This is a genomic window from Bacillus sp. RO2 (assembly GCF_012911845.1).
In the GTDB taxonomy this organism is placed as follows: Bacteria; Bacillota; Bacilli; order Bacillales; family Bacillaceae_I; genus Sutcliffiella_A.
Genome location: NZ_JAAXCU010000038.1, coordinates 57,672 through 115,342 on the forward strand (window position 1 = coordinate 57,672; position 57,671 = coordinate 115,342).

General features: G+C 40.0%; 56 protein-coding genes, 1 pseudogene and 2 riboswitches (1 of these 59 only partly in view). Of the genes and pseudogenes, 36 read left to right on the forward strand and 21 right to left on the reverse strand.

The window, feature by feature from the left end; genetic code table 11:
* Positions 1 to 154 precede the first annotated feature (154 nt).
* Positions 155 to 982 carry an STAS domain-containing protein gene (locus HF078_RS09475; protein ID WP_169290932.1) on the reverse strand — a complete coding sequence of 276 codons (828 nt, stop codon included), beginning with the start codon at positions 980 to 982 and terminating at the stop codon, positions 155 to 157.
* 166 nt (positions 983 to 1,148) lie between these two features.
* Here HF078_RS09475 and HF078_RS09480 point away from each other — a divergent pair, with 166 nt between their 5' ends.
* Positions 1,149 to 2,051: an aldo/keto reductase gene (locus HF078_RS09480; protein ID WP_169290933.1), complete on the forward strand. Its 903-nt coding sequence runs from the start codon at positions 1,149 to 1,151 to the stop codon at positions 2,049 to 2,051.
* Positions 2,052 to 2,137: 86 nt separating this feature from the next.
* Here the strand turns inward: HF078_RS09480 and HF078_RS09485 are convergent, their stop codons facing one another.
* Positions 2,138 to 2,368 carry a hypothetical protein gene (locus HF078_RS09485; RefSeq protein ID WP_168862980.1) on the reverse strand — a complete coding sequence of 77 codons (231 nt, stop codon included), beginning with the start codon at positions 2,366 to 2,368 and terminating at the stop codon, positions 2,138 to 2,140.
* Positions 2,369 to 2,682: 314 nt separating this feature from the next.
* Here HF078_RS09485 and HF078_RS09490 point away from each other — a divergent pair, with 314 nt between their 5' ends.
* Positions 2,683 to 3,933: a dicarboxylate/amino acid:cation symporter gene (locus HF078_RS09490; protein WP_169290988.1), complete on the forward strand. Its 1,251-nt coding sequence runs from the start codon at positions 2,683 to 2,685 to the stop codon at positions 3,931 to 3,933.
* Positions 3,934 to 3,973: 40 nt separating this feature from the next.
* Here HF078_RS09490 and HF078_RS09495 read toward each other — a convergent pair whose 3' ends face one another.
* The 6 genes from HF078_RS09495 to ade all read right to left on the reverse strand — a co-directional run bounded on the left by HF078_RS09495 (position 3,974) and on the right by ade (position 8,595).
* A complete protein-coding gene (locus HF078_RS09495; protein WP_169290934.1) occupies positions 3,974 to 4,288 on the reverse strand; it encodes a DMT family transporter in 315 nt (104 codons plus the stop codon).
* Between the two features lies 1 nt (position 4,289).
* A complete protein-coding gene (locus tag HF078_RS09500) occupies positions 4,290 to 4,646 on the reverse strand; it encodes a DMT family transporter (RefSeq protein ID WP_169290935.1) in 357 nt (118 codons plus the stop codon).
* A 2-nt stretch (positions 4,647 to 4,648) separates the two neighbouring features.
* Positions 4,649 to 5,242, reverse strand: coding sequence for a TetR/AcrR family transcriptional regulator (locus HF078_RS09505; RefSeq protein WP_169290936.1), 594 nt, complete (start codon positions 5,240 to 5,242; stop codon positions 4,649 to 4,651).
* A gap of 365 nt (positions 5,243 to 5,607) precedes the next feature.
* A complete protein-coding gene (locus tag HF078_RS09510) occupies positions 5,608 to 6,057 on the reverse strand; it encodes a hypothetical protein (RefSeq protein ID WP_169290937.1) in 450 nt (149 codons plus the stop codon).
* Positions 6,058 to 6,192: 135 nt separating this feature from the next.
* Positions 6,193 to 6,708, reverse strand: a complete 516-nt coding sequence (locus HF078_RS09515) for a universal stress protein (protein ID WP_169290938.1) — start codon at positions 6,706 to 6,708, stop codon at positions 6,193 to 6,195.
* 114 nt (positions 6,709 to 6,822) lie between these two features.
* Positions 6,823 to 8,595 carry an adenine deaminase gene (gene ade / locus HF078_RS09520; RefSeq protein WP_169290939.1) on the reverse strand — a complete coding sequence of 591 codons (1,773 nt, stop codon included), beginning with the start codon at positions 8,593 to 8,595 and terminating at the stop codon, positions 6,823 to 6,825.
* A 44-nt stretch (positions 8,596 to 8,639) separates the two neighbouring features.
* Positions 8,640 to 8,741, reverse strand: a riboswitch (purine riboswitch).
* 260 nt (positions 8,742 to 9,001) lie between these two features.
* Here ade and HF078_RS09525 point away from each other — a divergent pair.
* From HF078_RS09525 to thiE, 14 genes are all read left to right on the forward strand, one after another.
* Positions 9,002 to 11,053, forward strand: coding sequence for a transglycosylase domain-containing protein (locus tag HF078_RS09525; RefSeq protein ID WP_169290940.1), 2,052 nt, complete (start codon positions 9,002 to 9,004; stop codon positions 11,051 to 11,053).
* Between the two features lie 115 nt (positions 11,054 to 11,168).
* On the forward strand, positions 11,169 to 12,134 hold the full coding sequence (locus HF078_RS09530) for a quinone oxidoreductase family protein (RefSeq protein WP_169290941.1): 966 nt from the start codon (positions 11,169 to 11,171) through the stop codon (positions 12,132 to 12,134).
* A 130-nt stretch (positions 12,135 to 12,264) separates the two neighbouring features.
* Positions 12,265 to 13,545: an MFS transporter gene (locus HF078_RS09535; protein WP_169290942.1), complete on the forward strand. Its 1,281-nt coding sequence runs from the start codon at positions 12,265 to 12,267 to the stop codon at positions 13,543 to 13,545.
* 74 nt (positions 13,546 to 13,619) lie between these two features.
* Positions 13,620 to 13,726: riboswitch (TPP riboswitch) on the forward strand.
* A 102-nt stretch (positions 13,727 to 13,828) separates the two neighbouring features.
* On the forward strand, positions 13,829 to 14,512 hold the full coding sequence (gene tenA, locus HF078_RS09540) for a thiaminase II (RefSeq protein ID WP_169290943.1): 684 nt from the start codon (positions 13,829 to 13,831) through the stop codon (positions 14,510 to 14,512).
* Positions 14,513 to 14,525: 13 nt separating this feature from the next.
* Complete coding sequence (locus tag HF078_RS09545) at positions 14,526 to 15,107, forward strand: ECF transporter S component (protein WP_169290944.1); 582 nt, start codon at positions 14,526 to 14,528, stop codon at positions 15,105 to 15,107.
* Between the two features lie 9 nt (positions 15,108 to 15,116).
* A complete protein-coding gene (locus HF078_RS09550) occupies positions 15,117 to 16,574 on the forward strand; it encodes an ABC transporter ATP-binding protein (protein WP_169290945.1) in 1,458 nt (485 codons plus the stop codon).
* Positions 16,555 to 17,349: an energy-coupling factor transporter transmembrane component T family protein gene (locus HF078_RS09555; protein ID WP_169290946.1), complete on the forward strand. Its 795-nt coding sequence runs from the start codon at positions 16,555 to 16,557 to the stop codon at positions 17,347 to 17,349. The genes HF078_RS09550 and HF078_RS09555 overlap by 20 nt, the downstream gene beginning before the upstream one ends.
* Before the next feature lie 30 nt (positions 17,350 to 17,379).
* Entirely contained in the window at positions 17,380 to 17,994 is a 615-nt protein-coding gene (gene tenI, locus HF078_RS09560; protein ID WP_169290947.1) for a thiazole tautomerase TenI, read from the forward strand.
* A complete protein-coding gene (thiO, locus tag HF078_RS09565) occupies positions 17,991 to 19,121 on the forward strand; it encodes a glycine oxidase ThiO (protein ID WP_169290948.1) in 1,131 nt (376 codons plus the stop codon). Before tenI ends, thiO begins: the two co-directional genes overlap by 4 nt.
* A complete protein-coding gene (gene thiS / locus HF078_RS09570; protein WP_169290949.1) occupies positions 19,122 to 19,325 on the forward strand; it encodes a sulfur carrier protein ThiS in 204 nt (67 codons plus the stop codon).
* A gap of 1 nt (position 19,326) precedes the next feature.
* Complete coding sequence (locus tag HF078_RS09575) at positions 19,327 to 20,094, forward strand: thiazole synthase (RefSeq protein ID WP_169290950.1); 768 nt, start codon at positions 19,327 to 19,329, stop codon at positions 20,092 to 20,094.
* Positions 20,094 to 21,122, forward strand: a complete 1,029-nt coding sequence (locus tag HF078_RS09580; RefSeq protein ID WP_169290951.1) for a thiazole biosynthesis adenylyltransferase ThiF — start codon at positions 20,094 to 20,096, stop codon at positions 21,120 to 21,122. Before HF078_RS09575 ends, HF078_RS09580 begins: the two co-directional genes overlap by 1 nt.
* A 15-nt stretch (positions 21,123 to 21,137) precedes the next feature.
* A complete protein-coding gene (thiD, locus tag HF078_RS09585) occupies positions 21,138 to 21,941 on the forward strand; it encodes a bifunctional hydroxymethylpyrimidine kinase/phosphomethylpyrimidine kinase (RefSeq protein ID WP_169290952.1) in 804 nt (267 codons plus the stop codon).
* On the forward strand, positions 21,938 to 22,585 hold the full coding sequence (gene thiE / locus HF078_RS09590) for a thiamine phosphate synthase (RefSeq protein ID WP_169290953.1): 648 nt from the start codon (positions 21,938 to 21,940) through the stop codon (positions 22,583 to 22,585). The genes thiD and thiE overlap by 4 nt, the downstream gene beginning before the upstream one ends.
* A gap of 162 nt (positions 22,586 to 22,747) precedes the next feature.
* Here thiE and hmpA read toward each other — a convergent pair whose 3' ends face one another.
* Together hmpA and HF078_RS09600 are read right to left on the reverse strand one after the other, a co-directional pair.
* The gene (gene hmpA, locus HF078_RS09595; protein WP_169290954.1) at positions 22,748 to 23,980 is read right to left on the reverse strand and encodes an NO-inducible flavohemoprotein; all 1,233 of its coding nucleotides are present in this window, start codon (positions 23,978 to 23,980) and stop codon (positions 22,748 to 22,750) included.
* A gap of 193 nt (positions 23,981 to 24,173) precedes the next feature.
* On the reverse strand, positions 24,174 to 24,374 hold the full coding sequence (locus tag HF078_RS09600) for a cold-shock protein (RefSeq protein ID WP_010198513.1): 201 nt from the start codon (positions 24,372 to 24,374) through the stop codon (positions 24,174 to 24,176).
* Positions 24,375 to 25,177: 803 nt separating this feature from the next.
* On the opposite strand from HF078_RS09600, the gene HF078_RS09605 reads away from it, so the two are divergent.
* The 6 genes and pseudogenes from HF078_RS09605 (at position 25,178) to HF078_RS09625 (ending at position 31,429) form a co-directional block, all read left to right on the forward strand.
* A complete protein-coding gene (locus HF078_RS09605) occupies positions 25,178 to 26,929 on the forward strand; it encodes an ABC transporter ATP-binding protein (protein ID WP_169290955.1) in 1,752 nt (583 codons plus the stop codon).
* Positions 26,930 to 27,071: 142 nt separating this feature from the next.
* Positions 27,072 to 28,091 (forward strand): annotated as a pseudogene (locus HF078_RS21280) (ABC transporter transmembrane domain-containing protein); the annotation flags it as partial.
* 84 nt (positions 28,092 to 28,175) lie between these two features.
* Positions 28,176 to 28,967, forward strand: coding sequence for an ABC transporter ATP-binding protein (locus HF078_RS21285; RefSeq protein WP_481748009.1), 792 nt, complete (start codon positions 28,176 to 28,178; stop codon positions 28,965 to 28,967).
* Between the two features lie 171 nt (positions 28,968 to 29,138).
* Positions 29,139 to 29,957 carry an amino acid ABC transporter substrate-binding protein gene (locus tag HF078_RS09615; RefSeq protein ID WP_169290956.1) on the forward strand — a complete coding sequence of 273 codons (819 nt, stop codon included), beginning with the start codon at positions 29,139 to 29,141 and terminating at the stop codon, positions 29,955 to 29,957.
* Positions 29,944 to 30,645 (forward strand): amino acid ABC transporter permease, encoded by a 702-nt coding sequence (locus tag HF078_RS09620; RefSeq protein ID WP_169290990.1) that lies wholly within the window; start codon positions 29,944 to 29,946, stop codon positions 30,643 to 30,645. Before HF078_RS09615 ends, HF078_RS09620 begins: the two co-directional genes overlap by 14 nt.
* 40 nt (positions 30,646 to 30,685) lie before the next feature.
* On the forward strand, positions 30,686 to 31,429 hold the full coding sequence (locus tag HF078_RS09625) for an amino acid ABC transporter ATP-binding protein (RefSeq protein WP_169290957.1): 744 nt from the start codon (positions 30,686 to 30,688) through the stop codon (positions 31,427 to 31,429).
* Positions 31,430 to 31,978: 549 nt separating this feature from the next.
* On the opposite strand, the gene HF078_RS09630 is transcribed toward HF078_RS09625, so the two are convergent.
* Entirely contained in the window at positions 31,979 to 33,058 is a 1,080-nt protein-coding gene (locus tag HF078_RS09630; protein WP_169290958.1) for an FAD-dependent oxidoreductase, read from the reverse strand.
* A 143-nt stretch (positions 33,059 to 33,201) separates the two neighbouring features.
* Positions 33,202 to 33,402 (reverse strand): alpha/beta-type small acid-soluble spore protein, encoded by a 201-nt coding sequence (locus tag HF078_RS09635; RefSeq protein ID WP_148989714.1) that lies wholly within the window; start codon positions 33,400 to 33,402, stop codon positions 33,202 to 33,204.
* A 261-nt stretch (positions 33,403 to 33,663) separates the two neighbouring features.
* On the opposite strand from HF078_RS09635, the gene HF078_RS09640 reads away from it, so the two are divergent.
* Positions 33,664 to 33,906, forward strand: a complete 243-nt coding sequence (locus HF078_RS09640; RefSeq protein WP_169290959.1) for a hypothetical protein — start codon at positions 33,664 to 33,666, stop codon at positions 33,904 to 33,906.
* Positions 33,907 to 33,944: 38 nt separating this feature from the next.
* On the opposite strand, the gene HF078_RS09645 is transcribed toward HF078_RS09640, so the two are convergent.
* The 8 genes from HF078_RS09645 to HF078_RS09680 all read right to left on the reverse strand — a co-directional run bounded on the left by HF078_RS09645 (position 33,945) and on the right by HF078_RS09680 (position 41,661).
* Positions 33,945 to 35,048, reverse strand: coding sequence for an ABC transporter ATP-binding protein (locus HF078_RS09645; protein ID WP_169290960.1), 1,104 nt, complete (start codon positions 35,046 to 35,048; stop codon positions 33,945 to 33,947).
* A 113-nt stretch (positions 35,049 to 35,161) separates the two neighbouring features.
* On the reverse strand, positions 35,162 to 36,058 hold the full coding sequence (locus HF078_RS09650; protein ID WP_169290961.1) for a PucR family transcriptional regulator: 897 nt from the start codon (positions 36,056 to 36,058) through the stop codon (positions 35,162 to 35,164).
* Between the two features lie 104 nt (positions 36,059 to 36,162).
* A complete protein-coding gene (locus HF078_RS09655) occupies positions 36,163 to 36,342 on the reverse strand; it encodes a hypothetical protein (protein WP_169290962.1) in 180 nt (59 codons plus the stop codon).
* 52 nt (positions 36,343 to 36,394) lie between these two features.
* Entirely contained in the window at positions 36,395 to 36,607 is a 213-nt protein-coding gene (locus HF078_RS09660; protein ID WP_148989719.1) for a YheE family protein, read from the reverse strand.
* Positions 36,608 to 36,655: 48 nt separating this feature from the next.
* Positions 36,656 to 37,849: a YheC/YheD family protein gene (locus tag HF078_RS09665; protein ID WP_169290963.1), complete on the reverse strand. Its 1,194-nt coding sequence runs from the start codon at positions 37,847 to 37,849 to the stop codon at positions 36,656 to 36,658.
* Positions 37,846 to 39,210, reverse strand: a complete 1,365-nt coding sequence (locus HF078_RS09670) for a YheC/YheD family endospore coat-associated protein (RefSeq protein ID WP_240951714.1) — start codon at positions 39,208 to 39,210, stop codon at positions 37,846 to 37,848. Before HF078_RS09670 ends, HF078_RS09665 begins: the two co-directional genes overlap by 4 nt.
* Before the next feature lie 14 nt (positions 39,211 to 39,224).
* The gene (locus HF078_RS09675) at positions 39,225 to 40,283 is read right to left on the reverse strand and encodes a YheC/YheD family endospore coat-associated protein (protein ID WP_169290964.1); all 1,059 of its coding nucleotides are present in this window, start codon (positions 40,281 to 40,283) and stop codon (positions 39,225 to 39,227) included.
* Position 40,284: 1 nt separating this feature from the next.
* Positions 40,285 to 41,661 carry a YheC/YheD family endospore coat-associated protein gene (locus tag HF078_RS09680; protein WP_169290965.1) on the reverse strand — a complete coding sequence of 459 codons (1,377 nt, stop codon included), beginning with the start codon at positions 41,659 to 41,661 and terminating at the stop codon, positions 40,285 to 40,287.
* Positions 41,662 to 41,779: 118 nt separating this feature from the next.
* Between HF078_RS09680 and HF078_RS09685 the strand changes: the two genes are divergently transcribed.
* The 7 genes from HF078_RS09685 to HF078_RS09715 all read left to right on the forward strand — a co-directional run bounded on the left by HF078_RS09685 (position 41,780) and on the right by HF078_RS09715 (position 48,662).
* A complete protein-coding gene (locus HF078_RS09685; protein WP_169290966.1) occupies positions 41,780 to 42,913 on the forward strand; it encodes a DUF445 domain-containing protein in 1,134 nt (377 codons plus the stop codon).
* Positions 42,914 to 43,444: 531 nt separating this feature from the next.
* The gene (locus HF078_RS09690; protein ID WP_168863261.1) at positions 43,445 to 43,804 is read left to right on the forward strand and encodes a YlbF/YmcA family competence regulator; all 360 of its coding nucleotides are present in this window, start codon (positions 43,445 to 43,447) and stop codon (positions 43,802 to 43,804) included.
* Between the two features lie 140 nt (positions 43,805 to 43,944).
* Positions 43,945 to 44,805, forward strand: coding sequence for a Cof-type HAD-IIB family hydrolase (locus HF078_RS09695; RefSeq protein ID WP_169290967.1), 861 nt, complete (start codon positions 43,945 to 43,947; stop codon positions 44,803 to 44,805).
* Between the two features lie 160 nt (positions 44,806 to 44,965).
* Positions 44,966 to 46,453, forward strand: coding sequence for a coproporphyrinogen III oxidase (locus HF078_RS09700; RefSeq protein ID WP_169290968.1), 1,488 nt, complete (start codon positions 44,966 to 44,968; stop codon positions 46,451 to 46,453).
* Positions 46,454 to 46,573: 120 nt separating this feature from the next.
* Positions 46,574 to 46,951 carry a MaoC/PaaZ C-terminal domain-containing protein gene (locus tag HF078_RS09705; RefSeq protein WP_169290992.1) on the forward strand — a complete coding sequence of 126 codons (378 nt, stop codon included), beginning with the start codon at positions 46,574 to 46,576 and terminating at the stop codon, positions 46,949 to 46,951.
* 95 nt (positions 46,952 to 47,046) lie between these two features.
* Positions 47,047 to 47,820, forward strand: coding sequence for an enoyl-CoA hydratase (locus HF078_RS09710; RefSeq protein WP_169290969.1), 774 nt, complete (start codon positions 47,047 to 47,049; stop codon positions 47,818 to 47,820).
* A gap of 176 nt (positions 47,821 to 47,996) precedes the next feature.
* Entirely contained in the window at positions 47,997 to 48,662 is a 666-nt protein-coding gene (locus tag HF078_RS09715) for a TVP38/TMEM64 family protein (RefSeq protein WP_205831576.1), read from the forward strand.
* 26 nt (positions 48,663 to 48,688) lie between these two features.
* Here the strand turns inward: HF078_RS09715 and HF078_RS09720 are convergent, their stop codons facing one another.
* Positions 48,689 to 48,874: a YhzD family protein gene (locus HF078_RS09720; RefSeq protein ID WP_169290971.1), complete on the reverse strand. Its 186-nt coding sequence runs from the start codon at positions 48,872 to 48,874 to the stop codon at positions 48,689 to 48,691.
* 141 nt (positions 48,875 to 49,015) lie between these two features.
* Between HF078_RS09720 and HF078_RS09725 the strand changes: the two genes are divergently transcribed.
* From HF078_RS09725 to yhaM, 6 genes are all read left to right on the forward strand, one after another.
* Positions 49,016 to 49,918 (forward strand): ABC transporter ATP-binding protein, encoded by a 903-nt coding sequence (locus HF078_RS09725; protein WP_169290972.1) that lies wholly within the window; start codon positions 49,016 to 49,018, stop codon positions 49,916 to 49,918.
* Positions 49,911 to 51,167 carry an ABC transporter permease gene (locus HF078_RS09730; protein ID WP_169290973.1) on the forward strand — a complete coding sequence of 419 codons (1,257 nt, stop codon included), beginning with the start codon at positions 49,911 to 49,913 and terminating at the stop codon, positions 51,165 to 51,167. Before HF078_RS09725 ends, HF078_RS09730 begins: the two co-directional genes overlap by 8 nt.
* Before the next feature lie 133 nt (positions 51,168 to 51,300).
* On the forward strand, positions 51,301 to 52,533 hold the full coding sequence (locus HF078_RS09735; protein WP_169290974.1) for a metallophosphoesterase family protein: 1,233 nt from the start codon (positions 51,301 to 51,303) through the stop codon (positions 52,531 to 52,533).
* A 5-nt stretch (positions 52,534 to 52,538) separates the two neighbouring features.
* Positions 52,539 to 55,571, forward strand: coding sequence for an ATP-binding protein (locus HF078_RS09740; protein WP_169290975.1), 3,033 nt, complete (start codon positions 52,539 to 52,541; stop codon positions 55,569 to 55,571).
* An 83-nt stretch (positions 55,572 to 55,654) separates the two neighbouring features.
* Positions 55,655 to 56,872 carry an MFS transporter gene (locus tag HF078_RS09745; RefSeq protein WP_169290976.1) on the forward strand — a complete coding sequence of 406 codons (1,218 nt, stop codon included), beginning with the start codon at positions 55,655 to 55,657 and terminating at the stop codon, positions 56,870 to 56,872.
* A gap of 187 nt (positions 56,873 to 57,059) precedes the next feature.
* Positions 57,060 to 57,671, forward strand: the 5' portion of a protein-coding gene (gene yhaM / locus HF078_RS09750; RefSeq protein ID WP_168863251.1) for a 3'-5' exoribonuclease YhaM. It continues 333 nt past the right edge of the window; the window shows 612 of its 945 coding nt (coding positions 1–612); its start codon is at positions 57,060 to 57,062; its stop codon lies beyond the right edge, outside the window.

The window sequence follows — 57,671 nt, forward strand, 5'->3', positions numbered from 1 at the left end:
GTAGTTATTAATTTAATGAAAATAATCAATATATGGTATTGATAAGAATGATAGTATTATCATAAAGGAATCACAAACAAATGGCAAGACATTTTATGGAGGGTTCGACGTGAAAGCGGAAAATCCTGCCGGGGTCTGACCCCGGCAGGATTTTTTATTGTTCATGTAATACTTGCGCAATTGAACCAAAGATTTGTATGTCTTTAAGGTTGAGTCCCAGGTTGATGAATTGTAGGCTGAGTTCTGGTCGCAGGCCTGTTATGATTGGTGTGATGCCAATTAGTTTGAGAGAACGAATCAGCAGGTCCATGGTGTGCAAAGCGGTTCCGTCTAAACGATAAACACCTGAAAAGTCGATGATAAGGTTGAATATTGAAAGGTTTTTACTTTTTTCCAGTGTTTCTTCTATCAGTATTCCAGCGCGAACCTCATCAATTTCTCCGACTAGAGGCAGAACCCCTACCCCTTTTTGTAAAGGGACTATTGGAATGGACAGTCGAATGTAAGTAGCTTTTGTTTCTAACATTTTCTGTTCAGTAGCAATGGAGAAGGCGTGACTGAATCCATAGACGATAATATTAAAGATTTCATCTATTAGAATGAAAATATCTGTAATTTGGTTCATGTTAAGCCCGTCTTTATAACCTTCTCTTTGAATAAAGGCCCATAGACATTTTTTATATAACGTCATATTAGAAAGTGTTTCTTCCAGTGATCCGCCAGACTTCACAGACATGTATCCTACAGATTCTCCCCATTCTTTGGCACGGTCTAAAACTTTATTTTCAGGGTCTTGGACATATTCGCCCAAGAATACTAATAATGTCCGAAAGATTTCCTTAATCTGAGCCTCAATTGCTTCATCTCTATATTGTGGTACATTAGGATAAGCATTTTGAATTTCCAATAGCATGCTAGCAGCTACTTCATTCTTCAAATCTATTAATTTTTGACCTATAAGGAAGTTGGACGTGTTAGTCATGGTAAGATCCTTTCTTTATTCCAGTTGTATTTTATAACTATTTTAATTTAAAGTCCCAAAGATGTATATCTTTTAATAGGTTAGAATAGGAAATAAGCAGTATTTTTGGCTAATTATACTTAAAAGAGGTATAATTTCTTATTATTAGATAGATAGGAGTGTTGATATGGAAAGAGTTCAGTTAGCAGAAGATGTTTCCCTCTCTAGAATTGTTCATGGAATGTGGAGATTGAATGATTGGGGTTACAGCAACGAAGAGGTTGTGAATTTCATAGAGAACTGTTTGGATCTTGGCATTACGAGCTTTGATCATGCAGATATCTATGGAAATTACACAGTAGAAGAAAAATTTGGCGAAGCACTAGCATTAAAGCCATCCTTAAGAGAAAAGATTGAAATAGTGACAAAGTGTGGAATCAAATTGATTTCCTCCAATAGACCGGAGCATAAAATTAAATATTATGATACTAGCAAAGAGCACATCATTCAATCTGCAGAACGATCATTAAGAAATTTCCAAACGGACTATATTGATGTCTTATTAATACATAGACCAGACCCAATGATGGATCCAAGTGAAGTGGCTGAGGCATTCACTCAGTTAAAAAGAGAAGGAAAAGTCAAACGTTTTGGCGTATCCAACTTTGCTCCTTCACAATTCAAGCTGCTCAACTCCTACTTAGACGAACCGTTGGTGACAAATCAAATTGAAATTGCGGCTACTCACTTGGAACACTTTGAAAAAGGTACTATCGAACAGTGCCAAATGGATCGAATTTCTCCAATGGCATGGTCGCCACTAGGAGGAGGAAGTATCTTCACTAGTACAGATGACAACGTTAGTCGAGTGAGAAATGTGTTAGAGAAAATACAAGGTGAAACTGGTGCAACATCAATGGACCAGGTGCTATATGCTTGGTTATTAACGCATCCTGCTAAAATTATTCCAATAGTTGGCTCAGGAAAGCTAGAAAGAGTAAAGTCGGCGGCTTCATCATTGAATATCCAACTTTCTAAACAGCAGTGGTTTGAAATTTTAGAAGCGTCTAAAGGAAAAGAAGTAGATTAACTTTCATTATATTTTAATAATAAAAAAACCAGGACCATTGTCCTGGTTTTTTATGTAGAAATAACCATAATTTGGATGGTATTCCATTAAAATTTTAACTGGTTGTTTCGTTTTTTCATGTGTTTTTTATAAATATCCGAGAAAAACATCATTCCTATAAAACCAAAAATCACATAGGACAAATTAAAATACAATGCTGGATCAATTCTAATATGATCTCCACCGGCAGCAACTTTAATTATTTGATAAGAATCCAAAGCCAGTTTTGCAACAATAAGAACAAATATTGCAACGATTACCCTCCAAAGTAATTTCATTTAAACCCCTCCATTAATTGCATGAAAAATTTTCTATTTGTAAATGCTATAAAAGTTAAAATTGTGGGTAATTAAAATAGAAATCAGTTGTTAAATATATCAAAAATTCAAATGGAAAACAACCCGACTTTCGGTCTTTTTATTGTGTATTATAACAGGTGTAAGGAAAATGGTCTATCATAAATCACTTTACATAAATAAAAATACACCGTAGAATGAAAAAAGTCGCCTTTTGTCGATTCAAAGGGGAAGTCTCCGGTGTTTGAAGAGAGAAATTTTATTAGTATAACAAAAGGGAGGATTTCGATGTGAAAATGACATTGACGAAGAAAATAATAATCGGTCTTATTTTAGGTATTCTAGTTGGACTTGCATTAAATGTTTATGCACCATCTTTATTTGAACCATTGGATACATATTTATTCCAACCACTCGGAAAAATCTTTTTAAACCTCATTACAATGCTGGTTGTTCCAATCGTACTAATCTCCATAACACTTGGAGTGGTAGGACTTGGGGATACGAAAAAGCTTGGAAGTATCGGTCTGAAAACCATTCTTTTTTTCCTGATCACAACTTGTATTGCCATAACTATCGGACTTACACTTGCTTCCGTTATTCAACCGGGCCTTGCCGGTGACTTTGAAAGTATGTTAGTGGATGAATTAGCTGAAGAAGATACACCTGAAAAAGCTCCTCCGGTTATGGAAACATTATTAAACATTATTCCAACAAATCCAATAAAAGCAATGGCAGAAGGGGAAATGCTGCAGATTATTTCATTTTCCGTTTTACTTGGATTTGCCATAAATGCTTTAGGTGAAAAAGCAGGTAAGGTAAAAACTTTGCTTGAACAAGCGAATGATATCGTAATGCTGTTGGTAAATATCGTAATTAAAACAGCTCCTTATGGTGCATTCGGTTTAATTGCCTCAGCAGTTGGCGGACTAGGTTTAGATGCTATCAAAGCAATGGGAGCATACTTTTTAGTCGTCATTTTAGCTTTATTTATTCATTTCTTTGTCACATATGGAATTGCTTTATTTTTACTCGGGAAAATCAATCCTATTATTTTCTTTAAACGTTTTAGTCCAGCTATGAGTGTCGCTTTTAGTACATCAAGTAGTAACGCAACTTTACCGATGTCCATGGATGTCGCGCAAGAAAACCTTGGTGTGCCAAAGAGGATCAGTAGCTTCGTACAACCGTTGGGTGCAACCATTAATATGGATGGCACGGCTATTATGCAAGGTGTTGCCACCGTGTTTATTGCTCAAGTTTACGGCATTGATTTATCTTTGACCCAGCTTTTGACAGTCGTTGGCTTAGCCGTTGTGGCAAGTATCGGTACAGCTGGTGTTCCAGGGGTAGGGTTCATCCTGCTTGCCATGGTACTAGGACAGGTCGGCCTTCCGGTTGAAGGAATTGCCTTAATATTAGGGATAGACCGTCTGCTAGATATGACTAGAACAGCTGTCAATATTACTGGAGATGCCGCTTGTGCTTATATTGTGGCAAGATCTGAAGATGGAGAAGTTAAAATACCAAAAGAACAAAGAATATAAATCAAAAGCCATTCCAGATAAAAAAATGGAATGGCTTTTTTTATTGTGCTAACTTGAGACCAATCACACCGATAATGATCAATGAGAGTAAAAAAATACGAATTCTATCTTTAGATTCATGAAAGAAAATCATTCCTAAAAGTACACTACCCGCCGAACCTATTCCTGTCCAGACAGCATAAGCAGTACCCATCGGTATTTCTTTCAAAGCAAGGGACAGAAAGTAGAAGCTAGACAAGCCAATTACCACAAAACAAATAGAAGGAATAAGTCTTTTGAATCCTTCTGCTAATTTTAGTGAAGCAACTGCCCCAATTTCACATAAGCCAGCTATAGTAAGAAAAATCCACGCCAATCTATTTCCCCTCCTCTGGCACTTCTGTTTCCGTTGTTTCATCAGAAGTAGTCATTTTTAATCCAATAATTCCAATTAACATAAGGCTTAGAAAAAACAGTTTGGAGGGACTTGCTGACTCTCCAAAATATAATATCCCTACAATTGCTGTACCTGCTGCACCGAGCCCTGTGAAAATGGCATATGCAGTTCCTATTGGCAAAAATTTTAATGACTTAGAAAACAAGTAAAAACTGATTGCTAATGTAATTAGGGTTATTATACTTGGTGTTAGAACAGTGAATCCTTCTGAATACCTTAGACCTATTACCCAAATAATTTCCAGTAGGCCTGCGATAAAAATAAGTATCCATTGCATGGCTACCTTCCTCCTATCTCAGTTGCTTTCCAAAAATGTTCAAAAGCATGCTCGACTTTCTTGTCGAATTCAGAACTCGAATAAAAGAAACGTTGAACAAACAATCCATCAATTAAGCAATAATATGCATCAATTAGAGGTTCCAATGGCTGTGAAGGCACTTCACCATTGTGTTGTCCTTTCGTAAAGATTTTAGACAAAATATCAGTTGTATAGATTTCTGTTTGAAGAAATTGTTCATGGATGGATGAACGAAATTTTTCTTCTGGGAAAAGAAGAGTCCGTTTATACAATAGACCCAATGTTTCGTCTTTCCAGAAATCTACCATATTAATTAGAAAGCGATACAACAACGCTCTTGTCGTACTCGACTCCAACTCGGCGGAATCAATTGTGACACGTTCGACAAAATTCTCCATCAGTTCTTGCAAAATTGTTATATACAGATCATCTTTATTTTTGAAATGAGCATACAGAGAAGGCTTCTTTATACCAACTAGTGATGCTACCTCATTTAAAGATGTACCAAAATATCCTTTTTGAGCAAAGAGCTGGAGTGCGTGCTTCTTTATGCGCTCCGTTGTGGAATTAGACATAATGTTTTCCCTCCTGAGACCAAACTACCTACCGTTCGTTAGGTTTTTCATAAAACCCATTATATGATAGCTGACTTAAAAAATCAATGTGTTTTATATTGGACAAAGTGGGTATTTATTAGGTAAGAGATGAGGGAGGAATTGATGTGAATAAGAGGTTGAAGGCCAAGTTGGAGAAGAGGCAGGCTCTATTTAAGTCCCAGACAGAGCATAGAGCCATTGGGAAAACAGAGCGTTTAGCAGCCTCACGACAAGGAGCTCAAAGTAATACACATCGACTCACAACAAGAGAATCACATTAAAAAAACACACCGCAGTTTAAACTGTGGTGTGTTGCTTTTATGAATAATTATTTCTTTAATGTATCATACGCATTGGAAAGAACGAATTCGATTAGAGTCTATTCCATAGTACATCCAAGTAAAAAAGAACCAGCGGTAACCAGCGACCGACCTTCTTCCAATAAAGGTAGGATAGAACCAGAATTGCTCCCCATTATTTAACCGAACCCATGTATAGCGGTATAAACAACCATAGAATGCACCTGGGTCCACTGCCAATGCTGTAGGTCCACCTGGTGCGCCGAAACTAGCGGTTTGAGGCGGTGGAGTAGATGGTGGAGGACCTGGTGGTGGGCCACTTCCCGGACCTCCACCAGGTCCTCCGCCAGGCGGTCCAAATCCCGGACCTCCACCAGGTCCGCCAGGGGGTCCAAATCCAGGCGGTCCACCGGAAGGCGGCCCAAAACCTGGTCCTTGCCCACCACCGGGAGGCGGTCCGAATGGCGGAAAACTAAGTTGACGATAAGGATACATAGGATTGCTCCCTTCTAATAAATTCTCTATACGTTATGCAGGCGCCCAGAGGTTGGTGAATTTTTAAGTACCATAAAAAAATATCAGATTCCAAAGTGGAACCTGATAGATAGAAAGCAATATATAAATTTATGCCTATTTTGCAATTAGTACTGGACAATTAGCCGTATTCGTGACTTTATCACTTACACTTCCGAGTATCAATTTCTTTAATCCTCCAAGCCCTCTGCTTCCGATAATGATTAGGTCATTTTCATTTGTGTCGGCATAGTTGCAAATGGTTTTAGCAGGATCTCCTTGCATCACTTCTACTGGTGCCTTCACTCTTTCTTGAGCTAGTAAGGTATGCACTTCGCTAAGTGATTGAGAGATGTAATCTTCATCGGCAGTAGCAACACGCTGCTGACTAGGTACCGTTTCTTTCACATTATTTGTATAAATATTCAATCCATCCACATTGCCCATTCCTCCGGCAGGTAGTGTGTCAGGTCTTGTAGCAGGTATTGGGACATTTACAGATGTTTCTTCTAAGACATGTAAAATGGTAAGGTGTGAGTGTAGCTTTTTTTTCATATCTATCCCCATTTGTACTGCTTTCAGACTGCTCTTGGAACCGTCATACGCAATTAAGATATTAGTGAAAGTTTCCATTCTCCATCGTCTCCTTTTCCATTATTTTAAGTAAGCTTATTGTTGTAGATTAAGTACCCTAAGCAACAACTTTTAAAACTAGGAAGAAGAGATGGAAATCATGCCATACTTGTTCTACAAAGCCTGAATGGGAATATGCTCAAACTTTTTTACATCAAAAAGTCCAGTATCAGTCAACTTTAATTCCGGGATAACAGGAAGACTTAAAAAAGATAGTGCTACAAAAGGGTTAAAGCTATTTTGACTGCCAATGAGGTGAAGGGCATCATGTAGCTCTTTTAAAGAAGAAAGAGTATTCTCTGTAGTCATATTGGCCATCAAACCCGAAATCTCTAATGGCAATGAGGCAACTACTCTTTCCTCACAAACCACCACCAAGCCTCCATTAATCTGTTCCATTGCCTTGACTGCAACTAACATATCTTCATCACTGGTGCCAACAGTAACAATATTATGAGAGTCATGTGCTACAGTAGATGCTATCGCTCCATTCTTTATTTGAAACCCTTTAACTATTCCAAGACCAATATGCCCAAGCCATTTATGTCTTTCAATGACTGCGAGTTTTAATTGATCATTATCAATACTGGGAATAAATTCACCTTTATTGGTTGTCACAGTTTCTTTTATGTGCTTGGTAACAAGGCTGTTGGGGATAATTTCTATCATGTTGCATGGTTGATCGGTTCTCACACTTATTTTTAGATCATCCTTATCAATAGGTTTCATGTTTACAGAGTTCTGTAAAAGATTTGAAACAGGAATAGGTGAGAGTGGGCCTTTGCCTCCTGTTTTTAAACCATTCTTATAGACATCTCTGATAGTGAAGTTCTCAAGGTCTTCGATGAATAATAAATCCGCACGATACCCTGGTGCGACCGCACCTCTATCCGTTAAGGAGAAACATTCTGCAGCATTCAAAGTAGCGATTTGAATGGCTAGCAGAGGGTCAAGTCCTTCCTGGATGGAGATGCGGACATTATGATCAATGCTACCTTCGTTTACTAAGTCATCAAGGTGTTTATCGTCCGTACAAAATAGAAATCGTCTTGCATTACGTTCATTTACAAGTGGAATCAAGGCTCTAACGTCTTTTGCGACAGTTCCTTCCCGCATCATGACATACATTCCACGCTTAAGTCTTTCCTTTGCTTCTTGTGCCGACACGCATTCATGATCCGTTTTTATGTTGGCGGATGCATAAATATTTATGTCTTCAGGAGCAAGGCCTGCGCCATGTCCATCGATTTTTTTATTATTCTTAAATGCTTGTGCCAATTTTGCGAGCATGGCTGCATTACCGTCACGGACTGCAGGAAAATCCATCACTTCGGCCAAACCGATAACTCTGTCATGTTCGTAAAATGGAGTAAGGTCTTCTGCTTGAATGGTGGCCCCATTATGCTCAAAAGATGTAGCGGGGACACAAGAAGGTAGCATGAAGAATACATCAACTGGGGCTTTCTCTGTAGCATCTAACATGAATTGTATCCCGGCGGTCCCACTTACATTTGCAATTTCATGCGGATCAGTCACGATCGTTGTGACTCCATGTTCTAATATTGTCCGGGTGAAATGGTGGGGATGTATCATAGAAGATTCCATATGAACATGACCATCAATAAGGCCAGGGCAAATGAATGCGCCGTTAGCATCTACCACTTCATGCCCCTCATAAATGCCTAAGCCGATAATCATGCCGTCATTAATGGCAATGTCTGCCTCTATTATCTCTAAATTAAATACATCTATTATTCTGCCGTTCTTAATAACAAGGTCTGCTTTTGTCTTTTTTGCTGCTGCTTTTATCATAGATTCCAAGTTTAATGTCATTTTTTCCCCTCCAAAATAGATAAAACTCCAAGAAATAACTTGGAGTTCGACCATGGAGAATACCCCTCAATCTTTTTGCGCTATTTTTGCAGTTACAATAAGAGGGTGGGGATTCTCGTAGTCAAACTCTTTACGGTAGTTTGGTAGAAACTTATGGACCATATCTCCAAGATTATACGAGTAGTTCTAAATGAGTATTTTTCCCATTATAGTTGGGTGGAGGAATTAACGTCAAGTCTCTATTTATAGCCGGAAAATTTCGAATATGAGTATAGGGGTTCACTTTTGTTGAAAAAGGGTATGTAATAGTGTTTAAGTTGGAGGAATGGTATGATCTACAAAGATGAATGGCTCATACATTTTCTAATGTGGTCATTCTTTGAATATGCATGTCACCCTAAAAAAGAGAGGCAGGCATTCGAATAACTATAATTAGTTTTGTTGCATATAGGGGGTTCTTATGGCTGAAAGAGCAAGTAAGTATAAACGAAAAGTTAGCATGAGAGCGGTACTTCTTATTGCGGGGTTACTGGCTCTCATAATATTGCTTGGAATGCAATTATATATTAATACAAGGGACGTTAGTGCACTGACAGACCCACTTCCACAATCATCGGTACTATATGATAAGAATGGGGAAGTTGCAAGCAGGATTACATCCAATCAGATTGAAGGTGTCCCGTCTGATGAAATACCGGAAGTGATGAAGCAGGCGGTTGTAGCTGTAGAAGATCAGCGTTTTTATGAGCATGATGGGTTTGACTTTGTAGGTACCTTGCGTGCCCTTACAACAAATGTTAAAGCTGGAGGCTACGTGCAGGGCGGAAGTACGATTACACAACAACTGGCGAAAAACGTCTTTTTATCACATGATAAGACTTTAAAAAGAAAAGCTGACGAGTTCTTCTTAGCTAAAAAGGTGGAAAAATCCTATTCGAAGGACCAAATCATCAGTTTATACCTTAATCAGATTTACTTTGGTGAAGGAGCATGGGGAATTAAGCGGGCAGCCGCGGTTTATTTTGCAAAAGACCCGAAAGATCTGACACTTGCAGAATCTGCAACGTTAGCCGGATTAATTAAAGCTCCATCCGCGCTATCTCCTTTAAATAATGAGGAGCGCTCCATACAACGAAGAAACTTGGTGCTATCCCTCATGCATCAACAAGGATTCATCACGGCTGAAGAAGTGGAAGCGGCAAAAGAAGAGGAATTAAAACTTGAAACAAGACATGTAGATCCACATAAAGGGAAATACCCAAGCTTTACGGATTACATTATTGATGAGGCCGAAAGAATGTATGGCATCAGTGAGAGTGAACTTCTAGCTGGTGGATATCGCATTTACACCACACTCGAACCTAAGGTGCAGGAAGCGCTTGAAAAAGTGTATGCAGATCCAGCAAATTTTCCTACCGGTAAGTCAGGAGAAGTGGCGCAAAGTAGTGGCGTTCTGCTTGATCCTAAAACAGGCGGAATTCTAGGGATGATCGGTGGCCGGGATTATCAGTTCCGCGATTTTAACCGGGCATCCAAACTTAAGAAACCACCTGGATCAACAGCAAAACCGTTACTCGTTTATACACCGGCTCTTGAAGAGGGATATGATGTGTATGACATGTTAAATGATTCCCCCACTGAATTTGGTGATTACAAGCCGCAAAATCACACCTTGGATTTTCGTGGAGAGGTCTCTATGTATGATGCCGTATTGAATTCTTATAATATTCCTGCGGTTTCCTTGCTGTATGATATGGGAATCCAAAAAGGAATGGACGCAGCGAAAAAGCTGTATTTGCCGGTGGATGAAAAAGAAGATCGTACGTTAGGTAATATCGCTTTGGGTGGATTTCATGGTGTTTCCCCGAAACATATGGCCGAAGCGTATTCTGTCTATGCCAATAACGGGGAAATTATTGAATCGCATGGAATTGTAAAAATAGAAACGGTAACAGGAAAAGAAGTGGCTTCTTTTGAAGAGGAAAAGGAACGTGTATTCTCTGAAGAAGCTGTGCAAAAGATGAATTTTATGCTTAAAGGTGTTGTGGAAGAAGGAAGTGGGAAAAACGCCATCATTGATGGACGGGAAGTTGCCGGAAAAACAGGATCTACTCAAACCGCTGATAATAATCACGGCGCCACTTCTAATCAATGGTTTGTTGGTTTCACTCCACAAATTGTTGGGGCGTTCTGGATTGGGTTTGATAAAGAATCCGCTGAAAACGTCCTTCCCATCATCTCTGGAGCGGGTAGTCCTTCCGCCAAAGTCTTCCAACAGGTTGTAAGTGAAGCACTCGAAGGGGAGCCGGTGGAATCGTTTAATTTACCTGGACCCCTTCAGAAGAAGAAAGAACAATCTAAGAAGGAACAGGATAGAAAACGAGAAGAATCCAAAAAAGAAGAAAAAAAGAGAGAGAAGAAAGACAAGAAAGACAAGAAAGACAAGAAAGAACGTGGTAAAAAGAAAGATCGAGATGATGACGATGACGAAGAAGAAGATGACGACGATTAATAATGAACACCTTTCTCATAAATAGAGAAGGGTGTTTTTTTTGCAACATTAAACCTTTGTGTATAGTATGGTAATATAATTAATTTACAAAAACATAAAACAAAGAGGTGTCCCAATGAAAGCTTTAACGTTTAATAAATTCGGTGGTCCGGATGTATTACAGTATAGTGAAATCCCTCAGCCATCAATCGGTGATTCCGATGTGCTTGTACAAACAAAGGCGATAGGCCTCAACTTTGCTGATATATACAGAAGAAAAGGTAACTATCATCTAGTGGGTGAGCCTCCTTATATTCTTGGATATGAAGGGGCAGGAATGGTTGTTAAAGTTGGTACTTCCATTAAAGATATTAAGGTAGGTGACAGAATAGCTTTTGCAGATGTCCCGCATGCCAATGCAGAACTTGTTGCAGTTCCATATGACAAGGCAATTCCAATACCGGATGGAGTGACGTTTGAACATGCTGCCTCTCTTTTGCTGCAAGGACTTACGGCACATTATCTTGTACATGACAGCTATCAAGTAAAAAATGGTGATACAGTTCTTGTTCACGCTGCTGCCGGTGGTGTAGGACAATTACTGACACAGCTAGTGACAATCCGTGGAGGTACTTCCATCGGCCTTACTTCCACAACAGAGAAATCTGACGTTGCAAAAAAGGCAGGAGCAAAAGAGGTATTGCTTTATGAATCATCATGGTCAGAAAAAATAAAAGAATTAACAGCTGGAGAAGGTGTAGATGTCGTGTACGAATCGGTAGGTTCTACACTTATGGATAGTTTCCAAGCCACAAGAATAGGAGGGACGGTTGTCTTTTACGGAATGGCAGGAGGAGACCCAGTACATGTTGATCCCCGTATGCTTATGGATACTTCCAAAACGTTGACAGGTGGGGATTTATGGAACGTGTTAAAGACTAGAGAAATACGAATCGAAAGAGCAACTCAACTATTTCAATGGTTGCAGGAGGACAAACTGCGTATTGAATCTCCTACAATGTTCTCATTAGAGGACGGAGCAAAGGCCCATGAATTGTTAGAGAGCAGGAAAAGTACGGGGAAAATCGTGTTGATTCCCTAAAAAGTGATCTTTCCAAAACCAAAACCACCTCCACCTCCAGACGGAGAGAAAAAGCCCCGGAAGTCTGTTACCAATCATTACTAATTAAGGTAAGATAAGCTTAATTAGTAATGATTGGTGGGGGATATAGATGAGAAATATGATGGAGATATTCAAAAAACCCAATTACAGTTTGCTGTTCTGGTCTTCTTTTACATCAACCATGGGGAGTATTGTTGGCATTGCCGCTTTGATGCTGTATTTGTTGGACCGCTATACGGATCAGCCATTCTATGCCGCTTTGACGGAATTAATGTACTCCTTGCCGACACTCGCAGTATTCTTCCTAGTTGGGGTACTTGCGGATAGAATGGATCGTCAAAAGGTTGCTGTCTACAGTGATGTAATTTGTGCTGTGTTATCTCTTGCTCTTATGGGTGCTATTTACATTGATTGGATGCCGCTGGTTTTTGCCCTGCTGTTTTTAAGAAGTGCGGTATCTAAATTCTTCCATCCGGCTCAAGCAGCAATTATTCAAGGAATACTGACAAAAGATGAGTACACGGTTGCAGCAGGCTTGAATCAGATGACAAGCAGCTTGTTCATGTTGTTTGGTAATGCCCTTGGGATCTTCATTTACTGGACGGTTGGGCTTCAGGGAGCGATATTTGTATGCTTTGTCACTTATATGGTCAGTGCGATACTAATCCATGCGTGTAAATTGGAGGAGAATGTTGTCCTCCCCAATGGACGGCACAAATTGACTCAACTAAATGTTAGGTTTGTGGCAAATGATTTTAAAGATGGGATGCTGTATATTTTAAAAAATCCTTTGTTGGTCTACCTTATCATCGGCTTCTTTGTTTTCGGAATTGTGAACGGTGGTCTGTCCGTAATGCCAGCCTATATACTTAAATACAAACTCGCTCCAACAGACTATGAGCAGCTTATGATGGTGATGGGAATAGTATTTGGCATCTCGGTTATGGTCGGAAGCATTGTCGCCTCTATGTTGGCGAAAAAGCTGAAACTTTATCAAATGGTTATTATAGGGTTAAGTATTTCTGGTGCATTTGTCGTGGCAAGTGGATACAGCCCAGATATGTATTACTATTTGGCATTCACTGCTTTAATTGGCCTAGGTCTGCCTTTTGTCAACATTGGAATTGGTGGATGGTTACCAAGGATTGTAGATCCTAAAATGATGGGCCGGGTACAGGGCTGGATTACTCCTTTGATGATGTTGTCTCAATCTGTTACTCTCGGAGTTATTGCGTTGACTTTTCAAAAAATCCTTACAGTGGAAGGGCTTCATCTTCTTGTCGGTGGCTGTTTATTGTTTGTTGGATTGTTCTATATGTTTACTTTGCCTAAACATGCTACAGAAGAGGAAGAGCCGACAGAAGGATTGGAAAATTCCGCTTCTGTGTAAAATTAATCTTTGACAAAATAGAAAAAGCAAATTAACATAGGTATCAGAAATTGCTTTCCGACAACTTAATACGAATTTACCACTAGGGGTGCCTTTATAAGGCTGAGATTGAAGTGTGACTTCAAGACTCTTAGAACCTGATCTGGTTAACACCAGCGTAGGGAAGTGGGGTCGAAACACTAAATTTTTTATCTTCAGCTATATTAGTGAATTCACCACCTTCTTTGCGCAAGCGAGGAAGGTGGTTTTTTGCATTTACAAACAATTTTAGGAGGAATCGAGAATGAAATTTTCACAGCTTGTAAGAGAAAAGGCGGATCATATCTGGGAGGCAAGCTTTCATCACCCATTTGTACAAGGGATAGCAGATGGAAACTTATCTTTAGAGTCATTCAAGTATTATGTATTGCAGGATGCCTATTATTTGAGTCACTTTGCAAAAGTGCAAGCTTACGCAGGTGCAAAAGCATATGACCTACATACAACGGCAAGGATGGCAGCACATGCACAAGGTACATACGAAGCAGAATTATCCCTACACGAAAATTTTTCAAAACGTCTTGGCGTGACAGAGGTGGAAAAGGCAGCTTTCCAGGCAGCTCCTACAGCACACGCTTATACTTCCCATATGTATCGTGCCGTGTTAACCGGCGGTTTGGGAGAAGTGATTGCAGCCTTGCTTCCATGCTACTGGTTATATTATGAAATTGGTGAAAGATTAAAAGATTGTACTCCAGCTGAACCAATCTATCAGGAATGGATTGCAGCGTATGGTGGCGAATGGTTCAGGGAGCTTGTAGAGGAGCAAATCAATAGATTGGATGAGTTGGCAGGCAAAGCGACAGAAGAAGAGAAAGCTAGAATGCTTGAATATTTCATCATCAGCAGCCAGTATGAATATTCCTTCTGGGAAATGGCCTACACTTTAGAGCAGTGGCCGGTACCAGAAACGGCAATAAAGGCATAGGAGGGGAAAGCATATGAACAAAGGATTAAAACTTACAGATATATTGGTGACAGTCATTATTGCATTGGTATTTGGGATTGTATATAAAATTTGGGCTCCGGTTTATAACGTGTTGGCGCCATTTGGATTGCAGCTTCAAGAATTAACATATGGGATGTGGTTTATTGCTGCCACTGTTGCTTATCTTTTGATCAGGAAAGCGGGTGTCGCTTTTCTTGCGGAAGTGGCAGCGGCATCTGGTGAATTTTTGGTCGGTTCGGAATATGGATTGATGGTTCTGATATATGGCGTGATACAAGGCCTATTTGCAGAATTGGTTTTCATGGCTTTCCGGTATAGACGGTTTGATTTGCTTGTTGCATCTCTTGCAGGTGCAGCAGCAGGTGTCGGCTCGCTGTTATTGGACCTTTTCAGAGGATACCTGTTTGATTATGTATGGTGGAATGTGGCATTGCTGATTTCTTTCCGTTTAATCGGAGCGGTCCTTCTAGCAGGAGGTCTTGCTTATATTTTGGTAAAAGCGCTGGAGGCAACGGGAGTAACAAGTCTTCTTAGACCAGTGAACAAGGAAGATTATGATTCTTTAAAGCAATAGGAGGCAGAAATGGAGCCAATCATACAATTAAACCATTTAAGACTGAAATATCCAGGTGGAGAACGGTTATTTGATGACTTGTCCATTGAGATCAAAAAAGGGGAAAAGGTATTAATCCTAGGATCCTCCGGAAGCGGTAAATCTACACTTATTCAAGTTTTGGCAGGGCTGATTCCGAATGTGGTGGAAGTGCCGATGCTTGTAGAGGAACAAACTTTGTCAGAATCATGGGGCTATGTCTTTCAAGACCCGGATGCACAGTTTTGTATGCCGTATGTGGATGAAGAGTTAGCGTTTGTACTAGAAAACCTCGCTGTACCAAAAAGGAAGATGCAGAGCAGAATAGCCGAAGCTTTAAATTTGGTGGGGTTACACTTGACTAATCCCCACACGAAGATACAACAACTCTCTGGAGGGATGAAGCAACGGCTTGCCATTGCTTCCGTCCTCTCGATGGAGCCAGATGTGCTCTTTTTGGATGAACCGACCGCGTTATTAGATCCAGATGGTACCAGGGGAGTTTGGGACACCATTAAGAAAGTGGCAAATGATAAAACAGTCATCATTGTGGAACATAAAGTGGAGCATCTTCTAGACTTTGTAGAGAGAATCATCGTATTAGATTCGCATGGGAAAATTGTTGCTGATGGCGCAAGTGCTAATATATTTGGCAAGTCCACTACCTTACTAAACGAATATGGCATTTGGTACCCAGGTTCTTGGGAGAGTTATTTGAACACAAGAAAAAAATTTTCAAAAGGTAACATAACGGTTGAACCCGTGTTAAAAGTGAAGGAATTGTCAGGATTTCGTGGCAAGGAAAAAAAGATTTACGTGGACGAAGCGGAAATTTGTAAGGGCGAATGGATTTCTGTTATAGGGGAAAATGGCGCAGGAAAAAGCACCTTGCTCGAATCGTTCATGAAGCTGTTAAAGACGGAAGGCACTCTCGAAATCAATGGAGAAAAGGTCAAAAACATTCCCACTGACCTGATTACCTTCGTTTTTCAAAATCCTGAATTCCAATTTGTTACTAAATCGGTGGAAGCGGAAGTAGCCTATACACTGCGCCTAAAGAAATTGGATGAAGAGTTGGTTTTAGAAAAAGTAGAGGAAATGCTTAGACTTTTTCAACTAGATCAAGTGCGTCATCACCATCCTTATCAACTCTCCCTCGGCCAAAAACGCAGGCTGAGCGTAGCGGCAGCTGTCATTCACCAGCCGAGTATCCTTCTGTTGGATGAACCGACATTCGGACAGGACAGCAGAAATACGTTTGCCATGCTCGAATGGTTGGAAGGACTAAAGGAAGCAGGCGTCGCAATCTTAATGGTCACCCATGATGAACATATTGTAGCAGAGTTTTCAGACACTATCTGGACAGTAAAAAATGGTGTTCTAATAGATAAGAGGAGTAATGAGAGACTAAGAGGCAGGGGAGAAAAGGATGCAGTTGGAGCTATATAAAAACAAAACGTGGATGCATGAAATAAATCCAAGCTTCAAGCTTCTTGCGATGGTCTTTTTATTTATTGGTGTCCTATTCATTCATAACATCAATGTGATGCTGAACTTAACCGGAATACTATTGTTGGTCTATCTATTAATGACGGGGCAAACCTATAAGCTGAAGCTTCTTTTACTGATTCCGTTTGTCTTCTTATTTTTCACATCTGCAGTCTCCATGGTGCTGTTTGGAAAGGGAAATACAACCTGGTTAGAATTCGGATTAATAAACGTATCAGAGGAAAGTTTTTATCGAGGAGTTCACTTAGGTTTACGTTCACTTACATTTGCATTTTGCGGGCTGATATTCGCCTTGACGACCCAGCCTGTTTATTTATTCTATTCCTTAATGCAACAGTGGAAGCTACCGCCGAAATATGCTTATAGCTTTATGGCGGGGATTCGTCTCCTACCGTTAATCATGGAGGAGTTTCTTACCCTAAGGAAGGCGCTGATTGTAAGGGGAGTAGAGCAAAAGGGCAGTTTATTGAAAAAGGTTTATTTTTACAGCATCCCTTTACTTTCCCAGAGCATTAGACGAGCACATCGAATTGCAGTGGCCATGGAAGCGAAGCGATTCAGTCGACAAGGAGAGCGGACCTTTTACTATGAGATGAGCTACTCACGGATGGATTTTTGGTTTCTATTATTAATTCTGTTCATGATAGCTTTGTCTTTATATTTTGGCATCAGGCTACCCTATGTACCGGTAACGGATGTCAGATATAGCGGGTAGCTGAACTAATTCTAGTAAGGGGGAGGATCATTGCAATTACATCTTATTACGGATGGGAAAAAAACAAAGGAAGACCTTGTTGCCATTATGTGCGAAGTCCATGAGTCAGTGGATTTCATCCATGTAAGAGAAAAACACCGAAGTGCAATGGAGATCTATGAGTTAGTGGATGAGCTGATTAGATCAGGGATCCCGCCTAGGAAAATCATCATAAACGATCGTGTCGATGTTGCCCATGTACTTAATACCGGTGGAGTACAACTGGCCCATCACAGTCTGGGAGTTTCCGAGATTCGCAGAAATTTTTCTGAACTGAGAGTTGGTAAGTCAGTACATAGTTATGAAGAAGCCATGCAGGCAGAAAAGGACGGAGCAGATTTTATCCTATATGGCCATATCTATTCCACTACTTCCAAGCAGGGTTTGGTACCTAAAGGCCTGATGGAATTAAGAAAACTAACTAGGTCAATAAAGATTCCCGTTATTGCCATAGGTGGTATAACCCCCGACAAACTACAAGAGCTTAAAGTGTGCGGTGCTTCCGGAATCGCAGTCATGTCAGGGATCATGGATGCAGTAGATAGCGGTCATGCAGCTAAAGCCTTTCAAGCAGCTTTGCTTGTCGAAAAGGAGGAGATTGGATGAACAAAAGCTATGACGCAATAATTATCGGTGGTGGTGTTAACGGCTGTTCTATTGCTTACTATCTTGCTCGTGATGGAAAACGAGTATTGCTTTTGGAAAGGGAGAAGCTGGGAGGGAAGGCATCGAGTGCAGCAGCCGGTATGCTCGGAGCACAAGTGGAAATGACAGAAGAAGGCCCTCTTTTTGATATTGCCAAAGAAAGCCGGGCCATGTTTCCTTCGCTTCAATACGAATTGAAAGAGCAATCGGGTATCGACATAGAGCTTGTGCAGAAAGGGATGCTGAAACTTGCAAGGAATGAGGAAGAGGCTCGGCACCTGAGAAGTATGATTGCCTTCCAACAAAAATTAGGGGAGAGGGCAGAATGGCTTGATACAGAACAAGTAGTAGAAAGGGAGGAGCAACTTTCTCAGGCTTTGTTGGGGGCAATGAATATTCCGATGGATGGTCATGTCCACCCCGAACGACTGACACAAGCATTTGCGAAATCGGCGGTAAACCTTGGAGCGGAAGTGAAAGAGTATGTAGAGGTGTACTCGCTAATCATGGATGGAGGTACCGTTAGAGGTGTGGAAACCAACAATGGAATTTTTCACGGGGAAAATATAGTAGTGGCAGCAGGTGCTTGGAGTAAAAGGCTGCTTAAGGAGTGTGGTGTGCGTGTTCCTGCTTATCCAGTAAAGGGGGAGTGCTTCTCTGTCGTCACAGATCGACCATTGCTCACAAGTACTATTTTTACTGAAAGCTGTTACCTTGTTCCGAAGAGTGGAAACAGACTGGTTATTGGAGCGACGATGATACCTGACACTTTTTCCGAGAATGTTACGGTAGGAGGGCTTTTTCAGTTAATGGAGGAGGCTGCCGGTGTGCTTCCGACTTTGAAAAGTGCCACTTTTGAACGATCCTGGTCGGGGATACGACCTCAAACGGGGGATGGCCTCCCATATCTCGGGCAGCATCCGAAGTTTAAGAATCTCATTATCGCAACCGGTCATTATCGTAATGGGATCCTACTATCACCTATCACAGGGAAACTTGTAACTAAAATGATGAAGGATGCGCCTATGCCAGCTTACATGGAAGCATTCAAGATAGATAGATTAAAAGAATATGCAAGGGGTGAGTAGATGAAGTTGATTATTAATGGTGAAGCTATTGAAATTCCAGAATCCGTGAAGACTGTATCGAATTTGTTAGAGCATTTTCAGCTGGATCAGAAGGTAGTCATAGTGGAAAAGAACAAAGAGATTTTACAAAAGGAACAACATGTAGCGGTAAGTGTGCAAGATGGAGATCAATTCGAATTAGTACATTTCGTAGGAGGCGGTTAATATGTTGAAAATTGGTTCATATTCATTTAATTCGAGATTGTTGTTAGGAACAGGGAAGTACCCAGACTTTGATATTCAAAAGAAAGCGGTGGATGTTTCAGGTTCGGAAATACTGACATTTGCGGTTAGAAGGATGAACATTTTCGAAGCAAGTCAGCCAAACTTTTTAGAAAAATTGGATTTAGAGAAATATACGCTGTTACCAAACACAGCAGGTGCTAAAACGGCCGAAGAAGCTGTAAGGATTGCCAAGCTTGCGAAGGCTTCTGGTCTGTGCGACATGATCAAAGTGGAAGTCATCGGTTGTTGGAAAACACTACTGCCAGATCCAGTAGAGACGTTGAAGGCCACGGAAGAACTATTAAAAGAAGGCTTTACGGTTCTACCATACACTTCAGATGATGTCGTGCTTGCTAGAAAACTAGAAGAGCTTGGTGCCCACGCCATTATGCCAGGCGCCTCCCCAATCGGCTCTGGACAAGGAATCATTAACGAGTTGAACTTGGGCTTTATTATCGAACAATCCCATGTGCCGGTTATCGTGGATGCAGGGATAGGTTCCCCTGCAGATGCAGCGAAAGCCATGGAATTGGGAGCGGATGGAGTGCTCTTGAACACGGCTGTTTCAGCAGCAAAAGATCCTGTAAAAATGGCAGAGGCCATGAAACTTGCGATTGAAGCTGGGCGTCTCGGATATGAGGCTGGAAGAATGGAAAAGAAACGTTACGCGACAGCCAGCAGCCCAAATGAAGGAATGAGTGTTGGGTAATGGACCGATATTCACGACAGACTCTGTTCGCACCGATTGGATTGGACGGCCAAAAAAGCATCGGTGACAAACATGTGTTGCTCATCGGTGCAGGGGCGTTGGGTACAGGAAATGCGGAGGCATTAGTAAGAGCGGGAGTCGGAAAGCTCACGATAATAGACAGGGATTATGTGGAGTGGAGCAATCTGCAACGCCAACAACTTTATTCCGAGCAGGATGCACATGAAAAGCTTCCAAAAGCAGTGGCAGCAAAAGAGCGGCTGCAGCAGATCAATTCAGAAGTGGAAATAGATGCGCAGGTTGCGGATGTGACTACAGAACTGTTGGATACGCTAGTGAAAAAGGAGAGTTTTGACCTGTTGCTTGATGCGACCGATAACTTTGATATTCGCATGATTATGAATGATATTAGTCAAAAGCATGAGATCCCGTGGATATATGGGGCGTGTGTGGGGAGCTACGGCATCACTTTCACCATTTTTCCAGGGGAAACTCCCTGCTTGCAGTGTTTACTGAAAACCGTTCCACTAGGAGGAGCAACCTGCGATACAGTTGGAATTATTACTCCGGCTGTGGGAATGGTAGTTGCGCATCAAGTTGCAGAGTCATTAAAAATATTATCCGGGAACCTTGGAGACTGCAATAGAAAACTTGTTTCCTTTGATCTGTGGAAGAATCAGTATGTTTCCTTGAATGTAGAAAAATTAAAGGACCCTAAGTGCCTAAGCTGTGGAGAAAGTAGGGTTTATCCCCATCTATCTTTTGAAAATCAGACGAAAACGGCTGTCCTCTGCGGAAGGGATTCTGTTCAGATAAGGCCAGCGGAAACTTTTCCTGGAGGCAGGAGTCTGAAGGGTGTTAAAGAACTTTTGTCATCCCAAGGTATAAATGTAGAAGCTAATCCATATTTGATAGCTTTTCAAGTAGAAAGCCATCGCTTGGTAGCTTTCCAGGACGGTAGAGTGCTAGTTCATGGAACAAAAGATATTGCTAGGGCAAAAACATTGTATCACCGATATTTAGGTTAAGGGTGGGAGAAGGTTATGGTAGCAAAAGTATTAACAATAGCAGGTTCCGATAGTGGCGGAGGGGCTGGCATTCAAGCTGATATAAAAACATTTCAGGAGCTGGATGTGTATGGGATGTCTGCCATCACCGCCCTTACAGCCCAAAACACATTAGGGGTTCAAAACGTCTATCCGATACCTGTTGGCATGGTGTTAGAGCAATTGAATTCCATTGCAGAGGATTTGCGACCGGATGCATTAAAGACTGGAATGCTTTTCAGTGGCGTCATTATTGAATCGGTAGCCGATAAGATTAAAGAAAACGGCTGGGGAAATGTAGTGGTTGATCCTGTCATGATAGCCAAAGGTGGAGCAAGACTTTTACAAGATGATTCCATCAAAGCTATTCGCGAAAAACTCTTACCAATTGCGACTGTAACGACGCCAAATATCCCTGAAGCGGAAGTGCTGACCGAAATGACGTTGGATACAATGGACAGGAGGAAAAAAGCAGCTCGAATGCTTCATAAACTTGGCTCTTCTCATGTTGTCATCAAAGGTGGACATGGGCAAGAGGACGAGTTAGTGGATCTTGTTTATGATGGCCATAGATTTTTTGAGATGAAAAGTATGCGCATTGATACAAGGCATACTCATGGAACCGGGTGTACGTTTGCAGCAGCCATCGCAGCAGGTCTTGCAAAAGGTTGTACAGCAGAGGATGCTATATTGACTGCAAAGCGATTTATTCATCATGCCATTGAGGTAGAGCTTGGAATAGGTAGTGGTCATGGTCCAACCAATCATTGGGCATACCGGAAAGCAGGTATTGGGGTATGAATAGGGATTGGTTGAGTGTTTACTTAGTGATGGGCAGTGTGGATTGCAATGGTCGAGACCCAAGGGATGTTCTGCAGGAAGCGATCAGTGGGGGGATAACTTTTTTTCAGTTTCGTGAAAAGGGGACCGGTGCCAAGGTAGGGATGGAAAAAAGGAAGCTTGCACGTGAGCTTAGGGAAATCTGTAAGAGGCATAATATCCCTTTTATTGTGAATGATGACATTGATTTAGCTTTGGAAGTAAAAGCGGATGGCGTGCATATTGGGCAAGAAGATACATCATTTTCAGTGGTGGAGGAACGTCTAGCACCTGGTATGATAATCGGTGTTTCTTGTCACACTGTGGAAGAGGCTGCAGCGGCTGTGGATGATGGCGCAGATTACATCGGAGTTGGTCCCATGTATTTTACTTCCACAAAAAAAGACATTAGGGAAGTGAAAGGGCCTGAGGTAATCAGTGAGATTAGGAAAGCTGGTTTGACGGTCCCAATAGTGGGCATTGGTGGTATTACAGTTGAAAATGCAGAAGAGGTATTAGAGGCTGGAGCGAATGGAGTCGCAGTGATCTCTGCCATTTCAAAAGCGGAGTCGGCTAAGGAAGCAGCCGCAGATTTTTCTCATATTCACAACATTGTCAAAAATTAATTACTAATACTATTATTCAATGATATAATAAAGTTACCATTTACTTTATAACATGTTTGCATGTAGTCCCCTGCTCTGTAATCTGAGCAGGGGTATTTTTTTGAGCCCAAACAAAGACGAACAAAAAGTGCCTGCTACCAAAATGCAGCAAGCACCCAATGATTATTTAATTACGGCTTCTTCTTCTTTCTTGATATCAATGGAAGGTCCGAAAAATTCGTAATTAATGTTTTCCTCCGCTACTCCAAGTTTACCAAGCATGGAGATGATAAACTTCATGAATGGAACTGGTCCACACACATAATAAAGAGCGTCTTTTTCTATGTTCATCGCTTTAAAAATATTTTCCGTGATGTAACCTTGTTCATGGAAAGCTCCTAATCTTACATCCTCATCTGATGGATTTTCATAAACATAAAGTTTTTTTCCGTTTTCCATCATATTGATGGTTTCCCTTACCTCATCTTTAAAGGCGTGTATAGAGCCATTTCTGGCGGCGTGAATGAAAGTGGTCGGTCTTGCTGATTGTTCTTTCGCAAGGGTCTTCAACATACTTAGCATTGGTGTGATTCCAACACCACCGCTAATTAAGTAAACAGGTGTGTCTTGGTTTGTATTAAGAATGAAGTCACCAGCTGGTGCAGTCACTTCGATTGTATTTCCTACATCCACATGCTCGTGAAGATAATTGGATACGGCCCCAGTTGGATCCCCCAATTCTTTTTTCACAGAAATTCTAAAAAATTCACTATTGGATGCATCCGACAAACTATATTGCCGGTTAAATAGATTCTTTTCACCAGGAATAGAGAGTCTGATGGTAATGTATTGTCCAGGGGTGAATGAGGGGACTGTGGATCCGTCGGACGGCTTCAAGTAGAAGGAAGTAATGAGCTCGCTTTCCTCGACTTTTTCCACCACTTCAAATTTTTTGAAATCCTCCCAGCCACCCGTTTGTTGCGCTGCTGCTTCATACATTTCCTTCTCTACAGAAATGAAGACATCTGCAATTACTCCATATGTTTCTCCCCATGCTGCAATAATTTCATCTGTTGCTGCATCTCCAAGAACAGCCTTGATTGCTTTAAGTAAATGATCGCCGACTATTGGATAATGCTCTGGTTTAACAGCTAAGCTTCTATGTTTGTGGGCAATCTGTTTGACAGCTGGTAAAAGAACTTCCAATTGATCGATGTAAGTAGCTGCTGCATAAATCGTGTTTGCCAAAGCGGTTTGCTGACGACCTTTCTTTTGGTTGGCATGATTAAAAATATTTAATAACTCAGGGTGGTTGGTAAATAGTGTCTTATAGAAATGCGTTGTAATTTCTTCACCTTTTACGGCTAACACTGGAGCGGTGGATTTTACAATTTGAATAGTAGACGAGCTTAACATTGAAATGCCTCCCTATTTGAAAGATATATTTTAAATACATCTTTATTATAAAATATAGCAGGGATAAAAGTAATATGTGAAATACATCTTTAACAAATTAGTCACAACTAGGCTAAGCAATGGATATAAATTTGAATAAAGCCAAAACAAAAAGGCTCCCATTGCTGGGAGCCTTTATATGCTGTGCTATAAATTATGCTTTGTTAACGTTAGCAGCTTGGTCGCCACGGTTACCTTGAACGATTTCAAATGTAACAGATTGACCTTCTTCTAAAGATTTGAAACCTTCGCCTTGGATTGCTGAGAAGTGAACGAATACGTCGTCTCCGTCTTGGCGCTCGATGAATCCGAAACCTTTTTCTGCGTTAAACCATTTTACTGTACCTTGTAACATGTTGTTACCTCCTAGTGTGCTTACCACACAATGTATTACTATTCTTGCTCTTAGAAATATCAAGGCGAAAGTTAAATCTTAACTTTGAATCCTTACATACCGAACAAAAATAATTCTTCTTAAGAATAACAGTAAAGTCCAAAAATAGCAACCCACGAACACAAAACCCCAATTGTGCGTGTGCCTTTTATATAGGTGGGAATTATCCTGTGAGGGTCTGACCCCTTCTTTTAATTTAATAAATGTAACATTAATGAAATATTTAAATTATTTTAATTTTGGTAATTTTGATGATTGACAAGTGCTTGTCTGGGGTGGTAAGTTTAAAAAGTGGAAATTATATGAAACTAAATCAAATTTTAAGGAAAGGGAGGGTTCGATGATGATTAAGTTTATGACAATTGAAATTGTAGATCGTAAATCCATCAATTTAATAAATCTCGTGACCTGTCCTGTTAGAAATTCGGTTATTGTATTTTAATCGAATTATCTATTCCTTTTAACGTATAGGCGTATCAGGATATCTTTGTAGGATACACAGGTCACCATCAGGGCGTGACGTGTGCTTTTTTTATGGAGAAAAAAGGTGGCATACCGAGGAACGTTCGGTATGCCACCTTTTTGTTTTGATTTTTTTCTATAATTTTCCAAAATAATAGTTAATGGAATTAACAACACTTCCATATAAAACAGGAGGAATACAAAATGGGAAATATTTATGTTCGGTTAATGATGTACAAAGTGGCTTCGGATGGAGGGTAGCAAGAAACTAGAATTCAGCATAGAAGGGAGAATTTATCATTATGTTTTCAGTACTAGGAAAATTGGGTTGGTTTTTTAAGGAACATTGGAAGAGGTACACAATAGCAATAGCATTACTTATTTTTGCAGGGATCTTAGAGGTTATTCCGCCAAAAATGATAGGAATGGCCATTGATGATATCCAAGTAGGCGCGTTTACGCCTGAAAAATTAATGCAATATGTAATTTTTCTAACCATATTGGCGGTAGTCATCTATGGGATCACATACACTTGGATGTATCAGCTTTTTGGAAGCTCCTTCTTGGTGGAAAGATCATTAAGATCAAAATTAATGGGCCATCTGTTAAAGATGACACCTACTTTTTATGAGAAAAACCGTACTGGGGATTTAATGGCCAGGGCAACGAATGATCTGAAAGCCATTTCCACTACAGCTGGGTTCGGGGTTTTAACGCTGATTGATTCTAGTGTGTTCATGCTGATCATTTTAGGAACGATGGGCTTTATGATTAGTTGGAAGTTGACATTAGCAGCAATTATTCCATTACCATTAATGGCACTTGCCATGAATATTTATGGCAAGAAAATTCACCAGCGTTTTACAGAGGCACAAGATGCATTTGGTGATATGAATGACAAAGTGCTTGAATCAATAGCCGGAGTCCGTGTTATACGCGCTTATGTGCAGGAAAGAGCGGACCAAGGTAGATTTCACCAGATGACAGATGATGTGTATAAGAAGAATGTAAAGGTTGCCATCATCGATTCACTTTTTGAGCCGACCATTAAATTGCTTGTCGGGGCAAGTTACCTGATTGGACTTGGCTATGGGGCATACTTGGTTTTCCATAAATCAATTACACTAGGGGAGCTTGTGGCGTTCAACGTTTATTTAGGAATGTTAATTTGGCCGATGTTTGCAATTGGTGAATTAATTAATGTCATGCAAAGGGGAAATGCATCGCTCGATCGTGTTAACGAGACCTTAGCATACAAAGAGGATGTCAGTGATCACCATGAACCGATTGATGTTTCTACTCCTAAAATCATTGAATTTAATCAAGTTACTTTCAAATACCCCTCTTCAACGGTGGACAATTTAAAGAATGTTTCTTTCCACTTAAAAGCAGGGCAAACACTTGGAATTGTAGGAAAAACAGGTAGTGGGAAAACGACATTGATTAAGCAACTTTTAAGAGAGTATCCACTTGGTACAGGTACCATCAGTATAAACGGTGTGGATCTTGAAAAAATCGGGTTGCACACTATCCAAGGCTGGATTGGCTATGTTCCACAGGATCATATCCTATTCTCGCGGTCTGTTAAAGAAAACATCTTATTTGGAAAAGAAGATGCAACAGATGAAGAAATTGCGCAAGCGATCAGATCATCTGCTTTTGAAAAAGATCTAGAATTGCTTCCGGATGGGTTGCAAACCTTGGTTGGAGAAAAAGGTGTATCGTTATCTGGAGGACAGAAACAGCGTATTTCCATAGCGCGAGCCCTTATTGCTGATCCTGATATATTAATACTTGATGACTCATTATCAGCAGTCGATGCGAAAACGGAAGCAACTATCATTGAAAATATTAGAAATGAACGCGCTGGAAAAACAACCTTCATTACCACTCACCGATTGTCAGGGGTGCAGCATGCGGATTGGATTATTGTTTTGGAGGACGGAGAAATTGTAGAGTCCGGCATGCATGATCATCTGATGGCCATTGGAGGCTGGTACAAAGAACAATTTGAAAGACAGCAAGTTCAATCGCCAAAAGGAGCGAGGTTTTAACATGAATGAAATCAAGAAAATAAAATCAGGCAAACGTCTTTTTCAATATGCACTAACGCAAAAGAAAGTTATTATTATTGCCTTGTTGATGCTGTCCATTGCGGTTGCAGCAGAGTTGACAGGTCCTTTTATCGCAAAAAGAATGATAGACAATCATATTCTTGGGATTGAAAAAGCTTGGATTGAAACAGAGCAAGATGGTGATAATCGAGTATATTTCAATGGGAAGTACTATGGAAGGGAAGACCGCGAAGTTGTCGCTGCCACCACAGAAAATAAGGCTAGGATTCTCCAAGTCGGCAGAGAATATTATTTCCTGCCATCAGACATCAACTTTGATGGGGAAAGATCTGCTAAAAATGGCGAGGTAACCATCAAAAGAGGAGAAGAGGAGCAAAGCTATCCTGCTCAAAAATTGACAAATAGTGAACTGATTAACTTTTATCAGCCAGAAGTGAAATATATCATCTATCTTGTAGGATTATATTTTGGTTTGCTTGTATTGGCCTCTTTCTTTCAATACGGTCAAAGTTATTACCTGCAGACATCTGCCAACCGCATCATTCAAAAAATGAGGGAGGATGTGTTTGGACAGATACAGAAATTACCGATCCAATATTTTGATCATCTTCCTGCTGGTAAGGTAGTATCCAGGATCACTAATGATACAGAAACGATTAAGGAGTTATATGTCACAGTCCTTGCGACTTTCTTTTCTGGTTTGATTTATATAACGGGAATTTATATCGCTTTATTTTTACTTGACGTAAGATTGGCGTTAATTTGCTTGGCCTTGATCCCGATTCTTATTGTCTGGTTTATCTTTTATCGAAAGTATGCGTCTGTTTATAACCACAAAATCCGGGCACTTCTTAGTGATATTAACGGTAATATTAATGAGTCTATTCAAGGAATGACCATTATTCAAGCTTTTAGACGTCAAAAGAAGGCAACAGAAGAGTTCGAGGGATGGAATGAACAGCATTTCACTTTCCAGAATAAACTGTTAAGCCTTAATGCTTTAACATCTCATAATCTCGTAGGAGTACTTAGAAATATTTCATTTGTCGTGGTGATTTGGTATTTCGGAGGTGCTTCATTAGGGATTGGCACGGTCGTTTCCTTAGGGGTGCTTTATGCATTTGTTGATTATCTAGGTAGAATGTTCGGCCCGATTACCGGAATGGTTAATCAATTGGCAAACCTTGAACAGGCACGAGTGTCTGCGGCCCGAGTGTTTGAATTGATGGATGAAGCGGGAATTCAAGTTTCCGACGTAAAACATCCACGCTATGAAGGGAATGTCTCCTTCGAATCTGTCTGGTTTGGTTACAAGGAAAATGAATATGTATTGAAGGATATTTCTTTTACAGCTTCCAAAGGCGAGACAGTAGCATTGGTCGGTCATACTGGATCAGGTAAAAGCTCCATCATGAATCTTTTATTCCGTTTTTATGATATTGAAAAAGGGAAAATCATTATTGATGGTCAAAACATTCAGGAGCTTCCTAAACAGGCAATCAGGCAGCATATGGGAATCGTCCTTCAAGATCCGTTCTTGTTTACCGGTACTATTTCCTCCAATGTAAGCCTAGACGATCCAACTATTTCCGTTGATCGCGTGAAAAAGGCGCTTGAAGATGTAGGGGCAATGGAATTTATCAATGCATTGCCAAAAGGGTTGGAGGAGCCAGTCATTGAAAAAGGAAGTACGTTATCTTCCGGACAACGTCAATTGATTTCCTTCGCACGTGCGTTGGCGTTTGACCCGGCCATCTTGATTCTTGATGAGGCTACAGCAAGTATTGATACGGAAACAGAAGCCGTCATTCAGCAGGCGTTGGAGGTCTTGAAGAAAGGAAGAACCACTTTCATCATTGCCCACCGACTTTCTACCATTAAGAACGCAGACCAAATTCTCGTACTTGATCGAGGAGAAATAGTCGAGCGAGGTAACCATTCTGAACTGATGGAGAGAAAAGGCAAGTATTATCAGATGTACGAATTACAGCAGGGTAGCAAGGACCTTGCTGTCTAAGAGCATTAGGCTATGGGGGAAAATTACCCCCGTAGCCTTTTTGTTATTTTTACGGATATTGGGAGAAAATAAAAAGGTAAACAAAGTCTTTGACAAGCTTCAAGACTTCTTATACTATACAGTATGTTGCAATAAAAATAATTCATATAAGAATACTGGGGGTTTAACAGAATGAAGAAAATTTTATCTATATTCACATTACTTTTACTAGCTGCGGTAGTGTTAACTGCATGTGGTACAACAAATAATAATGGTGCTACAGGAGAAGCTCCGAAAGAGGAAACGGACAATCTTCTAAGAAAGGTGGAAGAAGAAGGGGAACTTCTAGTTGGGACGGAAGGTACATACCCTCCTTTCACATTCCACGATGAGTCTGGAAAGTTGACAGGCTTTGATGTAGAAATTGCAGAAGCGATTGCTGAAAAAATGGGTGTAGAAGTAAAGTTCATGGAAACGCAATGGGATGCTATGTTTGCTGGTCTTGATTCAAAGCGTTTTGATATGATTGCCAACCAAGTGGGTATTCGTGAAGACCGCTTAGAGAAATACGATTTCTCTGACCACTATATTACATCAGCTGCTGTACTTGTTACGAAAGAAGACAATGAAGAAATCAAAAGCTTTGAAGACATTGAAGGTAAGAAATCAGCTCAATCATTAACAAGTAACTATGCAGACATTGCCCGTGAGTATAAAGCGGAAATCGAAGGAGTAGATGGTTTTAACCAAGCAATCGAACTAATCAACTCTAACCGAGTAGATGTAACAATCAATGATAAGTTATCGGTTCTTGATTTCCAAAAAAACCGTCCTAATGCGGCAATCAAAATTGTCGATGAAGCGGACGATGCTGCACAAAGTGGCTTGATGTTCCGAAAAGGTAGTGATGAGTTAGTAGAAGCGGTAAATAAAGCACTTGCAGAAATTATTGAAGACGGCACGTATGAAGAAATTTCAGAGAAATGGTTTGGTGAAAATGTACTTAACTAATATCCTGACAGATCCAGAACGTTTAGATAGATGGATGACAATCGCACAAAGCTCCCTTCTTCCTTTGTTGAAGGGAGCTTTGTCTAATACAATTCCATTGACGCTCCTTTCCTTCAGTTTTGGGTTGATGATAGCCGTATTAACGGCTTTGGCAAGAATATCGCCGGTTAATCCATTACAGATTGTAGCTAGAATTTATGTCTCGATTATTAGGGGTACTCCTCTTTTAGTGCAATTATTTTTTATTTTCTATGGATTGCCATCCATCGGGGTTACCATTGATTCATTTCCAGCAGCAGTAATTGCGTTTTCGTTGAATGTTGGGGCATATGCATCAGAAATAATCCGAGCAGCAATCCTTTCAACGCCAAAAGGACAATGGGAAGCGGCTTATTCCATGGGGATGAGTTATCCTCAAGCACTTAGAAGAATCATATTACCTCAGGCGGCACGGGTTTCGATTCCGCCATTGTCCAATTCTTTTATTAGTTTGGTGAAGGATACCTCTCTTGCTTCCTTAATTCTTGTAACAGAAATGTTCAGGGTGGCACAACAGATTGCTGCGACTAACTACGAATTCTTGTTGCTCTATGCGCAAGCAGGGGCGATTTACTGGGTAATCTGTTTTTGCTTATCCCTTTTACAAGGAAGAGTTGAACGTCGATTGGACAGATATGTTGCAAAATAGTTTAGCTAATAAAACAGCCATTAATAAAGGAGCTCAAGATATGATTTCAGTACAGAGCTTATATAAGCAATTTGGAGATTTAGAAGTATTAAAAGGCATTGATTTAAACGTGGAGCAAGGCAAGGTGGTAGTGGTAATAGGTCCATCTGGATCCGGTAAAACAACCCTTTTGCGTTGCTTGAATATACTAGAAACTCCTACTTCCGGTAAGGTGGAGATTGATCAGCAGGCACTAGATTTTGCTGAAAAGGTATCTTCCAACAAGATTGCAAGCTTTAGAAGACTAACTGGAATGGTCTTTCAAAGTTATAATCTATTCCCTCACATGACAGCCCTACAGAATGTAATGGAAGGTCCGATTACGGTAAAGAAAGAAGCAAAAGCTAAGGTGGAAGAACGCGCTAGGAAGTTGCTTGAAAAGGTAGGACTTGGAGATAAACTGGATTTTTATCCTTTTCAGCTTTCCGGTGGTCAGCAGCAACGTGTAGGAATTGCCCGTGCACTTGCTATGGAACCTAAAGTGATGCTATTTGATGAACCTACCTCTGCACTAGATCCCGAACTTGTCGGTGAAGTGTTAAGAGTAATGAAGGAACTGGCACAAGAAGGGATGACAATGGTGGTCGTTACCCATGAAATGAAGTTTGCCAAGGAAGTGGCAGATGAAGTAATTTTCATGGATGATGGCAAAATTGTCGAGAAGGGGAAACCTACTGATATATTTGAGAACCCCAAAGCAGATAGAACGAAGCAATTCTTACGTATGATTGAAAGTGGAGTTTAAATGGAGAAAAATCCCCGTTACTTGTAAAAGTGACGGGGATTTCATTTAGCTTTAGCTTGGCTGGTCTATTGATTTAAGAGATGAAAAAGCTGTGATTTATAGTTCGGTTAAGTATCCCTAAATCTTTTGACATTTGGTCAATTTACAATGATATCTTAAATTTCAGCTCATTTATCATCGCTTTTGATCTTACTAAAAGTGGTTTTAGGCAATTAGGGTTGGACATATTTGGATACTCCGCCTCCTTATTTCAGGTGATTATTAAAATCACGGTGATTTTTGTGAAAAACTTGGTTTTGATGCATAATAAAAAGCGTTCGGTCATTTCTCCCCTTGGTTCGGACACTTTCATCCCAAATTCCTAAGGGCTTCGGTCAATTCTAAGTATGTGTTCGGTCACCTTTCCCATACCTTCGGACACCTCAAAATTTCGTTCGGTCAAAATCACGAAATCTTCGGTCACTTTCCCAAAAACTTCAGTCAACTTTGGAAAATCTTTGGTCAAAAATCAAAAATCTTCGGACAATTGAACTTACCAAACAAATCACATCAAATGTACTTTTTCATATAGTCTGCGTCAATCTTATTTTTCAGCTTCCATGCCAGCTTATTGTGAGCGCTAAAGCGTCCGTATTGGAGTAAGGCTTCTTTATTACCTGTTGATAGTAACGATAGAAAATGACGTTGAGGAGTGAATGTAGAACACTCTTCTCCATTTATATAGCTTTTGATGTTTTTCCAAAGCAACTCAGCTTGCCTCACTGCATATACCCCGTTTTTAGGAAGGTCAGGAAACGCTTCTAGTGTTATACAATCACCTGCTCCAAAAATAAACGGCAGCCCTTTCGCTTGAAGGGTCCTTTCAGCCAAGAGAAAACCATTCCTATCACAAGGAAGCGAACTTTTCTTAAAGATGTCTGGTGAGCTTGGGCCAGTCAACCACAGAACGCGGGAGTGAGGGAGACTTCTACCGTTTTTTGTGATAACATGACTCCCATCCATATTCGCTACACTATCATCCTCTATTACTGAAAGTCCTTTTTTCAAAGCAATTCCCCTTATTAAATTGGAGGCTTTCCTAGAGGAAGCGGTCAACAGCTTTGAGGAAGTAATTAGCGCGACATTACTAGGAAAGCCGTTCTTTTTCCTCCAAGCTGTAATAGCCAAGGCAATTTCCACCCCTGAAGATCCGCCCCCAACCACTACTGGAAATTCAACTTCCCGGAATTCCTTCATTTTGTTTGCAAAAAGATAATTGGGTTTAATTTGGACAAGATAATCCTTAAAAGAGGACGGTCCCTCTACGAATGAGCCAGTATCAAATGAAACAACACTGAAAGGAATACTGGTCCCAGCCTTTGTCATGAGTGTTTTATCAGAAACAGAAACCTCCGTAACTTTATCTTCAATAAATGTTACTCCTGCCTTTTCAGACATGTTTTTTAAATCAATTCTAATTTCATCAATAGAGTACAGGCCTTCGGTATAGCCTGAGAACATACCTGAGTAATATTGATACCTATCAGGTGATATTAATAAAACATTCTGATTGGGAAAAGGCTTGTTCATTTTTATGTCTAATAAACACTTTAAGTGGGCGTGGCCTCCACCAACTAGAACAATATTCAACGCTATCCACACCTTCATATTTTTATTTTACATATATTTTAACGTAGAGAAGTTTTCATAGCCAAAAATAAGCAAGGCACCCCAGATGATGAGGTGCCTCTAGCCATACATATAAAATTATGTTGCTACATAAAAACGAAAACTTATCTTCCGCCTAGGGATTGCTCAGCCATTTGAACTAGACGCTTAGTGATTTCTCCACCAACAGATCCGTTAGCGCGAGCAGTTGTTTCTGCACCAAGACTAACTCCAAACTCAGTTGCGATTTCGTACTTCATTTGGTCGATAGCTGCTTGAGCTCCAGGTGCTACTAATTGATTTGACGAATTGTTTCTGCTTGCCATGATGTGATTCATCTCCTCGTAATATAGTTTTGGCTGGACCAACTGGGGTTGCACCAGTAAGTGCAGAGGTCTCTGCTGCCGTCTAGGCTTGGTCCATTGGTTGATAAGTTGTTACTTGTATTATAGGAATTTCATAATATCTTTATCCATTTATTTTTAGGTAATTTATGGATTTTTTCTATTTCAGTATTATGGCATATTTGAAGGTAAGATGTAAAAATTAATGATAAGCAGAAGATGCAAGGAACTGGAGGAGCTTTTATGGAGATATGTCCGCTATGTAATGGGTTGGAAGATTATCAAGGGAACTGCGCGTCGTGCGGCAGTATGGTTGTTGATATGGGGAAGGTGACGGATTATTTGGATGATTATAGTGCGTATATGGAAATAAATCTTTTGAAGATGGTTGATGGAGATTTAAATAGTTTGGAAAATCATGTTTGCTTACATTTGTTCCATTGTTCTGTGTGTCAAAAAGAGCAAATTAATCCTATACAAGAATAAAAAAACAGGTCGGTTAAGACCTGTTTTTCGATAAAATATTATTTAGAACGTACACGAGATTCAGTTTCAATGTCGAAGAAGTGGCATTTGTTCATGTCTAATGCAAGTTGAAGCTTTTGTTGAGGCTTCACGTCTGTACGGGAATCAACACGTGCTACGAAATCTTGGCCGTTAATTTGAGAATAAAGCATAGATTCGGCACCAAGAAGCTCAGATACTTCAATAACAGCTGTGATAGTCGTTCCAACAGATGATTCAATGAAAACAGGCTCATCGTGGATATCTTCTGGACGAATTCCAAGGATGATTTCTTTTCCTACATATCCTTGGTCACGAAGTACTTTCATTTTTCCTTCAGGAACTGCAATTTTCTGTTCGCCGATCAAGAATGTCCCATCTTCAAGTTTACCGTTGAAGAAGTTCATAGCAGGAGATCCAATGAATCCACCTACGAATACGTTTTCTGGGTTCTCGTAAACTTCTTTAGGTGAACCAACTTGTTGGATGATACCATCTTTCATTACAACAAGGCGTGTTGCCATTGTCATCGCTTCTGTTTGGTCATGCGTTACATAGATTGTTGTCGTTTGAAGGCGTTGGTGAAGCTTAGAGATTTCTGCACGCATCGCTACACGTAGTTTTGCATCAAGGTTGGATAACGGCTCATCCATTAAGAATACTTTTGCATCACGAACGATTGCACGACCTAATGCTACACGTTGACGCTGACCACCGGATAATGCTTTTGGTTTACGGTCAAGGTATTGTTCCAAGCCAAGAATTGCTGCTGCTTCTTTTACGCGGCGGTCAATCTCTTCTTTAGGGAACTTACGTAATTTTAAACCGAATGCCATGTTGTCATATACATTCATGTGTGGATATAGGGCATAGTTTTGGAATACCATTGCGATGTCGCGGTCTTTTGGTGCAACGTCGTTCATTCTTTTGCCGTCGATTACGAAGTCACCTTTTGAAATTTCCTCAAGCCCTGCAATCATACGTAGAGTTGTGGATTTACCGCAACCTGATGGACCTACGAATACGATAAATTCTTTATCTTTGATGTGTAGGTTGAAGTCTTTAACTGCTGTTACGTCGCCTTCATATACTTTGTAGATATGGTCAAGTTGTAATTCTGCCATGTTCGTTTCCCCCTATGAAATCGTTTTCTTAATCTGTTATTAGTTTACCGAAAACGCATACATTTCGTAAATGTACAAGTTGCACAAAAAAAAAGCAACGTCTTTGTGCAACGTTACTTTTCAATAATGATGATTGCTAGGTAGGCGGCCATGGCTCCCTGGAAGTTTTTGATGTCTATGCCAGTCCGTTCTATGAATTTATCGATTCGGTATTGAAGACTGTTACGGTGCATGAACAGTTTCTTGGCTGTTAGTGATACATTCATATTATTTTCTATATAGACTTTTACGCTTTGTAAAAGTTCTTTTTCATCATCTAGCATCGTACCAAACATCTTTTTGATATAAGAGATTTGTTGGGCATCTATGTTTTCTGTCAGCATAAAAGGGAGGGCGTGTTGAAATGTATGTATGTTTGCCTGCTTCCTTGCTATTAAGGATCGTTCAAAGCAATGTTGTTCCCAGCGAAATAAGTCTGCCAATTTTTCTTCAAATTCGGTGTATGCTCCGATATACAACTTTACATTCGTATAGAAGTCAGAAGCAGTGATATCAATAATGTCATGGAGAGGAACAGATTCCTCTTCTTTCACTTCAGGCAAAAAGTTTACAATCACGCCGGAAGTAAAGTTTTTCCATACTATCTCCATGTCGCTATCAAAAAACGCAACTAAAGCTTCTTTCCATTCTTCCTTGTTCAATAGTGGTTCGGAGAATTCAAAATGGATGAAGCGGAAAGTCCTTTGTTGACTGTATGGATTTTGTTGGGTAGCACGTCCAAATAATAATTCATGCCACCACTGTTCCTTTTCACTCATAGATAGTTGATGTTCTTCTACCTTTTGCAAAAATGTTTCTAACAGCAAAATATCTTTTGAAGTCAATGCTTCTTTTTCTATTCCGTAATATTCATTTGCTGATGAAGTGAACCATAGATATTGTGAAAAGTTGTATGGGGAAGATGTCTGGATAAGAGCATCCTTATATATTTTTTTTAATTGGTTGTACATGATTAATCCCTTTCCTTCTAAGCTATTCCTTTTATTATATCGAAGAGAACACGGTATACAAAGGAATAAAAAAACTCCTCCAAAAAAGGGAAGAGTTTTTATCGTTATTCTTTAGGTGGTTCTTCTTTTTCTAGATCACGTGCTTCTTCTATGTTAGTGTATTGGTCCCGTTCAAAAACAGTTCCACCTGCTAACCCTTCATTGATATACCTGTCAACATCCATGAAATATTCATCTCTGCCTTCATATTGTGGGCCTTTATCGGTCTTTTTCTTATCTGCCATAAAAAAATCCCTCCTTTTTAGTTAGTTTATCTAAAGGAGGGAAAATGATTCTTCAATCATAGACGTGAAAAAGCATCAGTTCATGAATCTGAGCTTCCACGGCTTGTTTTTCTTCTTCGGAAAAGGTTTGTGATTCTGGCCATTCTATGGAACCGTTTTTGTGATAGACGGCTTTTACGGAGTGACCTTTATAAAAAAAGGAAAGATGCCATCCAGGCAGTTGGTTATTTTGATAGAAAGGTTTTAATTGAAAGTGTGAAATCATGCCTTTTCCTCCTCATGGTGTAATGACGACTTGTAACATTATTCGACATTATGTGGAGGATTCCTGCATGGAAAAGCCAGATCGTTCATAGAATACCTTGGAAATATTTTCAGTTGCACGTTGCTTTATCGGAGGCTCATCAAAATCCATTGGCTTGGCATTCAATTCAAAGATGAAATGATTTCCTTCAGGTGTAACTCCAATGTCTGCCGAGAATTCCCCAATCTCATCATAAAAAGAAGTAAGCTGTTTCCCACATTGGTAAATAAGTTGTTCCATTGTTTCAAGGTCTGTTTTAACTGGTAGCTCTTCCGTTGCCACAATTACTCCACCTGCAGGGACGTGGGTGGTTACCTGCTGTTTTTTCGCCATTCGAACGCCTACTCCTGTAATAGCAAAGCGGTTGCCGCTTGAGTGGGCCAATACTCGGTAATCGAATTTCTTGCCTCTCATCGGCACTGTAGTGATGGCTTCTTGAATAATATAAGAATTTAAAGGTTCTTCTTTTTCAAAATAACGGGCAAGTTTACTTATAGATGGAAAAAGGACGGTAGTGGTGGATGTTGACTTCATCAAGTACGTGTTTCCGTTTCTGGTTATCAGAAAAACTCCTTTTCCTCTCTTACTTTTTCTTTTTTTTATATATACCTCCTGGTAGGTCGAGAGATACTCTGCTAATGTATCTTCTGATAAAAGGTCCGTTTTGGGTAAGTGATGTGCCAACATGTCGTTGTCTTTAAGCTGTAAGTATAACTCCCACTTATCAAAAAAATGTGGGTTGAAAACTGGAATATGATAAAGAGAGGTAAGCTTTTCTGTTTGTTCTAAGAAAAGTTTTTCGTCCTCATATCGTGACAAGCGATTATACAAAAGATCAGGAAGTGGCGTTTGTATCTTGATCCAATGGTCGTGCGTTGGCAGATAACAAAAACCGCTAATTCCATCCTCTGTAAGTTGTTGTGGAGTAACAACCACAGATAATCCACCTGATTGTTGAAGAGTTCGTTGTATTCTTTTGAAAAGACCAACATTCCCTATAAAACCATCCTGTTTTGGACTTGCCAAAATTCCGATAAGCGGACCGGCTTTCATATCCTTTAGCAAGAATGGAAAGCTAATAGCTTTGCTGGTATGCTCCATTTTATATGGAACAGAAAAGTACTTTCCCAATGTCACTTTCTGCTTTGCGTTAAATCGCTGGTACCAAGTCTGGGAGGTAATCTCATAAAATAATTCAATCATGAAAAAACACCTTCCGGATTTTTTATTGTATGCTCAGTCAAATACACCGCATATTCAATGGACAGCTTGCGAGTTAAAACATCTTCGTTTCTCAACTTAGGATGATAGAAGATGGAACGGCCAGGCTTGGAGTTTGCTTCAAACATCCAAAGCTTGTGCTCTTTATCAAGCCCCAAATCAAAACCGATTTCCCCGATAAACCCAGGCATATGTGTATCTATGGCATTGCTTATTAAAAGGGAGGCTTGAGACAATTTATCGATGACTGCTTCTTGTTCATCTTTTTCTGTAAATATTTCAGAAATTGTCTTGATCACTCCGCCGCTGTTGGCGTGGGTGGTAATGCTCCCTTTGCCGCTAAGCTTAGCAGCCATTGCACTCACAACCCAATTCCCCTGTTCATCCTTATTAGTATGAACACGAAAATCAACGAAGGATTCCTCTACTTTTAATAACGAAATGCCCTGTTGAATGAGATAAGAGGACAAGTCCTTGTTTTTAAGGACATGTGCCAACAGGGCTTCAAGAGAAGAGGAACGCTGCAGCTTATTAACAAAATCCTCATTTTTATAGCGAGCATAATAGGTTTCTTCTTCACGGTTATAAATAATTTTGTAAACACCTAGTCCTAAACTGCCATTTGTAGGTTTTAGGTATATGAAAGGATATTTTGATAATAATTTTTCCATTTTTTCAATGGACACGTTATTATGTGTTTCTGGTAGATAAGGGACAATATTTTCTTCAATCATAAGCTTTTGATGAATATCCCATTTGTTGAAGAAACCTGGGTTAAACCAGGGAATGGCATAATCTTTTTGCATTTTTTCTCTTGTATGTGCAAGAAGCCTATGTTTCTCTGTCCGCCTGTTAGGAAGGCGATCGTAAACTACGTGAGGAAAAGGGAGGGTCCTTTTTCTCCAACCCTGCTCAGTAAACATGAAGCCTTCCATCGTACCCTCTTCCCAATTAATATGATTAGCGCCGAATAGAAACATATAAGCACCAACTTTTCTCTCCGTTGCCAGCAGTTTGGAGAAAAATAATGACCGTTCACCTATTGGCCTAATCATGGAGCTAGTAAACCCTGCTGTGAAAATTCCAATCAGAGGGCCAAGATGAAGGGTGCCTTCATGAACAAATACATGGATATTCCCTTCATAAGGGACAAGCAACTTTTTAAACAATGGTTTAGAAAGATAGAGAGAATGCCCTTTATGCGAAATCCCATCACAGGCATACTGATGTGTTCCAAAAGCGATTGATTCTATGTGGACATTGCTAATCTCTTCCGGAACAAGAATTTGGTGTTCTTTTAAGTCATCTCTGCATTTAACAGGTATGAGTGCTTTCAACATCATCAACTCCCGTTTGCTCACCTTTTAATTGACGACAAGTACATGCAGTACTTGCTCGGGGCTTCATAAATTTCTGCCTGTACAGAAGGAGAAGCCATTGTTACTATCTTATGACCGGGCTTAGAATTAATATCTAAAATCCATAAATTATAGTCAGGATCGATCCCAATGTCTATTCCCAATTCAAAAAGAGGGGAGATCATCTGGTCAATCGCATAAGGGAGATGCTCAACAATGACCTGTAATTTCCTTTCTAATTCCTCTCTTTTTGCCCGATGTAAGCCTTGAATAATGACAGAGAAAGGAAGCATTTCCCCGCCACCTGCAAGATTGGATGTGATATGATTCTTTGGGCCTGTCCGGATACAACGCACTCTTTCCGTCCAGTTTCCTTCTTCATTTTTTTGTAGAAATATCCTTAAATCAAATGGAACATCCTTTTTATTTTGCAAAGGTAGAAATGGTTGGAAAATATACTCTGTATCCTTCATGCGACTATGCAGCCACTTTTTTAGATGATGATCAGTCCTAAATATATAGAGTGATTCTCCAGGTTGAACCACCTCTTTTACGATATATTGGCCATCGATCCTTTCTACCTTTATTAATCCTCTTCCTTGGGAGCCATTGATGGGTTTAATTAGCCAACTCTTTTTTTGACGGAAGTGTGATAAGAAAAATGTGACGCTTGTGAGTTTCTTTGTTAGAGGAAAGAAGGCTTGGATTTCCTTTATGGTTGATAACTTGTTATAGACTTCCCATTTATTTGGGAGCCCGTAACCTAGGAACTGTACATTTTCCTGTAACTTCAATGAGTCTGTTCCTGCTTTAAAGAGTTGCGCTTTCTTGGTTCCGTAATAACAGCGGTCATAAATAAAGGAAGGAATGGGAATTGTGGAGTCCTTCCATTCCTTCTTGTTTGAAGTGTACATAAGACCTGATACGTGAGATGGGCTTTCTGTTAATTGAGTTGGTGAAATGATGCATATCATGACACCATTATTCGCAGCATGTTCGGCTATTTTTGTAAGGTAAAAAGTCGGTTGTGAAAATGAGAGGACACCTAGGGTGATCATATTATCTCTCCTTTAAGTGTTCGTGTATCAGATATAAACAGTAGATAATAACAGCTTTGGCAGAAGGGCGGATGCTCCTTGCGTTTACTGGCTGATCTAAATTCTTGGATGGTTTTGTATTTACCTCAATGATCCAAGGATGGCCAGTGGTATCAATTGCAAGGTCAATACCCAATTCTCCAAAAAGTCCATCTGAGGCAGCTCCGATTTCGTTTGCCACTTCAAGTGCCAATTCCTTTAGGAGCTTTCGGATATGCGGAAGTTCTCTGGTGTCAAATTTCGTTCGAAGTACATGTTGGACAGAAAGCATTTCTCCTCCCTGGGCGAGATTCGATACGAATGATCCGCTCTTAGAGGCTCTGGCGGTAGAGGAGGTAACCTGCCAACGATTATTATTGGTGCGATGACACAGATAGCGGAAATCCACGGGCCTCCCATCTAAATGAAGAAGGTCTAACCCTTGTTGAAGGATGTATTGCCTTTTCTTGATCTCAGGAGAAAGTCGCTTGTACAAATCAGTTATACTGCTATATTTTTGGGATACTTGTTGTTGAAGGGAAGAGTAATCCAGCGTGTACCCATCTTGAGTTTTGCAAACTTTAAATATCTGTTTACCTTGACTGCCATTGATTGGTTTCAAAAAAAGAGTAGAATGAATTTCTAACCAAGACTCCAGTCGTTTGCCAGAAAATAGTGCTGTCTCTGGCAAATAAGGAGTCAAATGGTCTGCATGGACAAGCTGTTCATGCACTGTCCATTTGTTTAGAAAATGATCATTAAAGTAAGGAATCTCCCATTCTTGCAATTGATTAGTAAATTCACGAAACATTTCACTCTTCTCATTCGTACGTTTATGGAGGCGGTTGTGCACGACTTGAGGATACGGAAGCAGAGCTTTGTTCCAGATGTTGTTCTCCAAGTAGTACCCCTCGATATGTCTTTCTTTCCATTGATCGTCAAGCGTGAAAACATAGAAGATAACACCGATATCCTCCGAATAGTTGGCAAGCTCCATGCAATACTCTTCAATAGACTTAAGGTCGATACAATCTTCGTCCTTCATTCCGATTTCTGTGAGGAGGGCGATAACAGGGCCGATATGAAGTGTGTTGGATTCAATGTTATACGTGATGAGGTAAGATCGTTCCTCATCAAAAAGTAACAAAGATTTCTGGATACTTCGGTCCAGTTTCAACACGTTTTCTTCTATATTGATAGTTACGATATTACATGTCATTGTATTCCGGCTACATTGAACCGTACATAAACATATATGTTCAGGAAGCTTTAATTTTTTTGCTAATGCTTCACTTACTTGTATAATTGGTACATGTGCATTATTTTCAATAGGTATTACCCTTGCAGCTAAAAATTTCATGTTTTTCCCTCATTTTTTGTCTAAGGTTAGGCTGTTTAGGAGAAACAGGGGAATTTGCCCCACAATCTATAGTATTGAAAAGCAGATAAATCGGTGATTAGAAAGAGGTTGACGATAGATGGATATCTTGTTTGTTATTGTAATGATGATGGCGATTGGCGCCTTGATAGGAGGGGTTACCAATTCCCTTGCGATTCGAATGTTGTTCAGACCCTATAACCCAATCTATATATTTAAAAAGCGGGTCCCATTTACACCTGGATTGATACCAAAAAGAAGGTCAGAGCTTGCAGACCAACTGGGAAAATTGGTGATGGAACATCTTTTGACTGCAGAAAGCATGAAAAGAAGATTAATGAACAGTTCTTTCCAAGAAAAATCTGAACAATGGATAAAAGAAGAATTGGACCGTTACCTCGAAAAAGGGGTAAGCGTCCAAGAAGTATTAAGGAAGTTTGGAATAGAGGATGCAGAAACCCTTTTTCAAGAAAATTTACATCAAATTGTGGAAAGAAAATATGAAGAAGTAATGACACCATTGCGTTCAAAACCTATTCAACAGGTGTTGCCTGTAAACTTGTTGCACTCTATTGACAGTAATATCCCGGCAGTCTCAGAATTCATCTTGAACAAAGCAATCTACCATTTTGAAAGTGTAGAAGGGAAAAGGCAGTTGTCGAAAATGATTAACGATTTTATTGCAACAAGAGGGAAATTAGGAAGTGTCGTCCAAATGTTTATGGGCAACTATCCTATAGTCGATAAGGTGCAGCCTGAAATTATCAAATTCCTCAAGCATGATGGCACAAAAGATGTCTTAATTAATGTCTTGTACCGGGAATGGAACAAACTGAAGGAGATGGAGATGCAGGAACTCGAAAATAGAGTGTCCAGGGAAACCATTCTTTCCTCTCTTCATACAGTAGTAGAACGCACAGTGGACGTTCCAAAATGGATGAATAAAACGATGAAGGAAGCGATAGAACCTATCTATCCATGGATGATGGATAAATTAATTCCTTCAGCATTCTCAACAGGCAGCGATCTCTTACTGGAGAAATTGGAAGAACTGCTTGTAAGGTTGAAACTGGAGGAAGTCGTGCGAGATCAGGTAGAATCCTTCTCCCTTCAAGAAGTAGAAGCAATGGTTCTCTCCGTATCCCGCCGTGAACTAAAACTAATCACCTACCTCGGAGCCCTACTGGGAGGCCTAATAGGACTACTACAAGGATTGCTAGTATTAATTCTTTGAGATAGAGGGATTTCCCTGGAGATTGAAGTGTAAGGTATGAGACTCCTCAAAAATGCTAACGCATTTTCTTCGTGCGATGAATCGCTGCCGAAGCCTTCCTTGTCCTGCGGGGGGAACGGTAGCTTGAGACCCCGCAACGAAGGTGCCACTGAAAGACGTATAATGTAAAGTTTTTATGATTCCTAGCTGGTGATTGTAGCAAAAGGCGAAGACTCCTGAGGGAGATAAAGGTAGCTTGAGACCCCGCAGCGAAGCGAGGAGGCTCAAGCACCTTCCCTAGGAAAGCGAAGCCATTTGCGGAAATCAACAGCGGTGTTTGGTGAAATTTCAAAATCAAGGTCTTTTTCAGTGGCTTGGAAGCGTTGTGAGGAGGCTCAAACACCGTCCCGCGGAAAGCGAATACCTGAAACGGAAATCTACAGGAGATAGAAAAACTCCTCCCCCTTATGGTTTGAATGACTCTGGCATGTTTGTTATACTGGTCACTAGCATGCCTGAAAGATGGGCAAAAAAGGAAGGAATGACGTACAAATGGCAAACAACGTTTACGATGTAGCGTACAACCTAGAAACAGCAGTAAAAGAAAGTGATGAGTTCAAAAACCTTCAAACTTTATATAAAGAGGTATTCGCAGACGAAACAACGAAAAGAATGTTTGAGAACTTCCGCAACATTCAACTTGAACTTCAACAAAAACAAATGAGCGGTCAAGAAATTACACAAGAAGAAGTAGAGCAAGCACAAAAAACGGTTGCAGTAGTTCAACAAAACGAAGCGATTGCAAAACTTATGGAAGCAGAGCAACGCATGAGCATGATGGTAAGCGAATTAAACAAAATCATCATGAAGCCTCTAGAAGAATTATATAGCAACGTAGATTCCGCTAACTAATTGGTGAGAATAGGTAGGAATAAAGCGCACTGAAACTAGTGCGTTTTTTTCTTGCCTGCAAACTCCAAAAGTTCTATTTCTCCTAATCTCCTCATACTCATATCAATAAGTACAAACATCTTAGATAAGGAGGTCTCTCCATGATATACCGCCTGCTCGCCATCAATATAGATGGAACGCTATTGAAATCAAATGGAAGATTGGCTAAGGAAACGAAAGAAGCGATAGAGTATGTGAAAAACAAGGGAGTATACGTAACACTAGTGACCGGCCGAAACTTCGCTTTTGCCAAGAAAGTGGCTAAATCTCTTAAACTTGATACGTTTTTAGTGACGCATGGAGGCTCATTTATTGCCTCTAAACTGGAGCAACCTCTTCATGTAAAGCGACTATCAGAGGATAAAACATTCAATCTTGTTCAAGTGCTCGAAAATTATGATTGTACAGTAAGGATTTTGCATGAAAGATATTCCATTGGAAACAGATTGCGTGGTGCTAATAACTTGATGGCTAGAGCAGTACTTGGTTCTAGTGATCCATTAATCTACCCAATGCAATTTGTAGAATCCTTAGGGGATACGTTAATTGATAATCCAATTGCACCACCGAAAATAGAGGTTTATTTTACAGAGCCAGAAGAAAGAGAAAGAGTGTTAACGACTTTGAAATCTGCGTTTGAGGGAATTGAAATTCTTGTTCATGCTGACGGGAAAGTGGATATTTTACCTGACGGTGGAACGAAGATGGATGGATTGTTAGCTCTTGGTGAAGTATTAAAAATTCCACCGCAGGAAATGGTGGTCATTGGGGATACAATGGAAGACCTTCCTATCATTGAAGTCGCAGGACTGGGCGTAGCAATGGGGAATGCTCCAAAAGAAGTGAAGCTTGCTGCTGATTGGATTACTCGGACCAATGATGAAAACGGTGTAGCCTATATGATTAAAGAACATTTTCGTAAACAGCAACGCATCGCTTTTTTAAATAAAATGAAAATATAGAAGGGAAAAGACAGACTCTGTAAGTGGGGTTTGTCTTTTTTGTTTGTCATGTCTCCTTCTTTTCCAATGGTATTATCTTGATATGCATCCGCTTCATCCGTTACACTAGGGGAAGTGAAAAATCTTGCTGAAAACAATGCAAGTGTGAAAGGTGATTAACTTGAAGATTGCTATAAAAGGATTACATGATGATAGATATCAGCGTCCGTTATCATTGATTGCGGATTTATTTTTTGAAGAAACAGAAGTGGTGCTTGGGGAAGATGCTTCCTATGATCTAGAGATAACATTCCAGGTTGAAGAAAAAAACACCACGTTTTTTGTAAGTGGACAACTCGGCGAACTTACTTGCTCCCATGAGAAAGAATTGGGCGAATCAGACGAAAAAGAAAGCTTTCGCCGTAAAAAACAAGCAGTGTCTTATGTTTATTTGACGCTCTTACAAGAACATACGGGTATCATTCAGAAGTGGGGGATTCTAACGGGAATCCGACCTACAAAACTTCTACACTCAAAGCTTCAAAAGGGAGAACCAAAAGAGAACGTACATCAACAGCTGAGAGAAGATTATTTAATTACAGACGAAAAGATAGAGTTAATGCAGCAGATTGTTGATCGCCAGCTAGATGTAGTACCAGATTTACATGATTTGGGGGAAGAAGTCAGCATTTACATCGGAATACCGTTCTGTCCAACTAAATGTGCATACTGTACATTCCCTGCTTATGCGATTAATGGTAAGCAAGGAAAAGTGGATTCCTTCCTTGGCGGTCTCCACCATGAGATAGATGCCATCGGTGCCTGGTTAAAGGAAAAAGGCATTAAAATTACTACTGTCTATTACGGCGGTGGTACCCCTACGAGCATAACAGCAGAAGAGATGGACATGCTTTATGAGCAGATGTATGCTTCGTTCCCTGACATGGAAAAAGTTCGTGAAGTAACAGTGGAGGCCGGACGTCCAGATACGATTACGCCGGAGAAGCTTGAAGTATTGAAAAAGTGGAATATCGATCGTATAAGTATCAATCCTCAGTCTTATACGCAGGAAACATTGAAAGCTATCGGCCGCCATCATACCGTGGAGGAAACTATCGATAAGTTCCACCTTGCCCGTGAAATGGGTATGAATAATATTAATATGGACCTGATCATCGGCCTGCCTGGAGAAGGAGTGGGAGAGTTCGCCCATACTCTAGAAGAGACGGAAAAACTGATACCTGAATCATTGACGGTCCATACATTGTCTTTCAAACGAGCTTCTGAAATGACTCAAAATAAGAATCGCTACAAGGTGGCAGATCGTTATGAAATCGGTAAGATGATGGATATGGCTACAGATTGGACAACAACACACAACTATGTTCCTTATTACCTGTATCGCCAGAAAAATATTTTGGGGAATTTGGAGAATGTAGGATATGCATTGCCAGGACAAGATAGCATTTATAACATCATGATTATGGAAGAGAAACAGACGATCATCGGATTAGGGTGCGGGGCATCTAGTAAGTTTGTTCACCCTGAAACAGGGAAGATAACTCGCTTTGCCAATCCGAAAGATCCTAAGTCTTACAATGATGGATTTAAACATTATACAGATGAAAAAATTCGTATTTTGGAAGAGCTCTTTTCATCTAGAAACTAATAACAAAGCGGGGATTAAGATCCTCGCTTTTTATATTTTTGGATTCATGAGTGAATAATCATTCATTTTTAAGCGCTTTCATATTATACTAGTTATATAACTTAGAGGAGGGAATAGATGATGAAGGTTGAAACTGGTGAAGTTCTGACTTATTCCAGAACATTCACTGTCGAGGAAATACTTCAATTTGGAGAAGTTTCAGGAGACCAAGGAAGACATCATGTTGAAAAGGATGAGCATGGTCGCTTAATGGTGCATGGCCTATTGACCGCAAGTATCGGTACCAAAATAGGGGGAGACCTAAATTACATCGCAAGAGAAATGAACATGGAATTCCTCCGTCCCGTCTTTACAGGCGACACTATCACCTGTGTAGCCACCCTCACCAATGTCCAACAACAAGAAGACTACAAACAAGTCAACGTAACATCCATCTACACCAACCAAAATGGCAAACAAGTCCTCATAGGCAACAGTAAAGGTATTATTCGAGATTGACAGAGAAATTCCTGCGGGGGTCTGACCCCCGCACAGAACTTTAATATTTCAGAAAAATCAAACTTAATATTAATGCAAAGAAAGGGTGTGCTTGTATGAGTACGGTTAATGTATTGGATCAAGGTTCGGTTGTGATTTTAGAGCTTAATAGACCAGAAGCATTAAATGCAATGAACGTGGAGATGTTAGGGGAATTAGAGAGAGTTCTGGACGAGGTATCGAAAAATGAGAAGGTCAAAGTCCTGATTGTCAGAGGAAGTGGAAATGCGTTCAGTGCAGGTGGAGATATAAAAATGATGCTCCAGGACAATGTTGGAGGTGACTTTGATCAGGTGATGGATACCATTGGCTCCATTGTCACCAAGCTTTACACGATGCCGAAAGTGACCATCAGTGCCATTCATGGTGCAGCTGCAGGGCTTGGTCTGAGTTTTGCCCTTGCCAGCGACTTTGTGGTTGCTCACACGTCCACAAAACTTGCTATGAATTTCATCAAGATTGGTTTAATCCCGGATGGTGGTGGTCACTTCTTCATGGAAAAGCGTCTTGGAGAAGCGAAAGCTAAACAGATGATTTGGGAAGGTAGAACAATTTCCGCTGAAGAAGCTAATGGATTAGGTTTGGTAGATAGCTTGGCAGGTGATCAAATGGAAGAGGAAATTTCCAAAAGGGTTGCAGCCCTTCTTCATGCACCATTACAAGCAATGTTAGAAACGAAGATGATTTACGCGAAGCAATCCTTACCACGCCTAGAACAAATTTTAGAGTTGGAAAAGAATGCACAGCGTAGAATGAGACAATCAGAAGACCATAAGGAAGGAATCAAAGCTTTTGTGGAAAAGAGAAAACCACAATTCTCCGGAAAGTGAACCGGAAGAGCTGCTCCAATAATGGGGCAGCTTTTTCTCCTATTGCCTCTTTAGCCCCTCCTCTATACTAAGCCTACAGTCGTATTGTCAAATAATACTCCGGTACATTACCAACAAAAAGCACTCCACTTATACTAAGTTCATAAAAGAAAAACGGAGTGGTTTGCGTGCAAATAATGGAAACAGGAAAAGTACCAAGAACAGGGCTAGGAATTATAATTATTATTTTTCTAGTCTATTATATAGGTAAGTTCATGGTAATTGTAGAAAATAAGGGATTAGAGAGCTTGCTATTAGAGTATGGTTCCATAGCTCAACTTCTTTTTTTCTTCCTGTGCTTAGCTCAACCAATTATTTTGCCGCTCCCAGAAGCGTTGACCATTCCTGCCGGTAGTATGGCTTTTGGAGCATCTGCTTCGTTCTATCTTGGTTTTTCCGGAACATTGACAGGAATAATTATTATGTTCTTTATTGCAAGATCTGGCGGAATGAAAGTGGCTTCAAAATTGGTAAAAGAAAAACATCTAAAAAGATATCAAGAATATGTAAGAAAAAATGAGACGGTCATTTTGGTACTTCTATTCATTATTCCTGTTCTTCCTGATGAAATCATTTGCGTGGGGGCGGGAATAGGAGCTGTCTCGTTTAAAAAGTTTCTCGCAATAGCGTCCTTATCAAAAATTTTGACTACATTTGTGCTGGCATATTCTGTTTCCTTGGCAAAATTCCTGGACTTATCTTCTACACAGCTTATATTCTCGTGCTCGGTTATTATGGGAATTGTTTTTTTGACTACGGTTGCTTTTAATCGCTATTGGAACAAAAAACGCATGGAGATGTGATGCTACTGTCTCCATGCGTTTATCCGTTATCTGTGAAACAAGATTAGTTTGCCGCTTGCGTTCGTGCAACGGTGTGTCGTGTCGATAAAGTTCAATTCTTCTAATCTTTTTTCTCCTAATGTTTTTGCTTCTTTTTCTGTTGCTGCTTCAAAACTTTCATCAAGTAGAGTTTCCCCGTTTTTGCTAAAGACTGTTAACGTATATTTCCCCATGTTTGTCCCCTCCGTGTCTAAAAAATGAATATTCATTCATTGTTTTATTTTACTAAAAGTTTCTTGAAATGTAAAAGTTCTATGAAACTATTTCGATTTTTAACCGTATAGGTTACTGTAAAACATAGGAGGGATAACGTCATGGCATTACAGATAGATGGTGTAACCAAAAGGTTTGGCAAGCATGTGGCAGTCAATAATTTGACCCTTGAAATACCGGAAAGTGAAATGTTTGGGTTCTTAGGTGCGAACGGAGCAGGGAAAACAACCACTTTTCGAATGGTCCTGGGATTATTGGAGCCTACAGAAGGTAAAGTTTCATGGGCAGGGAAACCCATAACATATAAAGAGAGTCATCTGGTAGGGTATTTACCGGAAGAAAGAGGTCTCTATCCAAAATTGACCGTAAAGGACCAAATGATCTATTTGGGCAGGTTGCGGGGAATGGAGAAGGCGGAAATTTTGAAGCAGTTGGACTATTGGTTGGAGCGCTTCAAGGTACCACAGTATCTTAATAAAAAAGTAGAAGAACTCTCAAAAGGAAATCAACAAAAAATCCAGTTTATTGCTTCCACCATTCATAATCCGAAATTGCTCATCCTGGATGAACCTTTCAGTGGCTTGGATCCCCTAAATGTAGAACTTTTAAAAGAAGCGGTAGTGGATTTGAAAAAGCAAGGGACATCCATTGTCTTTTCCAGTCATCGGATGGAGCATGTAGAAGAGCTTTGTGAGCATTTGTGCATTATGCATCACGGTCAACCTGTTGTGCATGGTGCGCTCAGGGACATTAAGCGTTCATTTGGGAAAAAGAATGTCGTCATTCATGCTGATTTTGATTTGGAGTATTTATCGAATGTAGCAGGAGTTACCAAAACAAAGCAGACAGCAGAAGGCATGATTCTTCAAGTGGAAGATGAAGATGTCTCCCAAACCTTGCTGCAACAAATTACAGGTAAAGGCTATATCCGCAAGTTTATCTTGGAGGAGCCGTCCTTGAATGATATTTTCATAGAAAAGGTAGGTGCTTCTTACCATGAATAAGTTTTTGATTATCTTAATGCACACCTATATGAGCAAACTAAAATCTAAATCCTTTATTATCTCCACTTTGGTGACAACACTACTTATTGTCGGTGTTACTAACATTCAGTCCATTATTGATATTTTTGATAAACAGGAAGACAAAATTGTGGCAGTAATGGATGAAGAAGGCGCTATTGCACCATTGTTAGCGCAGCAGCTTGCAACGAATCCCGATAGCAACTTGAGCCTTGAAATGGTATCAGATGAGGCTGATGCTGAAAGTAAAGTGACAGAAGGGGATTATGACGGGCTCCTTGTCCTTTCAACGGATCAAAACGGCTTACCATCAGGGGTTTATAAAGCAGCTTCTATCACTGATTCTGAGACGATGGCACAAGTGGAGGCGATGCTTCAGCAAGTGAAAAATGAGCTGGCAACAAGTCAACTTGGATTATCTCAAGAACAAATCGCTCAACTTTACACGCCCATTAATTTTGATGTTGTAGCTCTAGAAGAATCCGCCAAGTCTGAAGAAGAGTTAAACCAGGCCCGTGGATTAGTGTACGTTTTACTGTTTGTGATCTATTTTTCAGTCATTCTTTATGCTAGCATGATTGCAACAGAGGTCGCAGTAGAAAAATCTTCCCGCGTCATGGAAATACTAATTTCTTCTGCCTCTCCAATTATGCATATGTTCGGAAAAATCCTTGGAATAGCGCTGTTGAGTTTAACACAACTAGCATTCTGGATCATTGTCGGGTATTCATCTCTAAGTAGAAATCTTGAAGGAATGACAGAAGCAGGGGGAGTATTTGAATTTTTCGGTGTAGGCGATATGCCAGCAGGAACGTTTGTGTACGCCATCGTTTTCTTCTTGCTCGGCTACTTCCTTTATGCAACGTTTGCGGCATTCTTGGGATCGCTTGTAAGTAGGATTGAAGAAATTCAGCAAATGATCATGCCCATGACATTATTGATAGTGGCTGGCTTTATGATTTCCATGTTCGGACTAGGCAATCCGGATAATTCATTCATTCAAGTAACTTCATTTATCCCATTCTTTGCGCCTATGATTATGTTTTTACGAGTAGGGATGTTAAATGTTCCTATTTGGGAAATCAGCCTTGCCATCGGCCTCTTGGTAACAACGATTGTGCTTCTGGCTGTGTTTGGAGCAAAAGTGTACCGTGGAGGAGTCTTAATGTACGGGAAATCTTCTTCTTTGAAAGATATCAAGAAAGCATTGCAACTTACAAAAGACAAATAATTTTTTAACATGTGGGACCTTACATCAAAGTCCCGCATGTTTTTTTATTTCATACACCTATACCGAACGTGCATTCGCATTTCATTCGTGATAAAATAAGGAAAAGACGTTTAGAGAAGAGGTTAAATCTAGAATGAAAAAAATTCGTTTCCTGCATGCTGCAGATTTACATTTGGACAGTCCATTCAAGGGACTTAGCCATCTTCCCCAACAGATATTTGATCAGATTAGAAAAAGCACTTTCCAATCATTAACAAATTTAATGAACGCTGCAATTCATCATCATGTGGATTTTGTTTTATTAGCTGGAGATCTCTTTGATCTAGAACAAAGAAGCCTAATTGCCCAAGCGACACTTAGAAAAGAACTCTTGAGGTTAAACGAAGCAGGAATTCAAGTTTATATTATTCATGGGAATCATGACTACCTTACAGATGACCACACACTTTTTAAATACCCGGATAATGTACATATTTTTACTGGAGAAGTGGAACGAAAGACATATTTAAAGGACAAAGAAGAGTTGGCGTGTATATATGGATTCAGCTATAAACAAAGACATTTAACGGAGAATATGACAAGTTACTACGAGAAAGAAGACAAAACGATACCTTTTCACATCGGAATGCTACATGGTAATTTTTCTGGAAGGGAAGAGCATGATCCATATGCACCGTTTACCTTACCTGACCTTCTTGATAAAGAGTTTCATTACTGGGCGCTTGGTCATATACATAAACGTGAAATACTACATTACCATCCACCAATCGTCTATCCGGGAAATATACAAGGTCGCCATAAAAAGGAACAGGGTGACAAAGGCTGCTATCTGGTTGACCTCTTGGAAGACGGTATCCCTGAGCTAACGTATATAGAAACATCCGCTATCCAATGGGAAGAACTCGAGATCCCTATCAACGAATTACAGTCGGTGGATCAACTGATGGAGAAAACAAAACAAGCTGTGGATGCCATTAGGTTGGAAGGCAAGGGGAAATTACTTCGACTTACATATACAGGGAATGGTAACCTGCATGGTTTTCTCCAAGAAGAAAGTAATCAGGAAGAACTTCAACTCCTCTTAAATGAGGGAGAAGAAAATAATACTTCATTTGTATACATCTATACGTTGCGTGTGCGAACAGCTTTATCATATTCAAAAGAGGACTTGCAAGATAAAACATTTTACAAGGATTTCTACACCATGGTAGACCAAGTCGATATGAAAGAAGCATTGGCGCCATTGTTACGTCACTCTGAAGCAAGCCGCTATTTAGAAACCTGGGATGAAGAAGAAGTGAAAGCGATAGTGGAAGAAACGGAACAATGGCTAGTCAGTAAATTCTTAGAAAGTGAGAAGAGGTGATTAGGTTGAAAATTACGAGCTTACATATCTATGGATTTGGAAAACTAGAGAACGTGGTAATGGAAAATCTATCACCAAACATTCAAGTGATCTATGGAGAAAATGAAGCAGGAAAGTCTACTGTGATGGCCTTTATTCAAGCCATTCTTTTTGGTTTCCCTGCAAAAAATCAACAAGACTTACGCTATGTACCTAAAAAAGGCTTTAAATATGGTGGGAAGTTGGTAATAGAAACGAATGACGAGAGAAAGATAACGATTGAACGAGTCGCAGGGAGATCCTCTGGTGATGTCACGGTTCAAGATGAGCAGGGCAACCCCTGTAATCTGAACGATGTGCTCGGCGGCCTTGATAAAACGATGTACAAGGGCATCTTCTCCTTTAATATTATGGACATCCAAAATTTACAGCTGATAGATTCTGAGCAACTTGGCGGTTATTTGTTTTCTTCAGGCTTAATGGGAAGTGAACAGCTACATAAATTATCTCGAGAGCTAGCAAAAGATCAGGATGAGCGTTTTAAACCAAACGGCAGAAAACCAGTTATTAATAAGTTGTTAACTTCCTTAAAAGAACAAGAACGAGTTGTCCATCAATGGAAAGAAAAAATGGGCCAGTATGACCGGTTGCAAAAGGATATGAATCAATATGATATAGCCTTAAAGGAAACACAAATAAATAAGGAGGATATAGAGCAAAAGATCAAAGAAACGGAAGCAATGCTCACCATTCAGCCTTTAGTAAATAGAATGGAGATCCTTGAATTGCAAATAGCGGCAGTAGGAAACGTAGAGTCATTTCCTCGTGATGGTTTGGCAAGATTGGAAAAATGGCAGACAGAAGTAGTTTTCTATCAATCAAAATTTGAAAAAATGAAAAAAGAATTAGAGGAGAAAGAGAGTGAAATAGAACAGATATGGGTAAATGAAGAAGTTCTTGAGAAAGAGGAAACAATAAAAAGTCTAGTAACTTTACTGCCGACCTATCAACAGTCGAAAGATCAATTGTCTCTACTAGAAACAGAAATAGCGCAGTTAGAAAAGCGCGTGGAAGGATGGAAACGGGATCTTGAATGGACTGAGAAAACAGATTATGAATTAGAAGCAATACCTACTAGCTTAGCATCTAAGGGGTCTTTGCGGGAACTTTTAAAGACTCATCATGAGATTCACATCCAAAAACAACGGTTGGACGAACAGTTCCAATTTGCAAAAGAGGAACTGGAGGCGCAAGAAGAACGGGTGAAAGACCTCGAACAAGAACAACTTCCAAACCACGAAGTCTTAAAAATGAAGGAAATGGTTGAACTAGAAGAAAAGGACACTTTGCATAAAGAAATCCACCTGACAGAGCAACTCCTAAACCAGTTAAAAAAGCAACTTGATGTTCAAAAAAGATATGATTATAACGAAGATAGAAAAGGTAAGCAAATCGCAGTTATAAGTATTATTCTCGGGATTGTCGGGTTCCTTTACTTTTTTATACAAAACCAGCTTATCTCATCGCTGCTTTGTTTGATTCTCTTCTCTTTGCTTACTATTACATTTGGCAGGAAAACTAAAAATCAAGATAACCAAAATGAGCTGATAAGAGAGAAGGATGAACTGCATAGTAAGCTGGAATTCTTAAAAGACAAGCTCTATTCGAATGATACACACGGGAAAGTGGAAGAATATCAGAAAGCTTTGGCAAAGAACGAACAAGTAATCCAGCTTCTGCAGAAAGAGAGGCTTCTTCTTTCCCAGTGCGATCGAACATATAATAGAATCATTCAACAATTTGAAGAGTGGGAAGGAAAGAATTTTTCCTTGCAGGATGATTGGCATAAATGGACCCATTCCTTATCACTTGCGCAAATCTCTCCTACCTTTATGGAGGAGGCCTACGATAAAGTAGTACAATTGAAAGGTGCGCTTTCAGATAAAAGAGAGTTAGTGGAAAGGCAACACCACTATCAACTAGTAGTAAATAAATTTCAGATGGAGCTAAATGCCCTGTTGGATGAAAACAATGAAACTAATTCAAGATTAACGACTGAAGAAGTGTTCACACAATTACGTGTTGATTTGGAAGAAAACGTTGTAAAACAGAAAACGAAACAACAGATTCAGGAACAAATTGACGTCTTAACAGAAGAATTAGAAGGATTGTCCCAACATAAATATGAGGCTAGTAAGCAGATTCAACATCTTTACGAACAAGCAAAAGTTAAGGATGAGGAAGCATTCCGCCATAAAAACCAACAGTATGTCGAAAAAATAGAGCTTGAGAAAGAAATAGCCCTCCTTAAGAGTCAGTTGGTACAAATGGAGAATTCCTATCAACTGCGCCTTACGGATAGTAAGCCGATGGATATATGGAAAGCAGAGAAGGCTGAACTAGAAGAAACCCTTAAGACAATTAGAGAAAAACAGAGTCAGCTAATTGAGAATAGAACGGCAACAAAGGAAACTATCCGCCTTTTAGAAGAATCTGGTACTTACTCTGAAGCTGTACAACAATTTGAATTATCTAAAAGCAAGTTACAGGAGCATGCGAGAAAGTGGGCAATCCATGCCACTGCAGCCCATCTTTTAGGGAAAACGATGGATTATTACCGTACAGTCAAGCTTCCAAAAGTACTTCAATATGCTTCTGATAACTTCCGCTTCCTCACAAAAGGGCACTATCTAAGCATACTTGATGCGAAAAATGAACGAACGCTTAAGGTACAACATGCAGACGGGACGAAATTTGAACCAAAAGAATTAAGTCAGGCAACGGTGGAGCAGCTATATATATCCTTACGTGTCGCTGTTGCTCAGGTATGGAGTGAAGAACAAAAACTTCCATTCTTAATGGATGACAGTTTTGTCAATTTCGATGAACAAAGAACCAATCTAGCAATTAAGTTGATAAATAGACTTGCACTCCAAGGTTATCAATTTCTTTTCTTCACTTGTCATCACCATATTAAAGAAAAATTGACGGGTGATCCAAGTAATCGGATATTTACTTTTGATCCTATGGAGGTAGGAGAAGCAATCCTCAAACGATGAATGTAGTTCATCCATTGCCGAAAGGAATAGACAAGTGCTATGCTTAGAGAGGTAAAGAGAAGCAAGTTGAAAGGATAACGAAAATGAGTGAAAGTGTATTGAAAAATAATAGAACACCATTGATACTATTGAGCTTTAATCTATTTATCGTCATGGTAGGGATTGGTTTAGTCATCCCAATTCTTCCATTTTATATCGATAAGTTTGGAGCGGACGCAAGAACATTAGGTTTGCTTGTTGCCGTGTTTGCGTTTATGCAATTTCTTTTTGCCCCTGTGTGGGGAAGGCTGTCTGATAAAATTGGAAGAAAGCCTTTGATAACAATTGGTCTTTTCGGCTTTGCTATAGCTGAGTTCATTTTTGCATATGCAAGCGGCTTATGGATGCTCTTTCTTTCAAGAATCCTAGCGGGAACATTTGGTTCTGCGCTTATGCCAACTGCAATGGCTTATGTCTCGGATGTCACTTCTTCTGAAAAAAGAGGCCAAGGCATGGGAATAATGGGTGCTGCAATGGGGCTTGGTATCGTTGTTGGACCTGGGCTTGGTGGCTGGCTTGCTGAATACGACCTATCACTACCATTTTTAGTGGCAGGTGTAGCAGCAACCATAGCGGGGATACTTTCCGTCATTATTTTACCGGAATCGTATCCGAAGCATAAAAGAGAAATGGATGCTAAAGCCTCTGAAGGTGACAAACGAGACAATCAATTTGTAACGATGTATAAAGCTCTTAAAAGCCCTGTAGGATTCCTACTAATTCTTGTTTTCATCATGAGTTTTGGATTGGCTAATTTTCAATCTATTTTTGGCTACTATACGATGGAACGGTATAAATATGACCCAAGTGAAGTGGGCTCAATCATTTTGATAGTCGGTTTGGTGGGAACAATAGTTCAAGGCGTTCTGGTCGGGAGAATGACAAAGAAGTTCGGGGAAGAAAGAGTAGTTACAACAGCGCTATTGATCAGCTCCTTAGGGTTTGTGCTAATGACCCTAGCAACGAGCTTTACAACTGTACTTTTAACTACCTGCTTATTTTTCTTGGGGAATTCACTGTTAAGACCATCTTTGAATTCATTCATATCTAAACTTGCAGGGAACAGACAGGGGCTCGTCATGGGGCTCAATAACTCATTCTTAAGCTTGGGAAATGTGGCAGGTCCAATATTGGCAGGTATTTTCTTTGAGATAAATATCCACATTCCATATTTATTCGGAGCCTGTATCATGCTATTCGGATTAATTGTCACTAAACTATGGCTCTCCAAAAGAGCCCATAAAATAGAAGTATCCTCATAAGGAAGATTGTGGTTCATAGCAGTTGATTGTAGCAAAAGGCGAAGACTCCTGAGGGAGATAGCGCTAGGCGGAGACCCCGCAGGCGTAGCCGAGGAGGCTCAAGTCAGCCCCTAGGGAAGGGAAGCCATAAGCCATTTGCGTAAATCAACTGCGTCGTCTAGGATAAAAAGACAGGGGGAAGAAATAGATGAAAAAAGGTATCCTCCACTTTGAAGTGGGAGAACAAGTAGACGTTCACTTATTAATTAAAACAGCAACAAAAGGAATTGCAAGCAATGGAAAACCTTTCTTAACACTAATATTTCAAGACAAAAGCGGCGAAATAGAAGCAAAACTTTGGGATGCTTCAACAGACGATGAAGAGCTCTACACGCCACAAAGCATTGTAAGAGTACTTGGGGACATCCACCATTATCGTGGTCGTAATCAACTGAAAATACGCAAAATCAAGCCAAAGGAAGAGCATGAGAATGTCAATGTCTCTGACCTGATTGAAACAGCACCACTAAGCCAAGAACAGATGATGGATAAAATAACACAGGCGATCTTTGAAATGAAGAATCCGAATATCCAAAGGATTACAAGACACCTGTTGAAAAAGCATCAAAATGAATTTTTGCAGTACCCAGCAGCTACTAAAAATCACCACGAGTTTGTATCTGGTTTGGCCTATCATGTTGTTTCTATGCTAGATTTAGCAAAAGCCATAGCTAGCTTATATCCTTCATTAGACAAAGATCTGTTATATGCAGGAGTTATTCTTCACGACTTAGGAAAGGTAACGGAGCTATCCGGCCCA

Coding starts and splice junctions, on each gene's coding strand:
- HF078_RS09545 (WP_169290944.1), top strand. CDS start 14,526: ATGAACAAAGGATTAAAACTTACAGATATATTGGTGACAGTCATTATT.
- HF078_RS09670 (WP_240951714.1), bottom strand. CDS start 39,210: ATGATGTTGAAAGCACTCATACCTGTTAAATGCAGAGATGACTTAAAA.
- HF078_RS09500 (WP_169290935.1), bottom strand. CDS start 4,646: ATGCAATGGATACTTATTTTTATCGCAGGCCTACTGGAAATTATTTGG.
- HF078_RS09705 (WP_169290992.1), top strand. CDS start 46,574: ATGAAGGTTGAAACTGGTGAAGTTCTGACTTATTCCAGAACATTCACT.
- HF078_RS09655 (WP_169290962.1), bottom strand. CDS start 36,342: ATGGCAGATAAGAAAAAGACCGATAAAGGCCCACAATATGAAGGCAGA.
- hmpA (WP_169290954.1), bottom strand. CDS start 23,980: ATGTTAAGCTCGTCTACTATTCAAATTGTAAAATCCACCGCTCCAGTG.
- HF078_RS09690 (WP_168863261.1), top strand. CDS start 43,445: ATGGCAAACAACGTTTACGATGTAGCGTACAACCTAGAAACAGCAGTA.
- HF078_RS09680 (WP_169290965.1), bottom strand. CDS start 41,661: ATGAAATTTTTAGCTGCAAGGGTAATACCTATTGAAAATAATGCACAT.
- HF078_RS09510 (WP_169290937.1), bottom strand. CDS start 6,057: ATGTATCCTTATCGTCAACTTAGTTTTCCGCCATTCGGACCGCCTCCC.
- ade (WP_169290939.1), bottom strand. CDS start 8,595: ATGGTCGAACTCCAAGTTATTTCTTGGAGTTTTATCTATTTTGGAGGG.
- HF078_RS09505 (WP_169290936.1), bottom strand. CDS start 5,242: ATGTCTAATTCCACAACGGAGCGCATAAAGAAGCACGCACTCCAGCTC.
- HF078_RS09615 (WP_169290956.1), top strand. CDS start 29,139: ATGAAGAAAATTTTATCTATATTCACATTACTTTTACTAGCTGCGGTA.
- HF078_RS09695 (WP_169290967.1), top strand. CDS start 43,945: ATGATATACCGCCTGCTCGCCATCAATATAGATGGAACGCTATTGAAA.
- HF078_RS09575 (WP_169290950.1), top strand. CDS start 19,327: ATGTTGAAAATTGGTTCATATTCATTTAATTCGAGATTGTTGTTAGGA.
- HF078_RS09710 (WP_169290969.1), top strand. CDS start 47,047: ATGAGTACGGTTAATGTATTGGATCAAGGTTCGGTTGTGATTTTAGAG.
- HF078_RS09600 (WP_010198513.1), bottom strand. CDS start 24,374: ATGTTACAAGGTACAGTAAAATGGTTTAACGCAGAAAAAGGTTTCGGA.
- HF078_RS09660 (WP_148989719.1), bottom strand. CDS start 36,607: ATGATTTCACACTTTCAATTAAAACCTTTCTATCAAAATAACCAACTG.
- HF078_RS09745 (WP_169290976.1), top strand. CDS start 55,655: ATGAGTGAAAGTGTATTGAAAAATAATAGAACACCATTGATACTATTG.
- HF078_RS09480 (WP_169290933.1), top strand. CDS start 1,149: ATGGAAAGAGTTCAGTTAGCAGAAGATGTTTCCCTCTCTAGAATTGTT.
- HF078_RS09490 (WP_169290988.1), top strand. CDS start 2,683: ATGACATTGACGAAGAAAATAATAATCGGTCTTATTTTAGGTATTCTA.
- thiO (WP_169290948.1), top strand. CDS start 17,991: ATGAACAAAAGCTATGACGCAATAATTATCGGTGGTGGTGTTAACGGC.
- HF078_RS09720 (WP_169290971.1), bottom strand. CDS start 48,874: ATGGGGAAATATACGTTAACAGTCTTTAGCAAAAACGGGGAAACTCTA.
- HF078_RS09550 (WP_169290945.1), top strand. CDS start 15,117: ATGGAGCCAATCATACAATTAAACCATTTAAGACTGAAATATCCAGGT.
- HF078_RS09645 (WP_169290960.1), bottom strand. CDS start 35,048: ATGGCAGAATTACAACTTGACCATATCTACAAAGTATATGAAGGCGAC.
- HF078_RS09650 (WP_169290961.1), bottom strand. CDS start 36,058: ATGTACAACCAATTAAAAAAAATATATAAGGATGCTCTTATCCAGACA.
- HF078_RS09475 (WP_169290932.1), bottom strand. CDS start 982: ATGACTAACACGTCCAACTTCCTTATAGGTCAAAAATTAATAGATTTG.
- HF078_RS09675 (WP_169290964.1), bottom strand. CDS start 40,283: ATGATCACCCTAGGTGTCCTCTCATTTTCACAACCGACTTTTTACCTT.
- thiE (WP_169290953.1), top strand. CDS start 21,938: ATGAATAGGGATTGGTTGAGTGTTTACTTAGTGATGGGCAGTGTGGAT.
- thiS (WP_169290949.1), top strand. CDS start 19,122: ATGAAGTTGATTATTAATGGTGAAGCTATTGAAATTCCAGAATCCGTG.
- HF078_RS09735 (WP_169290974.1), top strand. CDS start 51,301: ATGAAAAAAATTCGTTTCCTGCATGCTGCAGATTTACATTTGGACAGT.
- HF078_RS09605 (WP_169290955.1), top strand. CDS start 25,178: ATGTTTTCAGTACTAGGAAAATTGGGTTGGTTTTTTAAGGAACATTGG.
- HF078_RS09580 (WP_169290951.1), top strand. CDS start 20,094: ATGGACCGATATTCACGACAGACTCTGTTCGCACCGATTGGATTGGAC.
- HF078_RS09555 (WP_169290946.1), top strand. CDS start 16,555: ATGCAGTTGGAGCTATATAAAAACAAAACGTGGATGCATGAAATAAAT.
- HF078_RS09730 (WP_169290973.1), top strand. CDS start 49,911: ATGAATAAGTTTTTGATTATCTTAATGCACACCTATATGAGCAAACTA.
- HF078_RS09725 (WP_169290972.1), top strand. CDS start 49,016: ATGGCATTACAGATAGATGGTGTAACCAAAAGGTTTGGCAAGCATGTG.
- tenA (WP_169290943.1), top strand. CDS start 13,829: ATGAAATTTTCACAGCTTGTAAGAGAAAAGGCGGATCATATCTGGGAG.
- HF078_RS09525 (WP_169290940.1), top strand. CDS start 9,002: ATGGCTGAAAGAGCAAGTAAGTATAAACGAAAAGTTAGCATGAGAGCG.
- HF078_RS09535 (WP_169290942.1), top strand. CDS start 12,265: ATGAGAAATATGATGGAGATATTCAAAAAACCCAATTACAGTTTGCTG.
- HF078_RS09635 (WP_148989714.1), bottom strand. CDS start 33,402: ATGGCAAGCAGAAACAATTCGTCAAATCAATTAGTAGCACCTGGAGCT.
- HF078_RS09640 (WP_169290959.1), top strand. CDS start 33,664: ATGGAGATATGTCCGCTATGTAATGGGTTGGAAGATTATCAAGGGAAC.
- thiD (WP_169290952.1), top strand. CDS start 21,138: ATGGTAGCAAAAGTATTAACAATAGCAGGTTCCGATAGTGGCGGAGGG.
- HF078_RS09625 (WP_169290957.1), top strand. CDS start 30,686: ATGATTTCAGTACAGAGCTTATATAAGCAATTTGGAGATTTAGAAGTA.
- HF078_RS09515 (WP_169290938.1), bottom strand. CDS start 6,708: ATGGAAACTTTCACTAATATCTTAATTGCGTATGACGGTTCCAAGAGC.
- HF078_RS09485 (WP_168862980.1), bottom strand. CDS start 2,368: ATGAAATTACTTTGGAGGGTAATCGTTGCAATATTTGTTCTTATTGTT.
- HF078_RS09715 (WP_205831576.1), top strand. CDS start 47,997: ATGGAAACAGGAAAAGTACCAAGAACAGGGCTAGGAATTATAATTATT.
- HF078_RS09665 (WP_169290963.1), bottom strand. CDS start 37,849: ATGATTGAATTATTTTATGAGATTACCTCCCAGACTTGGTACCAGCGA.
- HF078_RS21285 (WP_481748009.1), top strand. CDS start 28,176: ATGGATGAAGCGGGAATTCAAGTTTCCGACGTAAAACATCCACGCTAT.
- HF078_RS09620 (WP_169290990.1), top strand. CDS start 29,944: ATGTACTTAACTAATATCCTGACAGATCCAGAACGTTTAGATAGATGG.
- HF078_RS09530 (WP_169290941.1), top strand. CDS start 11,169: ATGAAAGCTTTAACGTTTAATAAATTCGGTGGTCCGGATGTATTACAG.
- HF078_RS09685 (WP_169290966.1), top strand. CDS start 41,780: ATGGATATCTTGTTTGTTATTGTAATGATGATGGCGATTGGCGCCTTG.